Below are 45,171 nucleotides of genomic sequence, written 5' to 3'. Positions count from 1 at the left end.
AACGGCTACAACGTCGTCAACATCGGCATCAAGCAGCCGGTCTCGGCGATCCTGGAGGCCGCGCAGGAGCACAAGGCCGACGTCATCGGCATGTCCGGCCTGCTGGTGAAGTCCACGGTGATCATGAAGGAGAACCTGGAGGAGCTCAACCAGCGCAAGCTGGCGGCCGACTACCCGGTCATCCTCGGCGGCGCCGCCCTGACCCGCGCCTACGTCGAACAGGACCTCCACGAGATCTACGAAGGCGAAGTCCGCTACGCCCGCGACGCCTTCGAAGGCCTGCGCCTCATGGACGCCCTGATCGCCGTCAAGCGCGGCGTGCCGGGCGCCACCCTGCCCGAGCTCAAGCAGCGCCGCGTCGCCAGGAAGGACACGCCGCTGCTCCAGGCGGAGGAGCCCGAGGAGCCGGGCGGCCGCTCCGACGTGGCCGTCGACAACCCGGTCCCCACCCCGCCCTTCTGGGGCACCCGCGTGGTCAAGGGCATCCCGCTCAAGGACTACGCCTCCTGGCTCGACGAAGGCGCCCTCTTCAAGGGCCAGTGGGGCCTCAAGCAGGCCCGCGCCGGCGGAGCCACGTACGAGGAGCTCGTCGAGAGCGAGGGCCGTCCGCGCCTGCGCGGCCTCCTGGAGAAGCTGCACACGGAGAACCTGCTGGAGGCGGCCGTGGTCTACGGCTACTTCCCCTGCGTCTCCAAGGGCGACGACCTGATCATCCTCGACGACCAGGGCAACGAGCGGACCCGCTTCACCTTCCCCCGCCAGCGCCGCGGCCGCCGCCTGTGCCTCGCCGACTTCTTCCGCCCGGAGGAGTCCGGCGAGACCGACGTGGTCGGCCTCCAGGTCGTCACCGTCGGGTCGAAGATCGGCGAGGCCACGGCCAAGCTGTTCGAGTCCGACTCCTACCGCGAGTACCTGGAGCTGCACGGCCTGTCCGTCCAGCTCGCCGAGGCCCTCGCCGAGTACTGGCACGCCCGCGTCCGCGCCGAGCTGGGATTCGGCGGCGAGGACCCGGCCGCCGTCGAGGACATGTTCGACCTCAAGTACCGCGGCGCCCGCTTCTCCCTCGGCTACGGTGCCTGCCCCGATCTGGAGGACCGCGCCAAGATCGCCGACCTCCTCCAGCCGGAGCGCATCGGCGTCCACCTCTCGGAGGAGTTCCAGCTCCACCCCGAGCAGTCCACCGACGCCATCGTGATTCACCACCCCGAAGCGAAGTATTTCAACGCACGCTGACGCAGACCGACGTACACTTGTCGGTCCCATACAGGCCGGTCGCCTGTTCCCCGGGGGATGCCCCATGGGGAAGAGGTGACCGGCCTTCTCGTCCCTACAGCGAGGTGTGCACCATGACGAGTACCGTCCCCGTCCCCGTCACCCGTACGGCAGACGGGCACGCCCTGCAGGCGGTACTGCTCGACATGGACGGCACCCTGGTCGACACCGAGGGCTTCTGGTGGGAGATCGAATCCGAGATCTTCCAGGAGCTCGGCCACCGGCTCGAGGACGCCTGGCGCGACATCGTCGTCGGCGGCCCCATGAGCCGCAGCGCGGCCTTCCTGATCGAGTCCACCGGCGCCGCGATCACCCTCGCCGAGCTCAGCGTCCTGCTGAACGAGCGCTTCGAGGCACGCATCGCCGACCGGGTGCCGCTCATGCCCGGCGCCGAGCGGCTGCTGAGCGAGCTGGCCCGGCACAACGTGCCCACCGCCCTCGTCTCCGCCTCGCACCGCCGGGTCATCGACCGGATCCTGATCACCCTCGGTCGCGACCGCTTCACCATGACCGTCGCAGGCGACGAGGTCGCGCGCACCAAGCCGCACCCCGACCCCTACCTGCTCGCCGCCCAGGCCCTCGGCGCACACCCCTCGCGCTGCGCCGTCATCGAGGACACCGCCACCGGCGTCGCCGCCGCCGAGGCCGCCGGCTGCCGGGTCGTGGCCATCCCCTCGGTCGGCGTGATCCCGGCCGCGCCCGGCCGTACGGTCGTCCGCTCGCTGGAGGACGTGGACCTGGCGTTTCTGCGCTCCCTCATCACTCCGATGAACTGAACGCACACGCTCCGTACCGAACAGAATCCCGGCCCGAGCGGTCTGCCACGAAGGATCTTCCGCTGCTTGCCCCGGAGGCTGAAATTCCATCCTCCTCGGGGCAGTTGTCCCAGGTGACGTTTGTCACGTGCAACACCCCCGACGGACCTGTCCCGGCGCTCCGCCGGCTTCCCTTGTGTCCGGATTGATCAGCTCCTGACCGAATCTGTGGCCGGCCCCACATGGACAGCCAGTCCGCTCCCATCACCGTGCGAATACGCCCCAAGTCCGGCCAGTTCCAGCCATCCCGTCCCGGGCCACTAGTGTCGACGCGGGCACATCGCCGCACCTCTGCCGTCCCGGACGCACACCCCTGCGCCGGGACCGCGTGGACCGATCGTCACACCACCGGCCCGATCGTTCCGCCCTGAACGGGCGACCGTCGCGAAGTGCCCTCCACACCGCTTTGAACAAGTGCCGGTTACAGGGAGTACTTCCAGCATGAACCGCAAGACCATGGTGCTGACGGCCGCGGCCGGACTGCTCACCCCCGCACTGGCCGCATGCGGCAGCGCGAGCGGAGGCGGAGCAGGCTCCGGAGCGATCGTCGTCGGCACCACCGACCGGTTCGAGGCCGCCGATGTCGCCCCCGCCCCGTTCGACCCGGCCCACGCCTACGACGCCGGAGCCTGGAACGTCCTGCGCCAGACCGTCCAGACGCTGATGCACACCCCGCGCGGCGGCGGCCAGCCCGTCCCCGAAGCCGCCTCCGACTGCCGCTTCACCGACACCGGCAACGAAAGCTACCGCTGCACGCTGCGCCCCGGTCTCACGTTCGCCAGCGGTGACCCGCTCACCGCCAAGGACGTCAAGTTCTCCATCGACCGCGTCCTCGCCATCAAGGACGAGAACGGCCCGTCCTCGCTGCTCTCCACCGTCGACAACGTCGAGGTCAAGGCCGCCGACACCGTCGTCTTCCACCTGAAGGCCCCCGACGCGACCTTCCCGCTCAAGCTCTCCACCCCCGCCGCCGGCATCGTCAGCGAAAAGAACTACGACGCCGGCAAGCTCCGCGAGGGATTCGCCGTGGACGGCTCCGGCCCGTACACGATGAAGGCCGAGGTCAAGGACAACCAGCTCGTTCGCGCCGTCTTCAGCAAGAACCCGCACTACAAGGGCGACCTCAAGCTCCACAACGAGAAGGTCGAACTGCGCACCTTCGCCGACTCCGCGGCCATGGGCAAGGCACTGACCGACGGGTCCATCCACATGGTCTCCCGCACCCTCTCGCCCGCCCAGATCACCGAGCTCTCCGCCCGGCCCCCCAAGGGCGTCAAGCTCGTCCCCATGCCCGGCCTGGAAATCCGCTACCTCGGCTTCAACACCGAAGCGCCCGTCGTCAAGGACAAGGCCGTACGCCAGGCCCTCGCCGCCGCCGTCGACCGGGAGGCGCTCATCTCCAAGGTCTACGGCAAGTCCGCGCAGCCGCTCTACTCGCTGGTCCCCACCACCATGACCGGCCACGTCAACTCCTTCTTCACCAAGTACGGCGAGGCCAACACCGCCAAGGCCGCCACCCTGCTGAAGGACGCCGGCATCAAGACCCCGGTCAAGCTCACCCTGAACTACACGAGCGACCACTACGGCGACGGCACGGCCGCCGAGTTCGAAGCCCTCAAGAGCCAGCTGAACTCCACCCAGCTGTTCGACATCACCGTCCAGGGCAGCGAATGGGCCGACTTCCGTCCCGCACAGAAGAAGGGCGACCACGCCGCCTACGGGCTCGGCTGGTTCCCCGACTTCCCGGACGCCGACAACTTCCTCGCCCCGTTCCTGGAGCAGGACAACTTCCTGGGCACGCCCTACGCCAACAGCACGGTGCGCACCCGGCTCATCCCCGAATCCCGGCGCGCCGCCGACCGCAGCGTCGCCGTCCCCGCGATCACGGAGATGCAGGACATCGTCGCCGAGGACGTGCCCGTCCTGCCCCTGTGGCAGGGCAAGCAGTACGTCGCCGCACGCGACGGGATCACCGGAGTGGAGTGGTCGGTCAACGCCATCTCCGACCTCCAGCTGTGGGAGCTCGGCCGGGGTGTCAGCGGCTGAGACCGGCAACAACCGGCAGCGGATGTCGCAGGCCGGAGCAACGAAACAGTTCGACTGTGAAGGACGTTCGCGTGATACGACGTAACCAGTGGCTGGCGGCCCCGCTCGGCGCAGCCACCGCCGCCGCGCTGCTCAGCGGTTGCGGCTCGACCGATGGCTCCAACGCCGGCAACGGCAAGGGCGTGGTCATGGGGATCTCCGACAAGGTGAAGTCCACCGACCCCGCCTCCGGCTACGACCCCGGCTCCTGGCTGCTCTTCAACAACGTCTTCCAGTCGCTGCTGAGCTTCCCCAAGGGCGGCACCACGCCCGAACCCGACGCCGCGCAGTCCTGCGGCTTCGAGGGCAGCGACAGCAAGGTCTTCAAGTGCGTCCTGCGCACCGGCCTGAAGTTCAGCAACGGCCACGCCCTCACCGCGCAGGACGTCAAGTACTCCTTCGACCGCACCCTGAAGATCAACGACGACAACGGCCCCGCCGTCATGCTCTCGTCGATCGCCGGCATCGACGCCCCCGACGACAGGACCGTCGTCTTCCGCCTCAAGACGCCCGACGCGACCTTCCCCAGCAAGATCGCATCCGGCGCCGGCGCCATCGTCGACCACAGCGAGTACCCGGCGGACAAGCTCCGTACGGACAACAAGGCGGTCGGCTCCGGCGTCTACAAGCTCGACTCCTTCAGCGAGAAGAGCGCGAGCTTCTCCGTCAACGACTCCTACAGCGGCAAGGCCAAGGCCAAGAACAACGGCGTCACGCTGAAGTTCTTCAACGGTGACCAGGCCGCCCTCAAGACGGTCCTGGAGAACGGCGACGTCGACTTCGCCTTCCGCGGCCTGGCCGCCAAGGACATCGCCGGCCTCGCCGCCGCCAAGACCGGCGACAACAAGGTCGACGTCGTCCAGGGCACCGGCGCCGAGGTCGAACACCTCGTCTTCAACGTCAACGACCCCGTCGTCGGCAAGCTCCCCGTCCGCAAGGCCATCGCCTACCTCGTCGACCGCGAAGCGCTCGTCAAGGACGTGTACGCCGGCACCGCGTCCCCGCTCTACTCGATCGTCCCCGCCGGCATCGCCGGACACACCACCCCGTTCTTCGACCGCTACGGCGGCAGCCCGCAGCCCGAGAAGGCCAAGGCCGTCCTCAAGGCCGCCGGCATCAACGGCAAGATCAAGCTGACCCTGTACTCCACCCCGTCCCGCTACGGCCCCTCCACCGACCAGCAGTTCCAGGTCATCGCCAAGCAGCTCAACGACAGCGGCCTCTTCGAGGCCGACATGAAGTCCGTCGAGTTCGAGCAGTACGAGAAGGACATCCAGGAAGGCAAGTACGGCGTCTACGTGAAGGGCTGGGTGCCCGACTACCCGGACGCCGACAACTTCACCCAGCCGTTCTTCGGCCCGGACAACGTGCTCCACAACAACTACGACAACAAGGAGATCAGCGGGAGCATCATCCCGTCGACCTCCACGAAGTCGGACCGCACCGCGACCAACACCGACTACAGCCGGCTCCAGGAAATCGTCGCCGACGAGGTGCCGATCCTCCCGCTCTGGCAGGGCAAGCAGTACGCCGTCACCCGCCAGAACGTGACCGGCCTCCAGTGGTCCCTGGACGCCTCCACCGTCTTCCGCTTCTGGGAGATCAGCAAGGGCTGAACCCCTCCCGGCATCGCGAAGGGGCCGGGCAGCCGCATCACGCGGCCGCCCGGCCCCTTTCCGTTTTCCTCCGGTGAACCGCTACTGGGCACCCGGGCGGACCAGGCCGCTCTCGTACGCGTACACCGCCGCCTGCACGCGGTCGCGCAGACCCAGCTTCGTCAGCACGTGCCCCACATGCGTCTTCACCGTCGTCTCGCTCACGAACAGGTCCGCCGCGATCTCCGCGTTCGACAGGCCCCGCGCCACCAGCTTCAGCACCTCGACCTCCCGCTCCGTCAACGTCCCCAGCGCATCCGGAACCGTGTCCTCACCCGACGGCAGGTGCCCCGCGTACTTGTCCAGCAGCCGCCGCGTGATGCTCGGCGCGAGCATCGCCTCACCCGCCGCCACCACCCGGATCGCCTGCACCAGCTCATGGGCGGGCGCATCCTTCAGCAGGAACCCGCTCGCCCCCGCCCGCAACGCCTCCACCACGTACTCGTCCAGATCGAACGTCGTCAGCACGAGCACCTTCGCCGGCCCGTCCCGCCCCGGACCCGTGATCTGCCGAGTGGCCTCCACCCCGTCCATCCGCGGCATCCGGATGTCCATCAGCACCACGTCCGGCTGCAGCGCCCGCACCTGATCCAGCGCCTGAAGGCCGTCCCCGGCCTCACCGACCACCGCCAGGTCCTGTTCGGCCTCCAGGATCATCCGGAAACCCGTGCGCAGCAGGGGCTGGTCGTCGACCAGCAGGACGCGGATCGCCACGGGGTCTCCCTCGATTCGTCGGACGGCTTCGGCGGACCGGGCCCATTCTGCCCTGGCCGGCCGATCAGGAATCCGCCGGGCCCACCGCCTCCGACCGCGGCACGATCACCAGCGGATACGGCGGCGGAGTCCCCCCGAACTCCGGACACACCGCCTGATGATCACACCAGCCGCACAGCTTCGTCGGCCTCGGCCGCCACTCACCCGTCTCCGTCGCCTCCCGGATCGCCTCCCACAGCGCCAGCAGCTTGCGCTCCACCCGCTCCAGATCCGCCACCACCGGGTCGTACGTCAACACGTCCCCGCTGCCCAGATACACCAGCTGCAGCCGCCGCGGCACCACCTGCTTCAGCCGCCACACCACCAGCGCGTAGAACTTCATCTGGAACAGGGCACCCTCCGCATACTCCGGCCGCGGCGCCTTGCCCGTCTTGTAGTCGACGATCCGCACCTCGCCCGACGGCGCCACATCCACCCGGTCGATGATCCCGCGCAGCCGCAGCCCCGACTCCAGCTCCGTCTCCACGTAGAACTCCCGCTCCACCGGCTCCAGCCGCGTCGGGTCCTCCAGCGTGAACCACCGCTCCACCAGCGCCTCGGCCTCGGTCAGCCAGCGCCCGAGCTCCGCCCCCTCGTCCCCCGCCGGGAACAACTCCGTCAGCTCCGGCCTCGCCTCCAGCAGCCGGTCCCACTGCCCCGGGATCAACGCCTTCGCCCGCGGCGCCGTCCGCTCCTGCGCCGGATGGTCGAAGAGCCGCTCCAGCACCGCATGCACCAGCGTCCCGCGGGTAGCCGCCGCACTGGGCTTCTCCGGCAGCCTGTCGATCACCCGGAACCGGTACAGCAGCGGGCAGCGCATGAAATCGCTCGCCCGCGAAGGGGAGAGCGAAGAAGGCCCCGCAGCACTGGGCACTGCATCGGCCGGACCGTCACCGGAGCTCGTCGTCATGCACAAAACCCTACGACCCGCCACCGACAGCACGCGCATACCATCGACGACGAGCCCCCTCGCACTGCATGATCGAAGCATCACGACCCGCAACAGCACACCGCACGCACAACCACACGAACCACACGAACCACACCGGAACCCTCAGCACCGAACGAAGGACAGCCGTGGCAGACACCGACGAAACCGGCGAGCGCCCGGGCCGGCGCTCCGGACCGGGCGGCGGACTCCTCATGGGCCGCCCCTTCGGCGTACCCGTCTACGTCTCGCCCAGCTGGTTCCTCGTCGCCGCCCTCATCACCTGGGTCTTCGGCGACCAGCTCGACCGGATCCTGCCCGACCTCGGCCCCACCCGCTACCTCGTCTCCCTCTTCTTCGCCGTCGCCTTCTACGCCTCCGTCCTCGTCCACGAACTCGCCCACACCCTCGCCGCCCTCCGCTTCAAACTCCCCGTACGCCGCATCCAGCTCCAGTTCTTCGGCGGAGTCTCCGAGATCGAGAAGGAATCCGAGACCCCCGGCCGCGAATTCGTCCTCGCCTTCGTCGGCCCCCTCCTCTCCCTCCTCCTCGCCGCCGCCTTCTACCTCGGCATGAAGGCCGTCGACCCCGCCACCGTCCCCGGCGTCCTCCTCGCCGGCCTGATGATCTCCAACCTCCTCGTCGCCGCCTTCAACCTGCTCCCCGGCCTCCCCCTCGACGGCGGCCGCATGCTCCGCGCCGTCATCTGGGGCATCACCGGCAAACCCATGACCGGCACCGTCGCCGCCGCCTGGATCGGCCGCGCCCTCGCCATCGCCGTCCTCCTCGGCCTGCCCCTCCTCACCCACACCGGCGTCCTCGGCAACCGCACCGGCGACATCGGCGGCATGGACACCGTCATGGACGCCCTCCTCGCCGCCATCCTCGCCGCGATCATCTGGACCGGCGCCGGCAACAGCCTGCGCATGGCCCGCCTGCGCGAACACCTCCCCGAACTCCGCGCCCGCACCCTCACCCGGCGCGCCATCCCCGTCGAGAACGCCACCCCCCTCTCCGAAGCCCTCCGCCGCGCCAACGAAGCCGGCGCCCGCGCCCTCGTCATCGTCGACGGCCACGCCAACCCCACCGCCATCGTCCGCGAGAGCGCCATCGCCTCCGTCCCCGAACACCGCCGCCCCTGGATCGCCGTCAGCACCCTCGCCCAGGACCTCACCGACGGCATGAAGGTTTCAGCCGACCTCACCGGCGAAGCACTCCTCGACCACCTGCGCACCACCCCCGCCACCGAATACCTCGTCCTCGAACCCACCGGCGAGATCTACGGCGTCCTGTCCACCCTCGACGTCGAAAAGGCCTTCGTGAAGGCCATGGCACGGCCCCAGTCCTGAAGCCAATACACTGGTCACATGTCCGAACCGACCGGTGCCGCCCGCCGACGCGGGCCCTTCGAGGTCGGGGACCAGGTTCAGCTCACCGACCCCAAGGGCCGCCACTACACGTTCACGCTCGAAGCCGGGAAGAATTTCCACACCCACAAGGGTTCCTTCCCCCACGACGAGCTGATCGGTGCTCCCGAAGGCAGTGTTGTCCGCACCACGGGCAACGTCGCGTACCTCGCGCTGCGCCCCCTGCTCCCCGACTATGTCCTGTCCATGCCCCGCGGTGCCGCCGTGGTCTACCCCAAGGACGCGGGCCAGATCCTGGCCTTCGCCGACATCTTCCCCGGCGCCCGCGTCGTGGAAGCAGGAGTGGGCTCCGGCTCCCTGAGCAGCTTCCTGCTGCGCGCCATCGGCGACCAGGGCATGCTCCACAGCTACGAGCGCCGCGCGGACTTCGCCGAGATCGCCACCGCCAACGTCGAGCGCTACTTCGGCGGCCCCCACCCCGCGTGGAAGCTGACCGTGGGCGACCTGCAGGACAACCTGGACGAGACCGACGTCGACCGCGTCATCCTCGACATGCTCGCCCCCTGGGAGTGCCTCGAGGCGGTCAAGAAGGCCCTCGTCCCCGGCGGCATCCTCTGCTGCTACGTGGCCACCACCACCCAGCTGTCCAAGACCGTCGAGTCCATCCGCGAGATCGGCTGCTTCGCCGAACCGCAGCCCTGGGAATCGATGATCCGCAACTGGCACGTCGAAGGCCTCGCCGTCCGTCCCGACCACCGGATGATCGGACACACCGGCTTCCTCGTCACCGCCCGCCGCCTCGCCGACGGCGTCGAACCCCCCATGCGCCGCCGCCGCCCCGCCAAGGGCGCCTACGGCGAGGACTACGAAGGCCCCGGCAGCGACCGCTCCGCCTGAGCCCCCGGCACGCCAACACAAAGGCGCTGTGGCGCAGTTCCCCCCGCACGACGGGAACTGCGCCACAGCGCCTTTTCGTTGTCACCCCACACCGGACCACCGGCTCCGGACCCGGCCGTTCCACCTCCGTGTGAGGTGTGGCACGATGCTGGCTCCCCGTCACCCTTCGCACAGGAGACACCCCGCGTGCTGCACAGCCCCGCCGAGCTGACGCCGACACTGGAAACCCTGGCGCACAACCGCACCAGGACCGTGCACTGGCTCGCCACGGCCACCGCCATGGCCGCCGTCATCGCCGCCGCGGGACTCGTCCAGCCCGCCTCCGGCAGCCCCGCGGCCCCGGCGGACACCCCCGGCACCAACGGCCCCCGAGCCACCGCTCCCGACGCGGCCGCGGTCACCTACCCCCTCGACTGCAAGGGCGCCCCCCAGGCCGTCACCACCACCGCCCAGGGCGACCTCGACGGCGACGGCCGCCCCGAGACCGTCGCCGCCGTCCGCTGCGCGGCCGGCTCCGGCACCCCGCCCCACGCCCTCTACGTACTCGCCCAGGACCGGACCGAAGGCTCCCGCCCCCGCGTCGTCGCCACCCTGCTCGACGCCGCCCGGCGGCAGACCGCCACCGACCTCACCGTGCGCGACGGCATCGTCACCGCGCGCCTCCTCGGCTACTCCTCACCGGAAGTGCCCCGCTACGACCCCGACGTGAAACAGCTCGCCAAGTGGCGCTGGAGCGGCGGAAAATTCCGCCAGGAGCTGACGGACTCGACCGCCGCACGTGTTTGAACCGTCACTCGGCGTCCGGGCCGTACACCTCGACCCCGTCCGCAACGCGCCTCACGTGGATGCAGTCACCCGGACATTCCTTCGCCGAGTCGACCACGTCCTGCAGCAGCGGCAGCGGAACCGGAGTGGTCGCCCCCGCCGCCTGCAGCAGCTCGTCATCGGCACCCTTCACGTACGCCAGACCGTCGATGTCCAGCTCGAACACCTCCGGCGCGTACTGCGCGCAGATCCCGTCCCCGGTGCACAGGTCCTGGTCGATCCAGACCTCGAGCGACTCGCCGGACCCACCGGCACCCGCCGTCGGAGCCTCCTGCTGCACGGTCATATCTCCTGCCGTTCCCTGCTCTGAGTGATCCAACCCGGGCACCACTCGAAGCAAACTCGAAGCAAGTCGCGCGAGCCCTGGCGGGTGTTGAACACTTCGACCTTACAACCGGCCGCTTTCCGATGTTGATGGGTGGGTATTTCCTTGGCGTGAGGGAGTACGCAAGGGTGAAGATCGGACACACCTCTACCGTCTTTGTGATCTAGGGGTTTCAATCACCACCAGCCCAGGTAGGGTCAGGAAGCGTCCAGCTCCCCTTGGAGGAGGTGAGGACCGTGGCAGCCCACGACGACGACATCAACCGCGGCATCCGGCCCGGGCGAGGGTCCGAGGACCCCGCCGGCCAGGTTGCCTATCTCGAGCAGGAAATCGCCGTCCTGCGACGTAAGCTCGCCGACTCTCCGCGACACACGAGGATTCTCGAAGAGCGGATCGTCGAGCTCCAGACCAATCTGGCAGGCGTCTCCGCGCAGAACGAACGACTCGCGAATACCCTCCGTGAGGCCCGCGACCAGATCGTGGCCCTCAAGGAGGAAGTCGACCGGCTCGCACAGCCGCCGGCCGGCTTCGGTGTCTTCCTGCAGGCGAACGAGGACGGCACCGTCGACATCTTCACCGGAGGCCGAAAGCTCCGCGTGAACGTCAGCCCCAGCGTCGAACCGGAAGACCTCCGGCGCGGCCAGGAAGTCATGCTCAACGAGGCCCTCAACGTGGTCGAGGCCATGGAATTCGAGCGGGCCGGGGACATCGTCACCCTCAAGGAGATCCTCGAGGACGGCGAGCGCGCCCTGGTCGTCGGGCACACCGACGAGGAAAGGGTGGTGAGGCTCGCCGAGCCGCTCCTGGACATCACCATCCGCCCCGGCGACGCCCTCCTGCTCGAACCCCGCTCCGGCTACGTCTACGAGGTCGTCCCCAAGAGCGAGGTCGAAGACCTCGTCCTCGAAGAAGTCCCCGACATCGACTACGACAAGATCGGCGGCCTGGGCGACCAGATCGAGCTGATCCGCGACGCCGTCGAACTCCCGTACCTCTACCCCGACCTCTTCAAGGAACACGAACTGCGGCCCCCCAAGGGCATCCTGCTCTACGGCCCCCCCGGCTGCGGCAAGACGCTCATCGCCAAGGCCGTCGCCAACTCCCTTGCCAAGAAGGTCGCCGAAGTCACCGGACAGGCAGCAGGAAAGTCCTACTTCCTGAACATCAAGGGCCCCGAACTCCTCAACAAGTACGTCGGCGAGACCGAGCGGCACATCCGCCTCGTCTTCCAGCGTGCCCGCGAGAAGGCGAGCGAGGGCACCCCCGTCATCGTCTTCTTCGACGAGATGGAATCCCTCTTCCGCACCCGCGGATCCGGCGTCAGCTCGGACGTGGAGAACACCATCGTCCCCCAGCTGCTCGCCGAGATCGACGGCGTGGAAGGCCTGGAGAACGTCATCGTCATCGGCGCCTCCAACCGCGAGGACATGATCGACCCGGCCATCCTGCGCCCCGGCCGCCTCGACGTGAAGATCAAGATCGAGCGACCGGACGCCGAGGCGGCGAAGGACATCTTCGCCAAGTACCTCAAGGCCTCCCTGCCCCTCCACGCGGACGACCTGTCCGAACACCAGGGCTCCACGGCCGGCACCGTCCACAGCATGATCCAGACCGTCGTCGAGCAGATGTACGCCGAAACCGAGGAGAACCGCTTCCTCGAGGTCACGTACGCCAACGGCGACAAGGAAGTCCTCTACTTCAAGGACTTCAACTCGGGCGCGATGATCCAAAACATCGTCGACCGTGCGAAGAAGATGGCCATCAAGGCCTTCCTCGAGCACAACCAGAAGGGCCTGCGCGTCTCCCACCTCCTCCAGGCATGCGTGGACGAGTTCAAGGAGAACGAGGACCTGCCCAACACCACCAACCCCGACGACTGGGCCCGAATCTCCGGAAAGAAGGGCGAGCGGATCGTCTTCATCCGCACCCTCGTCACCGGAAAGCAAGGCGCGGACACCGGACGCTCCATCGACACGGTGGCAAACACCGGTCAGTACCTCTGACAAAGCGGAGCGGCTGCGGATGCCCTCCCCGGGCATCCGCAGCCGACTGCTTTACCCGCTGCTTTTACCCACCGCTTTTCAGCCGGGGACGAGGCAGATTCAATGACGGAAATGATCTCCCCACGAGCGCGGAGTGGTTCTAGGCTCTTCCGTACCGCCGGATGCGCAGTGCGGGGACGGGCACCGCACAGGCACAGGCACACGCACCGGAGCACCAGCGGTACTTGAGCGCCGCTCCCGAACAGGAGCGCCGCCGGGCAAGGAGGGCCGCATGACCGTACGGCGAGTAATGGGGATCGAAACGGAGTACGGGATCTCCGTTCCGGGGCACCCGAACGCCAATGCCATGCTCACCTCGTCCCAGATCGTCAACGCCTACGCGGCGGCGATGCACCGGGCGCGACGCGCCCGCTGGGACTTCGAGGAGGAGAACCCGCTGCGGGACGCCCGCGGCTTCGACCTCGCCCGCGAGGCCGCCGACAACAGCCAGCTCACCGACGAGGACATCGGCCTCGCCAACGTCATCCTCACCAACGGCGCACGCCTCTACGTCGACCACGCACACCCCGAATACAGCTCGCCGGAGATCACCAATCCCCTCGACGCCGTGCTCTGGGACAAGGCCGGCGAACGGATCATGGCCGAAGCCGCCGTCAGGGCCGCCCAGCTCCCCGGCGCCCAGCCCATCCACCTCTACAAGAACAACACCGACAACAAGGGCGCCTCCTACGGCACGCACGAGAACTACCTGATGAAGCGGGAAACCCCCTTCTCGGAGATCGTGCGCCACCTGACCCCCTTCTTCGTCTCCCGCCAGGTCGTCACCGGCGCCGGACGCGTCGGCATCGGCCAGGACGGCCGCGAGCACGGCTTCCAGATCAGCCAGCGCGCGGACTACTTCGAGGTCGAGGTCGGCCTGGAGACCACCCTGAAGCGGCCCATCATCAACACCCGCGACGAGCCGCACTCGGACGCCGAGAAGTACCGCCGCCTCCACGTGATCATCGGCGACGCCAACCTCTCCGAGATCTCCACCTACCTCAAGCTCGGCACGACCTCGCTGGTCCTCGGCATGATCGAAGACGGCTTCATCACCGTCGACCTCGCCATCGACCAGCCCGTACGCACCCTGCACCAGGTCTCCCACGACCCCGATCTGCACCACCTGATCACGCTGCGCAGCGGACGGACACTGACCGCAGTGCAGCTGCAGGTGGAGTACTTCGAGCTGGCCAGGAAGTACGTGGAGGAGCGTTTCGGAGCCGACGCGGACGAGCAGACCAAGGACGTGCTGGCCCGCTGGGAGGACGTGCTGGGCCGGCTCGAGAGCGACCCCATGAGCCTGTCGGGGGAGCTGGACTGGATCGCGAAGCGGGAGATCCTGGAGGGCTACCGGCGCCGGGACGGCCTGGGCTGGGACGCGGCGCGGCTGCACCTCGTGGACCTCCAGTACGCGGACGTACGGCCCGAGAAGGGCCTGTACAACCGCCTGGTGGCCCGCGGCAAGATGAAGCGGCTGGTGGAGGAGTCGGCCGTGGAGCGAGCCGCGGGCAAGCCGCCGGAGGACACCCGGGCGTACTTCCGGGGCCGCTGCCTCGAGCAGTACGCGGACGACGTCGCCGCGGCCTCCTGGGACTCGGTGATCTTCGACCTCCCGGGCCGGGACTCCCTCCAGCGGGTCCCGACCCTGGAACCCCTCCGGGGGACCCGGAACCACGTCAAGGAGCTCCTGGACCGGTGCCGCACGGCGGAAGACCTGGTGCGGGTGCTTTCGGGGCAGTGAGTGGGCCTGGAGGGGCCTGAAAGGCCTCCGGTCTGGGAATCATGAAATCAGCCGGACGTTGTGCCGGATCTTTTGAACGAGTGCGGGGACGAATGTCGGACCCTCCTTGTAGGGTCCGACGTAGGGTCTGATCTTGAGAGATCCCGAATCCCGGGGTCTCTCGACGTGAGCGTGCGAACCGAGCGGGGTGAGGTAGACATGGCGACCAAGGACACCGGCGGCGGACAGCAGAAGGCGCAGCGCTCGACCGAGGAGGTCGAGGAGGCGGCGGTCGAGGAATCGACCGACCTCAAGGAGCGCCAGGAAAAGCTCTCCGACGACGTCGACTCCGTACTTGACGAAATCGATGATGTGCTCGAGGAGAACGCCGAGGACTTCGTTCGAAGCTTCGTTCAAAAAGGCGGCCAGTAGCCTTTGAATCAAAGGTGAAAGGTGGGGTGGATGCCCGAAAGGGCAGGGCTGAAGCGCTGCGTGCGGTGCGGTGAAGAGCGGCCGCGCGCAGCCTTCGGCATCAAGCGGTCGAACCTGGATGGCTTGCAGAGGCACTGTCGGGACTGCGCTACGAGGTACCACCTCAAAGCGCCGACCGGGGAGGACAGGACGGTCCGTCCGCGTGTGGAAGTGCCGGAGGGACACAAGCTCTGCACCCGCTGCCGAGAGGTCAAGCCGTACTCCGAGTATCACCGCAAGGCAGCCGCCTCGGATGGTCTCCATGCGCGCTGCAAGGCGTGCCGAGCTGTCGAGGGCCAGGCAGGCCACCTCAAGCGCAAGTACGGAATCACCCCGGCCGAGCGTGACCAGATGATCGCAGACCAGGGTGGGCTCTGTTGCCTCTGCCTCCGGGCCCCGGCCGTGCATGTGGATCACTGCCACAAGACGGGTAAGGTCCGTGGCGTACTTTGCTTCAACTGCAACACGGGCCTTGGCCTATTGAAGGAAAAGCCCGACCGTATTCTTCGGGCGGCCGAATACCTGGAGGGACACGCGTGGAAGCCAACAATCGTGGCACAGGGCGTCTACCGGCAGCCTTCCTGACGCCGGGGTCGTCGTCCTTCATGGACTTCCTGGGTGCGCACTCGCCCGAGATGCTGCCCGGCAACCGCAAGCTGCCGGAGGGGGTCGTCGAGGCGCCGCACGGGACGACCATCGTCGCGGCCACCTTCCCCGGTGGGGTCGTGCTGGCCGGTGACCGGCGGGCGACCATGGGGAACATGATCGCGCAGCGGGACATCGAGAAGGTGTTCCCGGCCGACGAGTACTCCGCGGTGGGCATCGCCGGTACGGCCGGCCTGGCCGTGGAGATGGTGAAGCTGTTCCAGCTGGAGCTGGAGCACTTCGAGAAGGTGGAGGGGACGACTCTCTCCCTGGAGGGCAAGGCGAACCGGCTCTCGACCATGATCCGGAGCAATCTGGGGATGGCGATGCAGGGGCTGGCCGTCGTGCCGCTCTTCGCGGGGTACGACGAGGCCAAGGAGAAGGGCCGGATCTTCTCCTACGACGTGACGGGCGGCCGCTCCGAGGAGCACGGCTACGCCGCCACCGGTTCCGGTTCGATCTTCGCCCGGGGGTCGATGAAGAAGCTTTACCGTCCCGATCTGACGGAGGAGCAGGCCACCACGCTGGTCGTGCAGGCGCTGTACGACGCCGCCGACGACGACTCGGCGACCGGTGGGCCGGACCTGTACCGCCACATCTATCCGATCGTCACCGTCATCACCGACGAGGGCTTCCGGAGGCTGACGGACGAGGAGTCGCAGGAACTCGCCCGCACCGTCACCAACCGCCGGCTCGAGCAGCCCGACGGGCCGCGCGCGGCCCTGCTCTGACCAGTCCTCCTCGTCGCCCAGAAGAAAGGGACGGATAACCGGTGTCGACTCCGTTCTATGTGTCACCCCAGCAGGCCATGGCCGACCGGGCGGAATACGCCCGGAAGGGCATCGCCCGTGGTCGCAGCCTGGTCGTGCTGCAGTATGCCGACGGCATCGTGTTCGTCGGTGAGAACCCGTCTCGTGCGCTGCACAAGTTCAGTGAGATCTATGACCGGATCGGTTTCGCGGCCGCCGGCAAGTACAACGAGTACGAGAACCTGCGGATCGGTGGGGTGCGTTATGCCGATCTGCGGGGTTACACCTATGACCGTGACGATGTGACGGCTCGTGGGCTGGCGAATGTGTACGCGCAGACGCTGGGCACGATCTTTTCGAGTGCGGGTGAGAAGCCGTACGAGGTGGAGCTGGTCGTCGCGGAGGTCGGTGCGACGGCGGCCGGGGATCAGATCTACCGGCTTCCGCATGACGGTTCGATCGTGGATGAGCACGGTTCGGTCGCGGTCGGTGGCAATGCCGAGCAGATCAGTACGTATCTCGATCAGCGGCACCAGGACGGCATGAGTCTGCCGGACGCGTTGAAGCTGGCGGTGCAGGCGCTGTCGAGTCAGGCGAACGGTTCGGACAAGGCGATTCCGGCCGAGCGGCTGGAGGTGGCGGTGCTGGACCGGACGCGGGCGCAGCAGCGGAAGTTCAAGCGGATCCGTGGCCGGCAGTTGGCGCGGTTGCTGGAGGCGGAGGTTCCGGCGGCTGTGCAGGCGGATGCGGTGTCGAATGACGAGGCGCCGGAGGACGACGCCGAGTAGGACGTGTTGTGGGGGTGGCCCCGGTTCGGCCCTTCGGGGTCGGGCCGGGGTTCTTCGCGTTTCAGGGGGTGGGGGCGGGGCCGGAGGAGTCGCGGACGACGAGTTCGACGGGGATGTCGGGGGCGGTCCAGGGGGTGCCGTCGAGGACGGCGAGGAGGGCGGTCATGCCCTGTTCGCCGATGCGTTCGGCGGGGAGCCGGACGGTGGTGAGTTCGGGTTCGACGGCGGTGGCGAGGGCGAGGTCGTCGAAGCCGGTGACGGAGAGGTCGTCGGGGACGCGCAGGCCGAGGCGGCGGGCGGCTTTGCAGGCGCCGGCGGCGAGGATGTCGTCGTCGCAGATGACGGCGGTGGGGCGGTCGTCCGGGGTGGCGAGGGCGGTTTGCATGGCGGTTCGGGCGCCGTCGACGCTGAGGGGGGCTCGTACGGTGCGCAGCTCGGTGTCGGGGCCGAGGAGGGTGGCCAGGGCTTCGGCGCGTACGCGGAAGGTCCAGGTGTCGACGGCGGAGGCGAGGTGGAGGAAGCGTCGGTGGCCGTGGGTGAGGAGGTGTTCGGTGATGTGGCGCATGCCGTCGGCGATGGCGAGGTTGACGTGGGCGGCGGCGGTGTCGGCGGTGGGGTCGCTGTCGAGCATGACGAGGGGGAGGTCGTCGCCGCCGATGGCGTCGAGGGCTCCGGCGGCCATGGAGGAGGCGATGACTCCGTCGAGGGCGGCGCGGGCGGAGGCGAAGGGGTCGCGGGCGGGTCCGGTGCCGTCGGGGGAGGGGTAGAGGACGACGCCGAAGCCGTGTTCGGCGGCGATGCGGGCGGCGCCGGTGTAGACGCGGGCGAAGAATTCGTTGGTGAGGGCGGGGACGACGAGGAGGGCGGTGCGGGTGGAGCCGAGGCGGAGGTTGCGGGCGGCGAGGTTGGGGCGGTAGCCGAGGTGGGTGGCGGCTTCGCGGACGAGGTCGGCGGTGCGTTCGGAGACGCGGCCGCGCCATTTGTCGCCGAGGACGAGGGAGACGGTGGCCTGGGAGACCCCGGCGGCGGTGGCCACGTCCCGGCTGGTGGGTCTCGTCACAGGGGGCTCCTGGAGTGCGTGGTCGGCGGGGTGGGGCCGGTCGGTGGGGTGGACCGGTGAGCTGGGGCCATGGTACGTATGACCCGTCACGTTATACGTATGACCCCGGTGGGATCCGGGCGGAGAGGGGCGGACATGGCCGCGGGGTACGCGGAGCTGCTCAGGACCCGGCACGCCGCGAGGCTGCTGGTGGGCACGCTCATAGGCCGGCTGCCCAATGGGACGGCGGCGATCGCGATCGTGCTGTTCACGCGGGCGGAGGGCGGCAGCTACAGCCTCGCGGGGGCGCTGGCCGCCGCGTACGGGGTGGCCAACGCGGTGGGGCAGCCGCTGCTCGGCCGTGCGGTGGACCTGTACGGGCAGCCGCGGGTGCAGTTGCCGGCGGCGCTGGTCTCGGCGCTGGGGATGGTGTGGCTGGCCGTGGCGGGTACCGGGTCGGCGGTGGCCGCCTATGCCGCGGTGGTCGTGGCGGGGCTGTTCACGCCGCCGCTGGAGGGCGGGCTGCGGGCGCTGTGGCCGAGCGTGCTGGGCGGCAAGGAGGAGCGGGTGCATGCCGCGTACGCGATGGACGCGGTGGCCCAGGAGGTCATGTTCACGGTCGGCCCGCTGCTGGTGACGTTGTTCGTGGCGCTGTGGTCTCCGGCCGGCGCGCTGGTGGCGCTCAATGCCGTCGGGGTGCTGGGTGCGCTGTCGGTGGTGGTGTCGGAGCCGTCGCGCCGGTGGCGTTCGGAGCCGCGGGAGGCGCACTGGCTGGGCGCGTTGCGTTCGCGGGGTCTGCTGGCGCTGCTGGGGGCCTTCTTCTTCGTGGGGACGGCGCTGGGGTCGATCACGGTGGCGGGTGTGGCGTACGCGGACGATCACGGGGGTCAGGCGGTGTACGGCTGGCTGATGGCGGCGCTCGGCCTGGGTGCGCTGGTCGGCGGTGTGGCGTACGGGGCGCGGCAGTGGACGGGTGCGCCGGAGCGGCGGCTGCGGGTGCTGGTCGTGTTGCTGGCGGTGTGCTATCTGCCGTTGATGCTGGTGCCGGGGCCGGTGGCGATGACGGCGCTGTCGGCGCTGGCGGGTGTGTTCCTGGCGCCGGCGATCGCGTGTGCGTTCATCGTGGTGGACCGGCACGCTCCGGTGGGGACGGTGACGGAGGCGTTCTCGTGGCTGGTGACGTTCTTCGGGGTGGGGGCGGCGATGGGGACGGCGTTCGCGGGTCCGGCGGTGGAGCTGGGTGGTACGGCGGCGGGTTTCGGGGTTGCGAGTGCGGCGGGGGCGGCGGCGCTGCTGGTACTGACGGTGACTCAGCGGGTGCTGGCAACTCCGGGCCGGAGCCGGGCGGTGGCGGGCTCGGCGGACGGGGTGTCAGGTGGGGCGGCCGAGGGGTCGTCCGGGGTGGGGTCGGGGGTGTCCTCGGCGGGCTGAACGGGGGGCGGCCGGCCGGTGCTGTGGGGGGTTTCGCGGGTGCGGTTCGCCAAACTGATCGAAACGGCGTCTCGAACCCGGTTTCAGAAGAGGGCAGAAGGCGTAATGTTCAGTCATGGACCGCCGCATTTTCGGGCTGGAGAACGAGTACGGCGTCACGTGCACGTTCAGGGGACAGCGCCGACTGTCTCCTGACGAAGTGGCGCGCTACCTCTTCCGCCGTGTTGTGTCATGGGGCCGCAGCAGCAATGTCTTCCTGCGGAACGGCGCCCGTCTGTACCTGGACGTGGGTTCGCATCCGGAATATGCAACTCCCGAATGCGACAACGTGACCGAGTTGGTCACGCACGACAAAGCAGGCGAGCGCATTCTCGAAGGACTGCTCGTCGATGCCGAACGCCGCCTGCACGAGGAGGGAATCGCGGGCGACGTCTACCTCTTCAAGAACAACACCGACTCGGCGGGCAACTCGTACGGCTGCCACGAGAACTACCTGGTGGCCCGGCACGGGGAATTCTCCCGCCTGGCGGACATTCTCATTCCGTTCCTCGTCACGCGGCAGTTGATCTGCGGCGCGGGCAAGGTGCTGCAGACGCCCCGGGGTGCGGTCTACTGCGTGAGCCAGCGGGCCGAGCACATCTGGGAGGGTGTCAGCTCCGCCACGACCCGTTCGCGGCCGATCATCAACACGCGGGACGAGCCGCACGCGGATGCGGAGCGTTACCGCCGTCTGCACGTGATCGTCGGGGACTCGAACATGTCCGAGACGACCATGCTGCTCAAGGTCGGGGCCACCGATCTGGTGCTGCGCATGATCGAGGCGGGCACGGTGATGCGGGACCTGACCCTGGAGAACCCGATCCGGGCGATCCGCGAGGTCAGCCACGACATCACGGGTCAGCGCAAGGTGCGCCTGGCGAGCGGCCGGGAGGCTTCGGCGCTGGAGATCCAGCGGGAGTACTACGACAAGGCCGTGGACTTCGCGGAGCGCCGGGGGATCCGTACAGGTGTGGTGGACCAGGTGCTGGAGCTGTGGGGCCGGACGCTGGACGCGATCGAGGAGGAGGACCTGGACCGGATCGCGACGGAGATCGACTGGGTCATGAAGTACCAGCTGATCGAGCGGTACCGGGGCAAGCACAACATGACGATGTCGAATCCGCGGGTGGCTCAGATAGACCTCGCCTATCACGACATCCACCGCCGGCGTGGGCTGTACTACCTGCTGGAGCGCAAGGGGCAGGCGGCGCGGATCTGCAATGACCTCAAGATCTTCGAGGGCAAGTCGGTGCCGCCGCAGACGACGCGGGCGCGGCTGCGCGGCGACTTCATCCGGCGGGCGCAGGAGCAGCGGCGGGACTTCACGGTCGACTGGGTGCACCTGAAGCTCAATGACCAGGCGCAGCGGACGGTGCTGTGCAAGGACCCGTTCCGGTCGGTGGACGACCGGGTGGAGAAGCTCATCGCGGGCATGTAGCCCGCGCGGATGTGCACGGTGTGACATCGCACCGATCTTGGCCGGGGCCCCGTACGCATCTCGTACGGGGCCCCGCGCACGCCTTAGAGTGGCGACGACCGCCTTGTCGTCTGAGATCTGAGGAACACGTGCGCCGACTTGCCGGCCTGCTGGTCGTACCCCTTCTGCTGCTGACGACAGCAGCGTGTGGCGACGACAGCGGCTCCGACTCCGCCCAGATGAAGAACGGGGTGCCCGCCATCACCAAGGGCGCCAAGTTCGGGGAGACGCCCACCCTGTCGAAGGGGAAGGGCGAGCCGCCGAAGGAACTGAAGGTGGAGACCGTCAGTGAGGGCAAGGGCCCGGCGCTGAAGAAGGGCGACATCGCCCAGGTCAACTACCTCGGCCAGGTGTGGGACGGCAAGGAGCCGTTCGACCAGAGCTTCGGCAAGGGCAAGCCGTTCGACGTCACCATTGGTGCGGGTGCGGTCATCAAGGGCTGGGACCAGGGCCTGGAGGGCCAGAAGGTCGGCAGCCGTGTCGAGCTCGTGATCCCGCCGGCCCTCGGCTACGGGGAGCAGGGCTCGGGCGACAAGATCAAGCCCAACGCCACGCTGGTCTTCGTCGTGGACATCGTCAAGGGCACCTCCGTCCCGGCCTCGGCCACGGGCAAGGAGGTCGCGCAGGACAACAAGGACCTGCCCAAGGTCGGTACGAACACGGACGGCAAGGAAGTCTCCGTGACCGTCCCGAAGGACACCGCGGAGCCGGGCAAGCTGGTCTCGAACTACGTCCTGGAGGGCGACGGCGCGGCGGTGAAGGACACCGACAGCGTCGTGGTCAAGTTCAACGGCAAGACCTGGAAGGACGACAAGACCTTCGAGAGCACCTACACCACGGACACCACGGTGACGTGGCCGATGGAGCAGCTCTCGGTCAAGGGTCTGAAGGAGGGCCTGATCGGCAAGAAGGTCGGCAGCCGCATCCTGCTGGTCATCCCGCCGGACCAGGGCTTCGGGGACAAGGAGCAGGGGACGATCCCGGCCAAGTCGACGCTGGTCTTCAGCCTCGACATCCTCGCGGTGATGTAAGACTGTCCCGGTTGTCCCCCAGTTCGTACGTATGAGGAGCAGTTCCGTGAGCAACGAGCTCAGCAAGCCCGAGATCGACTTCCCCGAGGGCGAGGCCCCCAAGGACCTCGTGATCGAGGACATCTGGGTCGGCGACGGCGCCGAGGCCAAGAAGGGCGACCGGGTCTCCGTCCACTACGTGGGCGTGGCCTTCTCCACGGGTGAGGAGTTCGACGCCTCCTGGAACCGTGGCTCCGCGCTCCAGTTCCAGCTGGGTGTCGGCCAGGTCATCTCCGGCTGGGACCAGGGTGTCCAGGGCATGAAGGTCGGCGGCCGCCGCAAGCTCGTCATCCCCGCCCACCTCGCCTACGGCGAGCGTGGCGCGGGCGGTGCGATCGCCCCGGGCGAGACGCTGATCTTCGTCTGCGACCTGATGAAGGTCGGCTGATCGGGTCGTCCCCGATCGTCGAGGGGCCCCCGCCGTCCGGCGGGGGCCCCTCGTGCATGGGGTCGCGCAGGCCCTCGCTTTTGTCCGGGCGCGCCGGGGCGGTACGGTCAACGGTCACGAGGTGTGTGTCGAGAGCGGGGGAACGGCGTCGATGGCGATTGCCAAGGCCGAGCGGCTGATGAATCTGGCGCTGTGTCTGCTGGGGACCCGTCGGCCGCTCAGCAAGCGCGAGTTGCGCGGTTCCATCGAGGCCTACCTGGAAGCCGGCAACGACGAGTCCTTCAACCGCATGTTCGAGCGGGACAAGGACGATCTGCGTGAACTCGGTCTGGTGATCGAGACGGTGGAGAACCTGGAGGGTGAAACCGGCTACCTGGCCCGCCGGGACAGCAACCGGCTGCCGCCCGTCTCCCTGGACGCCGAGGAGGCCGCCGCCCTGGGCCTGGCGGCCAAGGTCTGGCAGCAGGCGCGCCTCGCGGGCGCGGCCAGCGGCGCCCTGCAGAAGCTGCGCGCCGGCGGGATGCCGGAGGCGGGGAACCCGTACGAGGGCCAGCACAGTGCCATCGAGCCGCGCATCCCGGTCCACGAGGCGGCCTTCGAGCCGCTGATGCTGGCGTGCCGGGACCGGCGGCCGGTGGTGTTCGACTACCGCAAGTCCACGGCCGCCCGGCCCGAGACCCGGCAGGTGGAGCCGTGGGCGCTGGAGTGCTGGCGCGGCCACTGGTACCTGGCCGGCTTCGACCGCGACCGGGGGGCGGAGCGGGTGTTCCGGCTCTCCCGGATCACCGGCAAGGTCCGCTCCCGCGCCGCGAAGTACACCGCCGAGGTGCCGGACGTGGTGACCGTGCGGGAGACCGTGGCGAGCTGGGCCGGGGAGAGCGCGGAGCGGTCCGCGCGGATCCGGCTGCGGGCCGGGGCGGGCTACCCGCTGCGGGCCAAGGCCACGGCCGTGCGGGAGGGCGGTGACGGCTGGGACGAGCTGGAGATCCCGTACGGGCACGGGCTGGACGCCTGGCTGGTGGAGTTCGGCCCGGACGTGGTGGTGCTGGAGCCCGCCGATCTGCGGGCCGACGTCGTGGACCGGCTGCGGGCCGTCGCCGCGGGCTGACAGGGCCGCACCGGGGCCCGTGAGGGCCTCCTGTCACCGCGGGCGAGATCCGCGACCGCACCAACCGAGAAGCACGCCCTGAGGGGGAGACGTACGAGCATGGCCGCCAACGCCATCGACCAGACGCGCCGGATGCTGTCCCTGGTGACGTACCTGCGCGAGCGCCCGGGCGCGCACGTCGCCGACGTCGCGCGGGCCTTCGGGATCACCGAGGACGAGCTGATCTCGGACCTCGACGTGCTCCCCATGTGCGGGACCAGCTTCCGGGGCGGGGACCTCCTCGACATCGACACCGACGGGGAGCGCATCTGGTGGCGCAATCCCGACGCCTCGGGGGAGTCCACCGCCGAGCCGCTGCGGCTGGCCGCCGACGAGGCGACCGCGCTGCTGGTCGCCGCCCGCGCGGTGGCCACCCTGCCGGGGCTGCGGGAGGGCGACCGGGACGCGCTGCTTCGGGCCACCGCCAAGCTGGAGGCCGCGGCCGGCGAGGCCGCCGGGGCCAGCGCCCGGCTGTCGGTGACCTTCGAGTCCGAGGGCGGGGTCTTCGCCGACGTCGACCGGGCCATCGCCGAGCGCCGTCGGCTGTGGCTGCGCTACTACTCGCCGGCGCGGGACGAGCTCACCGAGCGCAAGGTCGATCCGATCCGGCTCTTCGCGGTGGGGCACACCTACATGGAGGGGTGGTGCCACCTCTCCGAGGCGCGCCGTACCTTCCGTCTGGACCGGGTGGCCGAGATCCGGCTGCTCGACGAGCGGGCCGAGCCGCCCGCCATCGAGCCGCGCGACCTGTCCGAGGGCCTGGTCCAGCCGGCCGCCGAGGACCCGGAGGTCGTGGTCGAGGTGGGACCGGGCGGGCGCTGGGTCGCCGAGTACTACCCGCACGACAGCGCGGACGAGCTGGAGGACGGCGGGCTGCGGATCACCCTGCGCAGCCCGGACCCGGGCTCGCTGCGCCGGCTCGCGCTGCGGCTGGGCCGCGAGGGGCGGATCGTGGCCCCCGCAGAATTGGCGGAAAGTGCGCGGAGCGCCGCTCGAGAAGCACTCGCGGGGTATGGGGAAACGGTCTAGAGAGAGCGGGGAGCGATGTCTCGACCCTCTGGGGCAGGGGCGGGCGGGCAGGTCAGCTTCAAGGCCTCCTGTCCCGACTGCCGCGCCGGCTTCGAACTGGACGCGGGCGCTCTGAGACTGGTCATCGGCGGCAGCCGCAGGACCACCTTCTACTCCTTCACCTGCCCCGGATGCGGCGCGGCCGTCCGCAAACCCGCCGGTGAGCGGATCGTGGAACTGCTGACGGGCGGGGGCGTGAGCACCCTGCGCAGCGTGTGAGGGGCCCGGTGGCCTAGGCTCCTCCCATGCTGTGGCCGATGCTCGCAATTGCCCTGGGCTTCCTCGGGGTCGCCGTCCTCGCCGTGCTGGCCGTACGGGTCTACGTGGAGGTCCGCCGGCTTTCCGGCCAGGTCGCGCAGGCCGGCCGCCGGATCTCGGACGCCTCCGTGGACCTGGAGCGGGCGGCCGCCGACCTGGCCCGCGCGGGCCGGGGCCTGCGGCCGTAGCCGGGTTGCGCGCAAGGTGAGGTACCCCGGGGGATTGCCGGGCGTTTACCCCAGGGGGTTACGATCCTTGCCTGAGCGGTTACCGGATCTCCGTCCGAAGCCGTGCAGAGCCACCACAACCAGCCGCTTCGGTCAGAAGGAAGACACACATGATCGGCAATCTGAAGCCCCTTGAGATCGTTCTGATCATCGCTGTCATCGTGCTGCTCTTCGGTGCCAAGAAGCTTCCGGAGATGGCCCGTTCGCTCGGCAAGTCGGCCCGCATCCTCAAGAGCGAGGCCAAGGCCATGAAGAAGGACGGCGAGAGCGAGGACGCGGCCACCGCGAACACGGTCGCCGACCAGGCCCCGCAGCAGTCCGCCGCCCCGCGCACCATCCAGGCCGCGCCCGGTGACGTCACCAGCTCCCGGCCCGTCAGCGAGCCGAACCGCACCACCCAGGGCTGACACAAGCCGGACGCGCCAGTCATCTGCAACGAGACAAGGGACGTGGGTTGCTCAAGTCTGCCCGCAAGCAGGGGAAGCAAGGACGACAGGCCAAAGACGCCGAAGGGCGGATGCCTCTCGTCGAGCACCTGCGTGAGCTGAGAAACCGTCTGCTGAAGTCGGTCCTGGCGATCCTCGTGATCACCGTCGTGGCGGCCTTCTTCTACAAGGACCTCATCGACTTCATGCTGAAGCCGATGCTGGACTCCGTGGGCTGCACCGACGGAGTGGTCACGCAGCGCAACGGCAAGCCCTGTGCCGACATGACCGTCAACGGCCTCATCGCGCCTTTCTCGATCGCCCTGAAGGTCTCGCTCAGCGCGGGCGTGGTGCTCTCCGCCCCGGTGTGGCTCTACCAGCTGTGGGCCTTCACGGCCCCCGGCCTGCACAGCCACGAGAAGAAGTACGCGACGAGCTTCGTCGCGGTCGGTGCGCCGCTGTTCGCCGCAGGCGCGGTGCTCGCGTACAAGATCCTCCCGCAGACCGCGACGATCCTGCTCGAGTTCACGCCCGAAGACACCCGCAACCTGCTCCCCGTCGACGACTACCTCGACCTGGTGACGCGCATGGTCGTGGTCTTCGGCCTGGCCTTCGAGCTGCCGCTGCTGCTGATCCTGCTGAACTTCACCGGGGTGCTCACCGCGAAGCGGCTGGCGAGCTGGTGGCGCGCCATGGTCCTCGGCATCACGGTCTTCTCCGCGTTCGCCACGCCCACCGGTGACCCGCTGACCATGCTGTCGCTGGCCGCCCCGATCGTGGCCCTGTACTTCGTCGCGCTCGGCATCTGCCTGCTCAACGACCGCCGGCGCAGGCGCAACGACCCCGACGCGGGTCTGGACGACGACGAGGCCTCCGAGCTCGACCTCACCCCGGCGCCGATCGGCGAGATGGAGGCGGTCGCCGCTCCCGCCGCGCTGCCCGGGCAGGCCGACGGCGGGCGTGATCGGATCAACGGTTACGACGACGCGACCTGACAGGTACATTCCGGTGCGTGAGCTCTGAGATCACGCTGTTCGTCAATCCCACCGCGGGACGCGGCCGGGGCGCGCACGCCGCGCAGCCGGCCGCTTCCGCGTTCCGGGCCGCGGGCTTCTCGGTGCGGACCGTCGTCGGCACCGACGCACCCGACGCCCTGGCCCGGCTGCGCGCCGCCGTCCGCGAGGGCACCGGCGCCGTGATCGCGGTGGGCGGCGACGGCATGGTCTCGCTGGCCCTCCAGGCCGTGGCCGGGACGCTGGTGCCGCTCGGGGTGGTGGCCGTGGGCACCGGCAACGACTTCGCGCGGTCCCTGGATCTGCCCGTACGGGATCCCGAGCGGGCGGGGCGGCTGGCCGCCGGGGCCCTGAAGGAGGGGCGGATCCGGGAGATCGACCTGGGGCGTGCGGGCGCCACCTGGTACGGGACCGTGCTGTGCTCCGGCTTCGACTCGCGGGTCAACGACCGGGGCAACCGGATGCGGATCCCGGCTGGCCGCTTCAAGTACGACCTGGCCATGGTGGCGGAGCTGGCCGCCTTCCGGCCCTTCCCGTACCGGATCACCCTCGACGACGGCCCGGTGATCGAGACCGAGGCCACGCTGGTGGCGGTGGGCAACGGGTCCTCGTACGGCGGCGGCATGCGCATCTGCGCGGACGCCGTCCCGGACGACGGACTGTTCGACGTGGTGGTGGTCGGCGACTGCAGCCGGGCCACCCTGCTCAAGGTGTTCCCCCGGGTCTACAAGGGCACCCACCTCGGTCATCCGAAGGTCACCGTCCACCGGGCCGCGAAGGTCACGCTGGAGGCGGCCGGGATCACCGCCTACGCGGACGGCGAGCCGCTCGGACCGCTGCCGGTGACCGCCGAGTGCGTGCCCGGGGCGGTCCGGTTGCTCACTTAAATGATCGCGACTGTTGTCAGAGGCGACGGGTAGGCTCGACACCAAGATGACCGAAGAACTCTCACCCGCCGAGCGGTACGCCGCTGCCCGGATCCGCGCCGCCGAAGAGGCCTCTGCCCTGGCCCCCTTCCGTGAGCTGTACGAATTCGAACTGGACCCGTACCAGATCGAGGCCTGCAAGGCACTGGAGGCCGGCAAGGGCGCGCTGGTCGCCGCCCCGACCGGCTCGGGCAAGACCATCGTCGGCGAGTTCGCCGTGCACCTGGCGCTGCGCCAGGGCCGCAAGTGCTTCTACACGACGCCGATCAAGGCCCTGTCGAACCAGAAGTACGCCGACCTCGTCAAGCGCTACGGCGCCGACAAGGTGGGTCTGCTGACCGGCGACAACAGCGTCAACGGCGAGGCGCCGGTGGTCGTGATGACCACCGAGGTCCTGCGCAACATGCTGTATGCGGGCTCGCAGTCGCTGCGCGGCCTCGGCTACGTCGTGATGGACGAGGTGCACTACCTCTCCGACCGGTTCCGCGGAGCCGTCTGGGAGGAAGTGATCATCCACCTCCCCGAGTCGGTGACCCTGGTGTCGCTGTCGGCGACCGTGTCCAACGCCGAGGAGTTCGGTGACTGGCTGGACACCGTGCGCGGCGACACCGAGGTGATCGTCTCCGAGGAGCGGCCCGTCCCGCTGTGGCAGCACGTCATGGCCGGGCGCCGGATCTTCGACCTCTTCGAGGAGGAGTCCGACCACGGCGGCCGCGGTTCCGCGCGCCGCGAGGTCAATCCCGACCTGCTGCGCATGGCCCGCGAGGAGAACAGCCGCACCTACGTTCCCAAGGACCGCCGGCGCGGCAAGATGGTCCGCGAGGCCGACCGCGAGCGCGAGCGCAGATCCCGCGGCCGGATCTGGACCCCCTCGCGGCCCGAGGTCATCGCCCGCCTCGACAGCGACGGGCTGCTGCCCGCGATCAACTTCATCTTCAGCCGGGCCGGCTGCGAGGCCGCCGTTCAGCAGTGCCTCTATGCGGGCCTGCGGCTCAACGACGACTCCGCGCGGCTGCAGGTCCGCGAGATCGTCGAGGCGCGGACCGCCTCCATCCCCACCGAGGACCTCCACGTCCTGGGCTACTACGAGTGGCTCGAAGGCCTGGAGCGGGGCATCGCCGCGCACCACGCGGGCATGCTGCCCACCTTCAAGGAGGTCGTCGAGGAGCTGTTCGTACGCGGCCTGGTCAAGGCCGTCTTCGCCACCGAGACCCTCGCGCTGGGCATCAACATGCCCGCGCGCACGGTGATCCTGGAGAAGCTGGTCAAGTGGAACGGCGAGCAGCACGCCGACATCACCCCCGGCGAGTACACGCAGCTCACCGGCCGCGCCGGGCGGCGCGGCATCGACGTCGAGGGCCACGCGGTGGTGCTCTGGCAGCGGGGCATGGACCCGGTGGGCCTGGCCGGGCTCGCGGGCACCCGCACCTATCCGCTGCGCTCCAGCTTCAAGCCCTCGTACAACATGGCGGTCAACCTGGTCAGCCAGTTCGGGCGGCACCGCTCGCGCGAGCTGCTGGAGACCTCCTTCGCGCAGTTTCAGGCCGACCGCTCGGTCGTCGGGATCTCCCGGCAGGTGCAGCGCAACGAGGAGGGCCTGCAGGGCTACCGGGAGGGCATGACCTGCCACTTGGGGGACTTCGAGGAGTACGCGCAGCTGCGCCGCTCCCTCAAGGACCGCGAGACGGATCTGGCCAAGCAGGGCGCGGCCCAGCGGCGGGTGCAGGCGGCCAGTTCGCTGGAGAAGCTCAAGCCGGGCGACATCATCCACGTGCCGACGGGCAAGTTCGCCGGGCTCGCGCTGGTCCTGGACCCGGGCGTGCCGCCGGGGCGGGTGCACGGGCACCGCGGGCAGGAGTACGCGGAGGGCCCGCGTCCGCTGGTGCTCACCGCCGAGCGGCAGGTCAAGCGGCTCGCCTCGATCGATTTCCCGGTCCCGGTGGAGGCGCTCGACCGGATGCGGATTCCCAAGACCTTCAACGCCCGTTCTCCGCAGTCCCGTCGGGACCTGGCGTCCCAGCTGCGGTCCAAGGCCGGGCACATCACGCCGGAGCGGCGCTCCCGCGGCCGGGCCGCGGCGGCCGACGACCGTGAGATCGCCCGCCTGCGGGCGGCGCTGCGCGCGCACCCGTGCCACGGCTGCGACGAGCGCGAGGACCACGCCCGCTGGGCGGAGCGCTACCACCGACTCAAGCGGGACACGCAGCAGCTGGAGCGGCGGATCGAGGGCCGGACGAACACCATCGCCCGCACCTTCGACCGGATCCACGCGCTGCTGACCGAGCTGGACTACCTGCGCGAGGACGAGGTCACCGTGCACGGCAAGCGGCTCGCCCGGCTGTACGGGGAGCTGGACCTGCTGGCCTCGGAGTGCCTGCGCGCCCGGATCTGGGAGGGCCTGAGCCCGGCCGAACTGGCCGCCTGCGTCTCGGCGCTGGTCTTCGAGGCCCGGCAGTCCGACGACGCGGTCGCGCCGAAGGTGCCGGGCGGCGCGGCGAAGGCGGCGCTGGGCGAGATGGTGCACATCTGGGGCCGGCTCGACGCGCTGGAGGAGGAGCACGGCATCAACCAGGCGGAGGGTGTCGGCCAGCGCGAGCCGGACCTCGGTTTCGCGTGGGCGGCGTACCAGTGGGCCTCGGAGAAGAGCCTCGACGAGGTGCTGCGCGAGGCGGAGATGCCGGCCGGTGACTTCGTGCGCTGGTGCAAGCAGGTCATCGACGTGCTGGGGCAGATCGCGGCGGCGGCTCCCTCGGCCACCGGTGACAGCGGGAGCACGGTGGCCCGCAACGCCCGCAAGGCCGTTGACGCGCTGTTGCGGGGTGTAGTGGCCTACAGCTCGGTCGGCTAGGCGCTTTTGGGGCTTCCTCCAAAGGGGGTACTGGCCTGATCTCATCTCTTGCCATGATCGAATCGGCGTGCTGTGTGCGACGATTCGGGCCATGAGCGGTGGATCAGACGAAGGGCCGAGACGCGTCGGTCGGCCGCGCGCCGACCGACTGAGACCGGAGAGCGGCCGGCCGCCGCGGGAGGAACTCCTCTACGCGGCGGCCGAGTTGTTCACGGTGAAGGGATATGCGGCGACGACGACGCGCGCGGTCGCCGAACGGGCCGGGATGCGCCAGGCCACGATGTACCACTACTTCGCCGGCAAGGAGGAACTCCTCGCCGAACTGCTGGAGTCCACGGTCGCACCCTCGCTGGTGCTGGCCCGGCAGCTGCTGGCCGACACCGGACGACCCGCCGCGCGGCGGCTGTGGGAACTGTGCCGCTCCGACGTACTGCTGCTGTGCGGGGGCCCGTTCAACCTGGGGGCGCTCTACCTCCTGCCCGAGGTGGCCGGCTCGCGGTTCGCGCAGTTCCGCCGGATGCGCGGGGAACTCAAGAACGCCTACCGGTCCTTGCTCGGCGGGACGGCCGTGGGCGCCGAACTGTCCGGCGACAAGAGCGGGCTGGAGCTGCGCAACGACCTGGTCTTCGGGCTGATCGAGGGCGTCATGCTCATCCACCGCGCCGATCCCGGCCGTCCGGTGGCCGCCTTCGCGGAGGCGACCGCCGACGCGGCGCTGCGGGTGGCGGGCGTCGGCGCCTGCTGAGCTCCGGCGCCTGCTGAGCTCCGGTGCCTACTCGGCTCGGGTGCCGGCCTGCCATCCGGCGGGGTCGTCCCACGCCTGGAGGGTGCGCCCGCTCTCGAAGCGGTGCGCGGCCCCGGTGACCGGGTCGGTGAATTCCAGCACTCTGGCCAGGAGTTGCAGGGGCCGCCGGTAGTCGTCCGGTGCGGGGTCGGTGACCTGCGGGTACACCGGGTCGCCGAGGATGGGCAGGCCCAGGCCGTTCATGTGCACCCGCAGCTGGTGGGTGCGGCCGGTGTGCGGGGTCAGCCGGTAGCGGCCGAGCCCGCCCCGGGTGTCGATGAGTTCCACGAGGGTCTCGGCATTGGGCTCGCCGCCCGGGACCTCGGCTGCCGCGATGACCCCGCGGGTCTTCTCGATCCGGCTGCGGACCGTCCGCGGAAAGGTCCGCCGCGGATCGTGGGGCGCGAGCGCCTCGTACTCCTTGTGGACCCGGCGGCCCTGGAAGAGGAGCTGGTAGGCGCCGCGGTCCTCGGGCCGGATGCTGAACATCACCAGTCCGGCAGTCAGCCGGTCCAGGCGGTGCGCCGGGCTGAGTTCGGGCAGGTCCAGCTCCGCGCGGAGCCGGGCGAGCGCCGTCTGGGTGACGTGGCTGCCGCGCGGGGTGGTCGCCAGGAAATGCGGCTTGTCCACGACCAGCAGGTGCGGGTCGCGGTACACGACGCGCGGTGCGAAGGGCACCGGCGGCTCGTCGGGGAGATCGCGGTGGAACCACACGTAGCCGCCCGGCTCGTACGGGTCGTGCGCGCTCAGCACCCGCCCGCCCGGGCCGAGCACCCGGCCGGCGTGCAACAGCCGGTCGATGGCCTCGGCGCCGGCTCCGCCCGCGTAGTGCGCGGCCAGGTAGTCGCCGAGATCCGGCCAGGCCCCCTCCGGGTCGGGCGGCAGGCGCAGCCGGACCGGGTCGATACCGGCGCGCTGGGGGAGGGGCGAGGGGGGTGGCTGGGCTCTGCGTCTCATCGGGGACAGGCTATGCGGCGGGGGGTGCCTTGCGCCTCAAACGCCGGCGAGGCTGGATTTTGGCCCGGCTGAGTGGGTGTGTGCGGCTTGAGGATCGGGGCTCTGCCCCGTACCCCGCGCCTCAAGCGCCGGCGGGGCTGGATATGCCTGGGTGGGTGAGTGCCGGTCAGGGATGGGGGCTCTGCCCCGTACCCCGCGCCTCAAGCGCCGGCGGGGCGGCTTGGGGGGGCGGGGCTCTGCCCCGGACCTCGCGCCTCGAGCGGTGGGTGGAGGGAGTGGGGGCCGGGGCGGAGCTCCGGGGGTCAGGCGGCTGTGGCGCGGTCCTGTTCGGCTTCGACCTCGGCGTTCCAGTCGCGCTTGATCGCGCGCCAGCCCTCATCCGTCTCGCCCAGCCGCCAGTACCCCGAGATCGACAGCCGCTCGCGCGCGACGCCCCGCTCCAGGCGCAGGTGGCGGCGGAGGTCGCGGACGAAGCCCGCCTCGCCGTGGACGAAGGCGTGGACGTTCCTGGACGGGAACTCCAGGGCGGCGACCGCCTCGACCAGGGCCTCGCCGACCGGGCGGTCGCCGCGGTGCAGCCAGATGGGGGCGACTCCGTCCGGGGTGGCGACCTTCTGCTCGTCGCGCGGGCCCTCGACCTCCACGAAGGCGTGCACCCGGGCCCCCGCCGGCATCCGCTCCATCGCCGCCGCGATGGCCGGCAGCGCGCTCTCGTCGCCCACCAGCAGGTGCCAGTCGGCCGCCGGGTCGGGGGCGTAGGCGCCGCCCGGGCCGAGGAACCGTACGAGCTCGCCCGGCTGGACCCGCGCGGCCCAGGGGCCGGCCAGGCCCTCGTCGCCGTGGACGACGAAGTCGACGGTCAGCTCCAGGTGCGCCGGGTCCCAGCTCCGTACGGTGTACGCGCGCTGGCGCGGCCACTGGGCCCGGGGGTAGTCGGCGCGGATCCGCTCCAGGTCCCACGGCGAGGGGTAGGTGATGCCCTGCGGCGCAAAGAGGATCTTGATGTAGTGGTCGGTGAACTCGCCCGCGCCGAAGCCGGCCAGCCCGTCACCGCCCAGCACGATGCGCACCATGTGCGGCGTGAGCCGCTCGGTGCGGACCACGACGGCTGTGCCGACGGTGCGGGCGCGTCCATCTGTCACGGTGTCTCCCCTGACTCCCCTGAAACTTAGCCTTACCTAAGTTAGCACTTCAGGGGCGCAGCGCACTGCTCAGGCGGGAGACTGCTCCACCCAGACCCCACCGATGGGCTAGAGCGTCGACCAGTTCCGGCTGCGCCGGGGCCTTCGGAAGGGCCGGATCGAAGGCCGGAAGCGGGACGTCCGAAGCCACCTGGACGACCTTCGGGGCCACGGCCAGATACGGCCGGGACTCGTCCAGGCGCTTGCGCTGGGCCGGGGTCAGCTTCGACTTCGGGTCGTCGATCGCCGCGATGATCCCGGCCAGGCTGCCGTAGGCGTCGAGGAGCTTCGCCGCCGTCTTCTCGCCGATGCCGGGGACGCCCGGCAGGCCGTCGCTCGGGTCCCCGCGCAGCAGCGCCAGGTCCGCGTAACCGGGGCCGTCCACCCCGTACTTCTCGCGCAGCCAGGCCTCGTCCGTCACCTGGAGGGTGCCGACGCCCTTGAGCGGGTACAGGACCCGGCGCTGCCGGGCGTCGTCCACCAGCTGGTAGAGGTCGCGGTCGCCGGTGACGATGTCCACCGGGCCCGTCGCACGGGCGGTGAGCGTGCCGATCACGTCGTCCGCCTCGTATCCGGCGACGCCCACGCGGGCGATGCCGAAGGCGTCCAGCGCCGTCTCGATGATCGGCACCTGCGGGGCGAGGGTGTCGGGGATCTCCTCCTCGTCCGGGCCGGTCTCGGTCTCCACGGCGACCCGGTGGGCCTTGTAGGAGGGGATCAGCTCCACCCGCCAGTGCGGCCGCCAGTCGGCGTCCATGCAGGCCACCAGATCGTCCGGGCGGTGGTCCTGGACCAGCCGGCCGATGAAGTCGAGCAGCCCGCGCACGGCGTTGACGGGGGTGCCGTCGGGGGCCTTCACGGAGTCCGGCACACCGAAGTAGGCGCGGAAGTACAGGGATGCGGTGTCCAGGAGCATCAGGCGTCGTGTCGTCACGAGGACGATGATGCCGCAACGCACCCGGGTGCCCGGCGGCCGGAAGGCCTGGGAAGGCCTTCGCCGGGGACCACGCACAGTGAGCGGTTCGGTACGGGAACAGCCGTGCACGCGAAACCTGGGGCCGTTGCTGCGTAAGGTGCTTACAGCACACCGATGTGCGCCGGACAAGGGGAGGGCAGCCCCGAGATGAACGACAGGGACAAGGACACGGACAGGGACAAGGACAAGGACAAGGACAGCAAGGAACCGCTTCGCGTGGGCGTGGCCGTGCGCAAGCGGCGCCGCGCGCTCCACCTGACCCTCGCCGCCGTCTCGGCGCGCAGCGGCCTGTCGGTCCCCTTCCTCAGCCAGATAGAGAACGAGCGGGCCCGGCCCAGCATGCGGTCCCTCGAGCGGGTCGCGGACGCGCTGGAGACCACGGCCGTCGAACTGCTGGCCGCGTCCGACACCGCGCGCACGGTGGACCTCGTACGGGCCGGCGACGAATCCGGGCTCACCCCGGTCGCGGGCGTACGGCCCCTGGTCCGGGGGCACCACCAGCTGCACGCGCTGGAGTTCACCGGGGACCAGGACGCCGGGCGCGAGTACCAGCACCGCAACGACGAGCTGATGTACGTGGTCGCGGGCGCCTGCCAGGTGGAGGCGGAGGGGCGGGCGTACCGGCTGGAGAGCGGGGACGCGCTGTTCCTGTCGGGCGGCGTACGCCACCGCTGGCGGGCCGTCACCGAGGACACCCGGATCCTGGTCGTCGCGGTGGGCGAGCACATCCACGCCACGTCCGAGCCGCCGTCGCCCGGGCACTGAGCGGTATGCGGCGGATCGTCTCGCTGGTGCCGTCGCTGACCGAGGCGGTCGCCGTGAGCGCGCCCGGCCTGCTGGCCGGGGTCACCGACTGGTGCTCGCACCCGGCGGACCTCGGGGGCGCGGTGCGGATCGGAGGGACGAAGAACCCCGATGTGGAGCGGATCGTACGGCTGCGGCCCGACCTGGTGATCGCCAACGAGGAGGAGAACCGGGCCCCGGACCTCGCGGCGCTGCGGGCGGCCGGGATCGAGGTGCTGCTCACCGAGGTCCGCGACCTGCCGCAGGCGCTGCGCGAGCTGGACCGGGTGCTGGTGGGGGCGCTGGGGCTGAAGCGGCCGGGGTGGCTGGCGGACGCGGAGGCCGCGTGGGCCCGGCTGGAGCCGGCCGGTGGGCTGCGGGCGTTCGTGCCGGTGTGGCGGCGACCGTGGATGGTCCTGGGCCGGGACACGTTCGCCGGGGACCTGCTGGCGCGGCTGGGGGTGCGCAACGTGTACGCGGGTCACGCCGAGCGCTATCCGAGGATCCCGGTGGAGGAGCTGGCCGCCGCCGGCTGTGATCTGGTGGTGCTGCCGGACGAGCCGTACCGCTTCACGGCCGGGGACGGCCCGGAGGCCTTCCCCGGCCTGCCCGCCGCACTGGTCAGCGGACGGCACCTGACCTGGTACGGGCCCTCGCTCGCGGAGGCGCCGGAGGTGCTGGCGCGGGCGCTGCGCGAGGCGCGTGCGTTCTGAGGCTCAGCGGGGGAGCAGCCCGCCGGTGAACAGGCCGCGCAGGGTGTGGGCGGCGGCGAGCAGCCAGGCGGTCACCAGGGCGAGGAAGAGAACGGTGGCGAGCCAGGCGAAGGCGGTCAGGCCGGTGTGGCGGGCCAGGCCGGCGGCGCCGGTGACGCAGGTGCCGACGGGGAACGTCAGCGCCCACCAGGTCATCGCGAAGCCCATGCCGTTACGGGCGGCCCGGACCAGCATCGCCACGGCGAGGGCCAGCCACAGCAGGGCGAAGCCCATCACGGGGACCCCGTAGACGACGGCGAAGGCGCCGAGCGCTCCGGCGTAGGGGGCGCCGATCGACTGGGGGGCCATGTCGGCGAGCTGGTTCACGGCGGTGGTGGACTGCCCGAGGGGACCGAGGACGAGGAAGAGGGTGGGGGTGAGGGCCAGGGGAAGCGGGCCTCCGACGACGAGCCGGCCGAAGACCAGGGGGAGCATCAGCAGGGTGGCGAGCAGGCTGATGCCGAACATGGCGTAGCAGGCGAGCAGCAGGGTCTCGCGGGGCTGGCCGGCGGGCAGGTGGGGGATCAGCAGGGGGCCGAGGGCGGCGGAGACCATGGGCGCGACGAGGGGGAGCAGCCAGACGGGGGTCGCCTGGCGGGGTTCGACCGTGTGCCGGACCACCATCAGGTAGGGCACGGCGACTGCCAGGACCAGGCCGATCACGGTGCCGGCGGTGAAGAGCACGGTGTCGGCGGCGACGGCCGCGGTGGTCCCGATGAGGTCCTTGCCCACGAGGAGGGTGCCGCCGCCGACGGCCAGCAGGGCCATCGACAGGCAGCCGTAGAAGGGGGCGACGGAGGGGTCGAGGAGGTGGGCGCGGGCCTGGTCGCGGTGGTGGAGCCAGTGGCCGGCGCGGGCGGTGAGGAGGATCGCGAGGACGATCGCGGACAGCGCCCAGACGATCTGGCAGGCCACGCGCTGGCCGGGGAGCTGGTGGGGCAGGGCGGCGCCGGCGGTGGCGACGATCGCGGTGCCCATGACGGAGGCGTACCAGTTGGGGCCGAGGTGGCGCAGGGCCGGGAAGGCCTTGTGGGCCTGGGGGGTCCGTCGGCTGGTGGGACGGGGTCGTACGAGGGTGGTGGCCATGGGGCCAGCGTCCCGTGGCGGCGGGACGGACGGCAGAGGGCACTCGGCTATAAGGTCATAAACTGATGTTATGGGTAATGAGGAGTGGGTTCCGCTGGCACACCGGGTGCCCGACCTGGGCGCGCTGGAACTGCTGCTCGCGGTCGCGCGCGTGGGCAGCCTGAGCGGAGCGGCCAGGCGGCTGGGGATCACCCAGCCCGCGGCGAGCAGCCGGATCCGGGCGATGGAGACGCGGCTGGGGGTGGCCCTGGTGGACCGCTCACCGCGGGGCTCGACGCTGACGGCGGAAGGAGCGCTGGTCACGGACTGGGCGCGACGGGTGGTGGAGGCGGCCGAGGCCTTCGACGCGGGTGCACAGGCGCTGCGCGGCCGGCGGGACTCGAGGCTGCGGGTGGCCGCCAGCATGACCATCGCGGAGTACCTGCTGCCGGGGTGGCTGATCGCCCTGCGGGGCCAGCGGCCGGACACGGCGGTGTCCCTGCACGCCGGGAACTCGTCGGCGGTCGCGGAACGGGTCCTCGCGCACGAGGCGGACCTGGGCTTCGTGGAGGGGCTGACCGTGCCGGACGGGCTGGACTCGGCGGTCATCGCCCAGGACCGCCTCGTGGTGGCGGTGGCGCCGGGCCACCCGTGGGCGCGGCGCTCGCGGGGGGTACGGGCGGAGGAGCTGGCGTCGGCGCCGCTGACCCTGCGGGAGCGGGGGTCCGGGACGCGGCAGGTGCTGGACGCCGCGCTGGCCGGGTGCGGGGGGCTGGCGGCGCCGCTGCTGGAGCTGGCGTCGACCACCGCGGTGAAGGCGGCGGCGCTGGGCGGGGCGGGACCGTGCGTCCTGTCGGAGCTGGCGGTGGGGGACGAGCTGGCGGGGCGGCGGCTGGTGGAGGTGCCGGTGGCCGGCGCGGCGCTGGGGCGGGCCCTTCGGGCCGTCTGGCCCACGGGCTCCCGGCCGGCGGGACCGGCGCGCGACCTGCTGTCCCTGACGCGCGGCCAGGCCTGACCCGTTCCCCGGGAGTTGGGGCAGCGCCCGGCGGCCGCCCCGGCGCTCAGCGCCTCCCTCGCGCCGGCGGGGCCGGTGGTGGCCCGGCCAAGTGGGCCGGGCGGCTCGGAGCATGGCCCGGCGGGGCCGGGTTGCGGCCCGGCTGGGCCGTTCGGGCGATGCGGGATCGATTCGGCACACGTCGGCCGGTGACCTGGTTCCGGGCCGCCGGAAAGGTGGCTCCCGCACGTTGTCGCTCGTCGTGAAGGGAACCACCGCCATGCATCTTCGCCGCGCCGCCGCCGTCTTCGGTGCGCTGACGCTCGTCCTGACCGTCCCGACGTCCGCCTCGGCCGCGACGGGCGAGTTCCGCTACACCTACAGCGGCCTGGACGGAAGGCCGCAGGTCGCGGTGTTGGCGGACCCGCCCAGCGAGGAGTGCATCACGCTCCCCGAGGTGGCCGACCCGGGCGCGAGCTCCCCGGCGCACTCGCCGCGCAACCGGACCGACGAGACGGCCACGGTGTTCACCGAGCCGGGCTGCGAGGGCGACTACTTCACGCTCAGGCCGCGTACGGGCTACGGCTCGGCGCGGCTGGCGCTGCGGTCGGTCGTCTTCAGCCGCTGACGGACCCTCGGGACCCCGGCGGGGACGGTGGACGCCGCACCGTCCTCGCCGGGCGCCGGCCCCGGGCTCAGGACACCGGGACCATCGCGTGGACGGCGGCCGCCTCGACCAGGGAGGCCATGACGCGGGTGTCCTTGTCGCGTTCCGGGTGCCACTGGACGCCCATGACCCAGCCGGCGGCCGGGTCGGGGAGTTCGATGGCCTCCACCGTGCCGTCGAGGGCGTGGGCCGAGGCGATCAGGCCGCGTCCCAGGCGGTCGACGGCCTGGTGGTGGTAGGTCGGGACGTCCGCCTCCTCCGGGACCAGGGCCGCGTACCGGGTGCCCGGCACCGGGCGGACCGGGTGCCAGGAGGTGGCGCCCGGGGTGTCGAAGTGGCCGTCGATGTGCTGGATCAGCGTGCCGCCCAGGGCCACGTTCAGTGCCTGCATGCCGCGGCAGATGCCGAGGACCGGCATGGAGGAGTCCAGGGCCGCCGCGATCAGGGCCAGCTCCCACTCGTCGCGGACCGTCGCCGGGGCGCCCGTACGGGAGTCGCGCGCGGCGCCGTAGCGGACCGGGTCCACGTCCGGGCCGCCCGCGACGACCAGGCCGTCCACCCGGCTCAGCACCTCCGCCGCCGCCCCGGGTTCGTCCGGGGGCAGCAGGACGGCCGCGCCGCCCGCCGCCTGGACGAGTTCGTAGTACCCGGTGGGCACGAGGGACGTGGGCAGGTCCCATACCCCGTAGCGGGTGGATTCCTCCACGTAGGTGCTGATGCCGATGAGCGGCCTGGGCACGTTCTTACCTCCGATGGACGGTCAGGAGCGGTCAGGGAGACGGGTCCAGCGTTTCAGTCCCGGGTCAGTTCCGCCTCGGCTTCCGCCAGAGCCGCGAACTCCTCCTCGGGGGCCGAGGCCACGAGGTGGTGCCGACTGTAGAACGCGAAGTAGGCGAGGGCGACGGCGTACACGGCCAGTGCGATGAATGCCGCGTCCTTGTCCACCAGGAAGGTGGCGACCAGGGCCGACAGGGCGAGGACGAAGGCCACCGCGGAGGTCACGATCCCGCCGGGCGTGCGGTACGGGCGCTCCAGGTTCGGCTCGCGGCGGCGCAGCACGATGTGGGAGAGGGCCATCAGGGCGTACGAGATGGTCGCGCCGAAGACCGCGATGTTGAGCATCCGCGCGCCGTTGCCGGTGGCCGCGGCCAGCGCGAAGCCGATCGCGCCGGGGATGACCAGGCCCAGGTAGGGGGCCTTGCGCTTCGAGGTGAGCGAGAGGAAGCGCGGCAGGTACCCGGCCCGGGAGAGGGCGAAGAGCTGGCGCGAGCCCGCGTAGATGAGGGAGAAGAAGGAGGCCACCAGGCCGGCGAGGCCCGCGTAGTTCACGAAGCGGCTCATCGCGGTCGGACCCCCCTCCCCCTCCAGGGCCACGACCAGCGGGTTGCCGGCCGTCTTGATCGCGTCGGCGCCCTGCGCGCCCGTCGCCGCGAAGAAGGTGACCAGCGCCAGCAGGGCCAGGACGCCCATGGAGATGGCGAGCGCCTTCGGCATGGAGCGGACCGGGTCCTTCGCCTCCTCCGCGGCCAGCGGTACGCCTTCCACGCCGAGGAAGAACCACATGCCGAAGGGGAAGGCGGCCCAGATGCCCAGAACGCCCAGCGGCAGCCAGGAGTTCGAGCCGAAGGCGGTCGTGTCGACCGGGATGTCGTCGAGGCTGCCCGCGTCGAAGCCGGTCAGGGCGCCCACCGCGAAGACGAGCAGCGCGGCCACGGCGATGGCGGTCACGACGAGGCTGAAGCGCAGCGCCTCGCCGACGCCCCAGAGGTGGACGGCGATGAAGACGACGAAGCAGCCGAGGTAGACGGGCCAGCCGGAGGTGAGGCCGAAGAGGCCGAGGGATTCGACGTAGTCGCCGATGAAGATGACGATCGCCGCCGGGGCGAGGATGTACTCGATCAGGATGGCGGTGCCGGTGAGGAAGCCGCCCCAGGGGCCGAGCGCGCGGCGGGCGAAGCCGTAGCCGCCGCCCGCCGTGGGCAGGATCGTGGACAGCTCCGCCAGCGAGAAGACCAGGCAGGCGTACATGGCGCCCATCAGGACGGTGGCGATGGCGAGGCCGCCGAAGCCGCCCTTGTCGAGGCCGACGTTCCAGCCCGAGAAGTCGCCGGAGACGACGTAGGCGACGCCGAGTCCGGTGAGCAGCAGCCAGCCGGCGCTGCCGCGGCGCAGGGTACGGCGGTTCAGGTAGTCGTCCGCGTGGTCGCCGCCGCCCCCGGGGGACTTGGCGGCTGCGGGCACGGCTGTCAGCCGTGCCTCGATGTCGTCGGCCATCGTGCGCTCCTGCCTCAGGGCAATGGTTGTGGGGCGTACCTTTGCCGGAGTGGAGTGGAGTGCGCAAGACCCCCGCGTGAAACCGACGTTACGAAAACCTCCCCGGGCCTGCCCGCGGCGCTCAGGCCAGAAACCCCCGCAGCAGCGCCGCCGTGCCGCAGCAGTGTTCGCGCATGGTCTCGCGCGCCCCGGCCGCGTCCCCCTCCAGGACGGACTCCACCAGGGCGGTGTGCTGCTGCTGGGAGTGCTCCAGGTTGCGCACCAGCAGCGGGATGCAGTCGAGCAGGTCGTTGACGGTGGCCCGGACGGCCGCGTACTGGGCCGTGAGGGTGGCGGAACCGGCCAGTTCGGACAGGGTCAGGTGGAAGAGGGTGTCCTGGCGGCGGTAGTCGGCGAGCGGCGCGTCATGGGTGGCGGCCAGCGCCCCGAGCAGCCGCTCGGTGTCCTCCTCGGCCAGCCCCTGGGAGGCGCACAGCCCGGCCGCCCCCACCTCCAGGACCTCGCGGAACCGCAGGACGTCCTCGATGTCCACCCCGGCGACCCGCCGGCGCAGCTCCTGCTCGGCGCCGTCCGGCGGGGTGTCCGGCCGGGGCAGCACAAACGTTCCGCCGTACCGGCCGCGCCGGGCCTCCACCAGCCCCTGGTCCTGGAGCACCTTCAGCACTTCGCGCAGCGTGACCCGGCTGATGCCCATCCGCTCGGCCAACTCGCGCTCGGGCGGCAGTCGTTCGCCGCCCGGTACCAGACCCAGCCGGACGACCTGGAGGATCTGTTCGAGGGCCTCCTCGAAACCGTTGCCCGCCCGCACCTGCCGCAGCACGGGATTCAGCCGCGCCATCGCGTCGCCCTCGCTCGCCGTGTCGGTCATCTCGGCCCCTCCCCTTCCCAAGCAATGGTTCTGTTCAATACCTTAGGCCTTCTCGGCTCACCGAAGGAGAGATTCCCGTGGTAGACCGCAAGCCGCCGCTCGCGCCCGAGGAGCTCCGCTCCCTCGTCGCCAGCGGTGAGATCGACACAGTCGTCCTGGCCTTCCCCGACATGCAGGGACGCCTCCAGGGCAAGCGGTTCGCCGCACAGTTCTTCCTCGACGAGGTCCTCGCACACGGCACCGAGGGCTGCAACTACCTCCTTGCCGTCGACACCGACATGAACACCGTCGACGGGTACGAGATGTCCTCCTGGGACCGGGGCTACGGCGACTTCGCCATGCACCCCGACCCCGCCACCCTGCGCCGCATCCCCTGGAACCCGGGCAGCGCCTTCCTCCTCGCCGACCTCGCCTGGAACGACGGCTCGCCCGTCGTCGCCGCGCCCCGCCAGATCCTGCGCCGCCAGCTGGAGCGCCTCGGCGAGCACGGGTACACCGCGATGGTCGGCACCGAGCTGGAGTTCATGGTCTTCAAGGACACCTACGAGCAGGCCTGGAACGCGGGCTACCGCGGGCTGACCCCCGCCAACCAGTACAACATCGACTACTCCGTCCTCGGGACCGGCCGCATCGAGCCCCTGCTGCGCCGCATCCGCAACGAGATGCAGGCCGCCGGCCTGATCGTCGAGTCGGCGAAGGGCGAGTGCAACCTCGGCCAGCACGAGATCGCCTTCCGCTACGACGAGGCGCTGACCACCTGCGACCAGCACGCGGTCTACAAGACCGGCGCTAAGGAGATCGCCGCCCAGGAGGGTGTCTCGCTCACCTTCATGGCCAAGTACGACGAGCGCGAGGGTAACTCCTGCCACATCCACCTCTCGCTCAACGATGCCGACGGACGCAACGCGATGGCCGGGGACGGGCCAGGCGGAATGTCACCGGTGATGCGGCACTTCCTGGCCGGCCAGCTGGCCGCGCTGCGCGACTTCTCCCTTCTCTACGCCCCCAACATCAACTCGTACAAGCGTTTCCGTCCCGGATCCTTCGCGCCGACCGCCGTCGCCTGGGGCCTGGACAACCGCACCTGCGCGCTGCGCGTGGTCGGCCACGGCCGCTCCATGCGCTTCGAGAACCGCCTTCCCGGCGGCGACGTCAACCCCTACCTCGCCGTCGCCGGCCTGGTCGCGGCCGGGCTCTACGGCATCGAGAACCGCCTGGAACTGCCCGAGGCCTGCACCGGCAACGCCTACACCGGCGACTACGCCCACGTTCCCGCCACCCTGCGCGAGGCCGCCGAGCTCTGGGAGAACAGCGAGATCGCCAAGGCGGCCTTCGGTCCCGAGGTGGTCGCGCACTACCGCAACATGGCCCGCGTCGAGCTGGACGCGTACGACTCCGCGGTGACGGACTGGGAGCTGCGCCGCTCCTTCGAACGCCTGTAACCCGACCGAGCCGACCCGGCAGACCGAGCCGACCCGGCAGACCGAGCCGACCCGGCCCATCCGGCCGCCCGTACCTCCCGAACCTGCCGTACCTCCCGAACCGACCGAAAGTCTGTGAGGCACCACGTGTCCGATGTGCTGGCCCCGCCCCCTCATCTAGAGGTGCTGAATCCGGCCACCGAGGAAACCGTCGCCATCGTCCCGGCCGCCACACGGGACGATGTCGACGCCGCCGTCGCCCGGGCCGCCGCCGCCCAGCGCGGCTGGGCCGCCGCCGCACCCGCCGACCGGGCCCGGCTGCTGCGCCGCTTCGCCGCGGTCGTCGACGGCCACATCGAGGAACTCGCCCGGCTGGAGGTCAGCGAGGCGGGCCACACCATCGGCAACGCCCGCTGGGAAGCCGGCAACGTACGCGACCTGCTCGAATTCGCCGCCGGGGGAGTGGAACGGCTCTCCGGCCGCCAGATCCCCGTCGCCGGCGGCATCGACGTCACCTTCCTCGAACCCCTCGGCGTCATCGGCGTGATCGCGCCCTGGAACTTCCCCATGCCGATCGCCGCCTGGGGCCTGGCCCCCGCCCTCGCGGCCGGCAACGCCGTGATCCTCAAGCCCGCCGAGACCACCCCCCTCACGGCACTGCGCCTCGCCGCACTCGCCCTCGAGGCCGGGATCCCCGAGCACCTCTTCCAGGTGCTCCCCGGCCACGGCGCGGTCGCGGGCGACGCACTCGTCGAACACCCCGGCGTGGCCAAGATCGTCTTCACCGGCTCCACCCGCGTCGGCAAGCAGATCATGGCCAAGTGCGCCGACCGGGTGAAGCGCGTCACCCTCGAACTCGGCGGCAAGAGCCCCAACATCGTCTTCGCCGACGCCGACCTCGAAGCCGCGGCGGCCGCCGCGCCCATGTCCTTCCTCGACAACACCGGCCAGGACTGCTGCGCCCGCACCCGGATCCTCGTACAGCGCTCCGCCTACGACCGGTTCCTGGAGCTCATCGCCCCCGCCGTCGAATCCGTGGCCGTGGGCGACCCGCTCGACGAGAACACCCAGATGGGCCCGCTTATCTCCCGGGCACAACTCGACCGCGTACGGTCCTACGTCACCGCCGACCTCACCGCCATCCGCGGCAAGGCCCCCGAAGGCCCCGGCTTCTGGTACCCGCCGACCCTCGTCACCGACGTCGCCCCCACCGCGCCCGTCGCGGCCGAGGAGGTCTTCGGTCCCGTCGCCGTCGTCCTGCCCTTCGAGGACGAGGAGGACGCCGTACGCCTGGCCAACGCCACCGCATACGGACTCTCCGGCTCCCTCTGGACCCGCGACATCGGCCGCGCCCTGCGCGTCTCGCGCGCCGTCGCCGCCGGCAACCTCTCCGTCAACTCGCACAGCAGCGTCCGCTACTGGACCCCCTTCGGCGGCTACAAGCAGTCCGGACTCGGCCGCGAGCTCGGACCCGACGCCCTCACCGCTTTCACCGAGACCAAGAACGTCTTCATCAGCACGGAGGCCTGAACCGCATGTCGAACGAGAAGCACGCAGAGCACGCAGAGAGCACGGAGATCGTCTGCCGCCGCCTGGTCGGCCGTACCGCCGTCATCACCGGAGCCGGCAGCGGCATCGGCCTCGCCACCGCCCGCCGGCTCGCCTCCGAAGGCGCCAACGTCGTCTGCGGCGACATCGACGAGACGGCCGGCAAAGCCGCCGCGGAGGAGGTCGGCGGCACGTTCGTGAAGGT

The 45,171-nt window shown here is 70.6% G+C and carries 44 protein-coding genes (1 of these 44 only partly in view); 33 read left to right on the top strand and 11 right to left on the bottom strand.

Annotation, left to right across the window (positions count from 1 at the left end):
* The 4 genes from ACIP5M_RS34510 to ACIP5M_RS34495 form a co-directional block, all read left to right on the top strand.
* On the top strand, nt 1-1,233 hold a 1,233-nt coding region (locus ACIP5M_RS34510), incomplete at its 5' end, for a vitamin B12 dependent-methionine synthase activation domain-containing protein (protein WP_401204612.1).
* A gap of 113 nt (nt 1,234-1,346) precedes the next feature.
* On the top strand, nt 1,347-2,048 hold the full coding sequence (locus tag ACIP5M_RS34505) for an HAD family hydrolase (protein WP_401204609.1): 702 nt from the start codon (nt 1,347-1,349) through the stop codon (nt 2,046-2,048).
* Between the two features lie 480 nt (nt 2,049-2,528).
* Complete coding sequence (locus tag ACIP5M_RS34500; RefSeq protein WP_401204607.1) at nt 2,529-4,133, top strand: ABC transporter substrate-binding protein; 1,605 nt, start codon at nt 2,529-2,531, stop codon at nt 4,131-4,133.
* A 71-nt stretch (nt 4,134-4,204) separates the two neighbouring features.
* The gene (locus tag ACIP5M_RS34495) at nt 4,205-5,788 is read left to right on the top strand and encodes an ABC transporter substrate-binding protein (RefSeq protein ID WP_401204605.1); all 1,584 of its coding nucleotides are present in this window, start codon (nt 4,205-4,207) and stop codon (nt 5,786-5,788) included.
* A gap of 81 nt (nt 5,789-5,869) precedes the next feature.
* Here ACIP5M_RS34495 and ACIP5M_RS34490 read toward each other — a convergent pair whose 3' ends face one another.
* Both ACIP5M_RS34490 and ACIP5M_RS34485 read right to left on the bottom strand, forming a co-directional pair.
* The gene (locus ACIP5M_RS34490) at nt 5,870-6,541 is read right to left on the bottom strand and encodes a response regulator (protein WP_401204603.1); all 672 of its coding nucleotides are present in this window, start codon (nt 6,539-6,541) and stop codon (nt 5,870-5,872) included.
* Between the two features lie 64 nt (nt 6,542-6,605).
* Nucleotides 6,606-7,490 (bottom strand): RecB family exonuclease, encoded by an 885-nt coding sequence (locus ACIP5M_RS34485; protein ID WP_401204600.1) that lies wholly within the window; start codon nt 7,488-7,490, stop codon nt 6,606-6,608.
* A 233-nt stretch (nt 7,491-7,723) separates the two neighbouring features.
* Between ACIP5M_RS34485 and ACIP5M_RS34480 the strand changes: the two genes are divergently transcribed.
* The 3 genes from ACIP5M_RS34480 (at nt 7,724) to ACIP5M_RS34470 (ending at nt 10,558) form a co-directional block, all read left to right on the top strand.
* A complete protein-coding gene (locus ACIP5M_RS34480; protein WP_401204629.1) occupies nt 7,724-8,857 on the top strand; it encodes a site-2 protease family protein in 1,134 nt (377 codons plus the stop codon).
* Nucleotides 8,858-8,875: 18 nt separating this feature from the next.
* On the top strand, nt 8,876-9,772 hold the full coding sequence (locus ACIP5M_RS34475; RefSeq protein WP_042814566.1) for a tRNA (adenine-N1)-methyltransferase: 897 nt from the start codon (nt 8,876-8,878) through the stop codon (nt 9,770-9,772).
* 186 nt (nt 9,773-9,958) lie between these two features.
* Complete coding sequence (locus ACIP5M_RS34470) at nt 9,959-10,558, top strand: hypothetical protein (protein ID WP_401204597.1); 600 nt, start codon at nt 9,959-9,961, stop codon at nt 10,556-10,558.
* A gap of 4 nt (nt 10,559-10,562) precedes the next feature.
* On the opposite strand, the gene ACIP5M_RS34465 is transcribed toward ACIP5M_RS34470, so the two are convergent.
* Nucleotides 10,563-10,883 (bottom strand): ferredoxin, encoded by a 321-nt coding sequence (locus tag ACIP5M_RS34465; RefSeq protein WP_401204594.1) that lies wholly within the window; start codon nt 10,881-10,883, stop codon nt 10,563-10,565.
* Nucleotides 10,884-11,158: 275 nt separating this feature from the next.
* On the opposite strand from ACIP5M_RS34465, the gene arc reads away from it, so the two are divergent.
* From arc to prcA, 6 genes are all read left to right on the top strand, one after another.
* On the top strand, nt 11,159-12,925 hold the full coding sequence (gene arc / locus ACIP5M_RS34460) for a proteasome ATPase (RefSeq protein ID WP_401204592.1): 1,767 nt from the start codon (nt 11,159-11,161) through the stop codon (nt 12,923-12,925).
* 271 nt (nt 12,926-13,196) lie between these two features.
* A complete protein-coding gene (gene dop, locus ACIP5M_RS34455; RefSeq protein WP_401204589.1) occupies nt 13,197-14,708 on the top strand; it encodes a depupylase/deamidase Dop in 1,512 nt (503 codons plus the stop codon).
* Nucleotides 14,709-14,906: 198 nt separating this feature from the next.
* The gene (locus ACIP5M_RS34450) at nt 14,907-15,119 is read left to right on the top strand and encodes a ubiquitin-like protein Pup (protein ID WP_133898495.1); all 213 of its coding nucleotides are present in this window, start codon (nt 14,907-14,909) and stop codon (nt 15,117-15,119) included.
* Between the two features lie 30 nt (nt 15,120-15,149).
* Nucleotides 15,150-15,743: an endonuclease VII domain-containing protein gene (locus ACIP5M_RS34445; protein WP_401204585.1), complete on the top strand. Its 594-nt coding sequence runs from the start codon at nt 15,150-15,152 to the stop codon at nt 15,741-15,743.
* Complete coding sequence (prcB, locus tag ACIP5M_RS34440) at nt 15,695-16,534, top strand: proteasome subunit beta (protein WP_401204582.1); 840 nt, start codon at nt 15,695-15,697, stop codon at nt 16,532-16,534. Before ACIP5M_RS34445 ends, prcB begins: the two co-directional genes overlap by 49 nt.
* A 41-nt stretch (nt 16,535-16,575) precedes the next feature.
* Nucleotides 16,576-17,340: a proteasome subunit alpha gene (gene prcA, locus ACIP5M_RS34435; protein ID WP_401204579.1), complete on the top strand. Its 765-nt coding sequence runs from the start codon at nt 16,576-16,578 to the stop codon at nt 17,338-17,340.
* Between the two features lie 61 nt (nt 17,341-17,401).
* Here prcA and ACIP5M_RS34430 read toward each other — a convergent pair whose 3' ends face one another.
* The gene (locus tag ACIP5M_RS34430; protein WP_401204576.1) at nt 17,402-18,400 is read right to left on the bottom strand and encodes a LacI family DNA-binding transcriptional regulator; all 999 of its coding nucleotides are present in this window, start codon (nt 18,398-18,400) and stop codon (nt 17,402-17,404) included.
* Nucleotides 18,401-18,535: 135 nt separating this feature from the next.
* Here ACIP5M_RS34430 and ACIP5M_RS34425 point away from each other — a divergent pair, with 135 nt between their 5' ends.
* From ACIP5M_RS34425 to ACIP5M_RS34365, 13 genes are all read left to right on the top strand, one after another.
* A complete protein-coding gene (locus ACIP5M_RS34425; RefSeq protein ID WP_401204573.1) occupies nt 18,536-19,810 on the top strand; it encodes an MFS transporter in 1,275 nt (424 codons plus the stop codon).
* 115 nt (nt 19,811-19,925) lie between these two features.
* Nucleotides 19,926-21,287: a Pup--protein ligase gene (gene pafA / locus ACIP5M_RS34420; RefSeq protein ID WP_401204571.1), complete on the top strand. Its 1,362-nt coding sequence runs from the start codon at nt 19,926-19,928 to the stop codon at nt 21,285-21,287.
* Between the two features lie 128 nt (nt 21,288-21,415).
* Nucleotides 21,416-22,357, top strand: a complete 942-nt coding sequence (locus ACIP5M_RS34415) for an FKBP-type peptidyl-prolyl cis-trans isomerase (protein WP_401204568.1) — start codon at nt 21,416-21,418, stop codon at nt 22,355-22,357.
* Between the two features lie 31 nt (nt 22,358-22,388).
* Complete coding sequence (locus ACIP5M_RS34410; protein ID WP_401204565.1) at nt 22,389-22,784, top strand: FKBP-type peptidyl-prolyl cis-trans isomerase; 396 nt, start codon at nt 22,389-22,391, stop codon at nt 22,782-22,784.
* 151 nt (nt 22,785-22,935) lie between these two features.
* The gene (locus tag ACIP5M_RS34405) at nt 22,936-23,892 is read left to right on the top strand and encodes a helix-turn-helix transcriptional regulator (RefSeq protein ID WP_401204563.1); all 957 of its coding nucleotides are present in this window, start codon (nt 22,936-22,938) and stop codon (nt 23,890-23,892) included.
* A 99-nt stretch (nt 23,893-23,991) separates the two neighbouring features.
* Nucleotides 23,992-24,960, top strand: coding sequence for a helix-turn-helix transcriptional regulator (locus ACIP5M_RS34400; RefSeq protein WP_401204560.1), 969 nt, complete (start codon nt 23,992-23,994; stop codon nt 24,958-24,960).
* 15 nt (nt 24,961-24,975) lie between these two features.
* Nucleotides 24,976-25,218 carry a hypothetical protein gene (locus ACIP5M_RS34395; RefSeq protein ID WP_401204558.1) on the top strand — a complete coding sequence of 81 codons (243 nt, stop codon included), beginning with the start codon at nt 24,976-24,978 and terminating at the stop codon, nt 25,216-25,218.
* Between the two features lie 26 nt (nt 25,219-25,244).
* A complete protein-coding gene (locus ACIP5M_RS34390) occupies nt 25,245-25,445 on the top strand; it encodes a hypothetical protein (protein WP_215016383.1) in 201 nt (66 codons plus the stop codon).
* Nucleotides 25,446-25,594: 149 nt separating this feature from the next.
* Nucleotides 25,595-25,891, top strand: coding sequence for a Sec-independent protein translocase subunit TatA (tatA, locus tag ACIP5M_RS34385; protein ID WP_401204555.1), 297 nt, complete (start codon nt 25,595-25,597; stop codon nt 25,889-25,891).
* 47 nt (nt 25,892-25,938) lie between these two features.
* The gene (gene tatC / locus ACIP5M_RS34380; protein WP_401204552.1) at nt 25,939-26,904 is read left to right on the top strand and encodes a twin-arginine translocase subunit TatC; all 966 of its coding nucleotides are present in this window, start codon (nt 25,939-25,941) and stop codon (nt 26,902-26,904) included.
* A 17-nt stretch (nt 26,905-26,921) separates the two neighbouring features.
* Nucleotides 26,922-27,809: a diacylglycerol kinase gene (locus ACIP5M_RS34375; RefSeq protein WP_401204549.1), complete on the top strand. Its 888-nt coding sequence runs from the start codon at nt 26,922-26,924 to the stop codon at nt 27,807-27,809.
* 46 nt (nt 27,810-27,855) lie between these two features.
* A complete protein-coding gene (locus ACIP5M_RS34370) occupies nt 27,856-30,696 on the top strand; it encodes a DEAD/DEAH box helicase (protein WP_401204547.1) in 2,841 nt (946 codons plus the stop codon).
* Between the two features lie 91 nt (nt 30,697-30,787).
* Nucleotides 30,788-31,441, top strand: coding sequence for a helix-turn-helix domain-containing protein (locus ACIP5M_RS34365; RefSeq protein WP_401204544.1), 654 nt, complete (start codon nt 30,788-30,790; stop codon nt 31,439-31,441).
* A gap of 27 nt (nt 31,442-31,468) precedes the next feature.
* Here the strand turns inward: ACIP5M_RS34365 and ACIP5M_RS34360 are convergent, their stop codons facing one another.
* The 3 genes from ACIP5M_RS34360 to ACIP5M_RS34350 all read right to left on the bottom strand — a co-directional run bounded on the left by ACIP5M_RS34360 (nt 31,469) and on the right by ACIP5M_RS34350 (nt 34,534).
* Nucleotides 31,469-32,437: an RluA family pseudouridine synthase gene (locus tag ACIP5M_RS34360; protein ID WP_401204542.1), complete on the bottom strand. Its 969-nt coding sequence runs from the start codon at nt 32,435-32,437 to the stop codon at nt 31,469-31,471.
* 302 nt (nt 32,438-32,739) lie between these two features.
* Entirely contained in the window at nt 32,740-33,579 is an 840-nt protein-coding gene (locus ACIP5M_RS34355; protein ID WP_401204539.1) for a siderophore-interacting protein, read from the bottom strand.
* Nucleotides 33,580-33,628: 49 nt separating this feature from the next.
* The gene (locus ACIP5M_RS34350; protein WP_401204626.1) at nt 33,629-34,534 is read right to left on the bottom strand and encodes a 5'-3' exonuclease H3TH domain-containing protein; all 906 of its coding nucleotides are present in this window, start codon (nt 34,532-34,534) and stop codon (nt 33,629-33,631) included.
* Between the two features lie 207 nt (nt 34,535-34,741).
* Between ACIP5M_RS34350 and ACIP5M_RS34345 the strand changes: the two genes are divergently transcribed.
* Both ACIP5M_RS34345 and ACIP5M_RS34340 read left to right on the top strand, forming a co-directional pair.
* Entirely contained in the window at nt 34,742-35,359 is a 618-nt protein-coding gene (locus tag ACIP5M_RS34345; RefSeq protein WP_401204536.1) for a helix-turn-helix domain-containing protein, read from the top strand.
* 5 nt (nt 35,360-35,364) lie between these two features.
* Nucleotides 35,365-36,090 (top strand): helical backbone metal receptor, encoded by a 726-nt coding sequence (locus tag ACIP5M_RS34340; RefSeq protein WP_401204533.1) that lies wholly within the window; start codon nt 35,365-35,367, stop codon nt 36,088-36,090.
* Nucleotides 36,091-36,093: 3 nt separating this feature from the next.
* Here the strand turns inward: ACIP5M_RS34340 and ACIP5M_RS34335 are convergent, their stop codons facing one another.
* On the bottom strand, nt 36,094-37,215 hold the full coding sequence (locus ACIP5M_RS34335) for a TDT family transporter (RefSeq protein ID WP_401204530.1): 1,122 nt from the start codon (nt 37,213-37,215) through the stop codon (nt 36,094-36,096).
* A gap of 70 nt (nt 37,216-37,285) precedes the next feature.
* On the opposite strand from ACIP5M_RS34335, the gene ACIP5M_RS34330 reads away from it, so the two are divergent.
* Together ACIP5M_RS34330 and ACIP5M_RS34325 are read left to right on the top strand one after the other, a co-directional pair.
* On the top strand, nt 37,286-38,209 hold the full coding sequence (locus ACIP5M_RS34330; RefSeq protein ID WP_401204527.1) for a LysR family transcriptional regulator: 924 nt from the start codon (nt 37,286-37,288) through the stop codon (nt 38,207-38,209).
* A gap of 259 nt (nt 38,210-38,468) precedes the next feature.
* On the top strand, nt 38,469-38,816 hold the full coding sequence (locus ACIP5M_RS34325; RefSeq protein WP_401204524.1) for a hypothetical protein: 348 nt from the start codon (nt 38,469-38,471) through the stop codon (nt 38,814-38,816).
* Nucleotides 38,817-38,883: 67 nt separating this feature from the next.
* On the opposite strand, the gene ACIP5M_RS34320 is transcribed toward ACIP5M_RS34325, so the two are convergent.
* The 3 genes from ACIP5M_RS34320 to ACIP5M_RS34310 all read right to left on the bottom strand — a co-directional run bounded on the left by ACIP5M_RS34320 (nt 38,884) and on the right by ACIP5M_RS34310 (nt 41,997).
* Nucleotides 38,884-39,594 (bottom strand): gamma-glutamyl-gamma-aminobutyrate hydrolase family protein, encoded by a 711-nt coding sequence (locus ACIP5M_RS34320; protein WP_401204522.1) that lies wholly within the window; start codon nt 39,592-39,594, stop codon nt 38,884-38,886.
* A gap of 53 nt (nt 39,595-39,647) precedes the next feature.
* Nucleotides 39,648-41,129 carry an ethanolamine permease gene (eat, locus tag ACIP5M_RS34315; RefSeq protein WP_401204519.1) on the bottom strand — a complete coding sequence of 494 codons (1,482 nt, stop codon included), beginning with the start codon at nt 41,127-41,129 and terminating at the stop codon, nt 39,648-39,650.
* 121 nt (nt 41,130-41,250) lie between these two features.
* Nucleotides 41,251-41,997, bottom strand: a complete 747-nt coding sequence (locus ACIP5M_RS34310) for a FadR/GntR family transcriptional regulator (RefSeq protein ID WP_401204516.1) — start codon at nt 41,995-41,997, stop codon at nt 41,251-41,253.
* Nucleotides 41,998-42,074: 77 nt separating this feature from the next.
* Between ACIP5M_RS34310 and ACIP5M_RS34305 the strand changes: the two genes are divergently transcribed.
* From ACIP5M_RS34305 to ACIP5M_RS34295, 3 genes are all read left to right on the top strand, one after another.
* Complete coding sequence (locus ACIP5M_RS34305; protein ID WP_401204513.1) at nt 42,075-43,439, top strand: glutamine synthetase family protein; 1,365 nt, start codon at nt 42,075-42,077, stop codon at nt 43,437-43,439.
* Between the two features lie 126 nt (nt 43,440-43,565).
* Nucleotides 43,566-44,948: an aldehyde dehydrogenase family protein gene (locus ACIP5M_RS34300; protein ID WP_401204510.1), complete on the top strand. Its 1,383-nt coding sequence runs from the start codon at nt 43,566-43,568 to the stop codon at nt 44,946-44,948.
* Nucleotides 44,949-44,953: 5 nt separating this feature from the next.
* A protein-coding gene (locus tag ACIP5M_RS34295; RefSeq protein ID WP_401204507.1) for a 3-oxoacyl-ACP reductase crosses the window boundary here: on the top strand, nt 44,954-45,171 show its beginning. 595 nt of this gene lie beyond the right edge of the window; only the first 218 of its 813 coding nucleotides appear in the window; the start codon lies at nt 44,954-44,956; the stop codon falls past the right edge of the window.

This window comes from Streptomyces sp. NPDC088762, assembly GCF_044750905.1.
Taxonomy (GTDB): Bacteria; Actinomycetota; Actinomycetes; order Streptomycetales; family Streptomycetaceae; genus Streptomyces.
This window is presented reverse-complemented; position numbering and strand designations above follow the sequence as displayed.

Excerpts from the sequence above, each read along its gene's own strand:
- ACIP5M_RS34340 (WP_401204533.1), top strand. The coding sequence starts at position 35,365 with ATGCGGCGGATCGTCTCGCTGGTGCCGTCGCTGACCGAGGCGGTCGCC.
- ACIP5M_RS34465 (WP_401204594.1), bottom strand. The coding sequence starts at position 10,883 with ATGACCGTGCAGCAGGAGGCTCCGACGGCGGGTGCCGGTGGGTCCGGC.
- ACIP5M_RS34390 (WP_215016383.1), top strand. The coding sequence starts at position 25,245 with ATGCTGTGGCCGATGCTCGCAATTGCCCTGGGCTTCCTCGGGGTCGCC.
- eat (WP_401204519.1), bottom strand. The coding sequence starts at position 41,129 with ATGGCCGACGACATCGAGGCACGGCTGACAGCCGTGCCCGCAGCCGCC.
- ACIP5M_RS34335 (WP_401204530.1), bottom strand. The coding sequence starts at position 37,215 with ATGGCCACCACCCTCGTACGACCCCGTCCCACCAGCCGACGGACCCCC.
- ACIP5M_RS34370 (WP_401204547.1), top strand. The coding sequence starts at position 27,856 with ATGACCGAAGAACTCTCACCCGCCGAGCGGTACGCCGCTGCCCGGATC.
- ACIP5M_RS34480 (WP_401204629.1), top strand. The coding sequence starts at position 7,724 with ATGGGCCGCCCCTTCGGCGTACCCGTCTACGTCTCGCCCAGCTGGTTC.
- tatA (WP_401204555.1), top strand. The coding sequence starts at position 25,595 with ATGATCGGCAATCTGAAGCCCCTTGAGATCGTTCTGATCATCGCTGTC.
- ACIP5M_RS34475 (WP_042814566.1), top strand. The coding sequence starts at position 8,876 with ATGTCCGAACCGACCGGTGCCGCCCGCCGACGCGGGCCCTTCGAGGTC.
- ACIP5M_RS34365 (WP_401204544.1), top strand. The coding sequence starts at position 30,788 with ATGAGCGGTGGATCAGACGAAGGGCCGAGACGCGTCGGTCGGCCGCGC.
- ACIP5M_RS34410 (WP_401204565.1), top strand. The coding sequence starts at position 22,389 with ATGAGGAGCAGTTCCGTGAGCAACGAGCTCAGCAAGCCCGAGATCGAC.
- ACIP5M_RS34505 (WP_401204609.1), top strand. The coding sequence starts at position 1,347 with ATGACGAGTACCGTCCCCGTCCCCGTCACCCGTACGGCAGACGGGCAC.
- ACIP5M_RS34330 (WP_401204527.1), top strand. The coding sequence starts at position 37,286 with ATGGGTAATGAGGAGTGGGTTCCGCTGGCACACCGGGTGCCCGACCTG.
- ACIP5M_RS34405 (WP_401204563.1), top strand. The coding sequence starts at position 22,936 with ATGGCGATTGCCAAGGCCGAGCGGCTGATGAATCTGGCGCTGTGTCTG.
- ACIP5M_RS34500 (WP_401204607.1), top strand. The coding sequence starts at position 2,529 with ATGAACCGCAAGACCATGGTGCTGACGGCCGCGGCCGGACTGCTCACC.
- ACIP5M_RS34350 (WP_401204626.1), bottom strand. The coding sequence starts at position 34,534 with ATGCTCCTGGACACCGCATCCCTGTACTTCCGCGCCTACTTCGGTGTG.
- ACIP5M_RS34450 (WP_133898495.1), top strand. The coding sequence starts at position 14,907 with ATGGCGACCAAGGACACCGGCGGCGGACAGCAGAAGGCGCAGCGCTCG.
- ACIP5M_RS34345 (WP_401204536.1), top strand. The coding sequence starts at position 34,742 with ATGAACGACAGGGACAAGGACACGGACAGGGACAAGGACAAGGACAAG.
- ACIP5M_RS34310 (WP_401204516.1), bottom strand. The coding sequence starts at position 41,997 with ATGACCGACACGGCGAGCGAGGGCGACGCGATGGCGCGGCTGAATCCC.
- ACIP5M_RS34395 (WP_401204558.1), top strand. The coding sequence starts at position 24,976 with ATGTCTCGACCCTCTGGGGCAGGGGCGGGCGGGCAGGTCAGCTTCAAG.
- ACIP5M_RS34425 (WP_401204573.1), top strand. The coding sequence starts at position 18,536 with ATGGCCGCGGGGTACGCGGAGCTGCTCAGGACCCGGCACGCCGCGAGG.
- ACIP5M_RS34360 (WP_401204542.1), bottom strand. The coding sequence starts at position 32,437 with ATGAGACGCAGAGCCCAGCCACCCCCCTCGCCCCTCCCCCAGCGCGCC.
- ACIP5M_RS34325 (WP_401204524.1), top strand. The coding sequence starts at position 38,469 with ATGCATCTTCGCCGCGCCGCCGCCGTCTTCGGTGCGCTGACGCTCGTC.
- ACIP5M_RS34485 (WP_401204600.1), bottom strand. The coding sequence starts at position 7,490 with ATGACGACGAGCTCCGGTGACGGTCCGGCCGATGCAGTGCCCAGTGCT.
- ACIP5M_RS34445 (WP_401204585.1), top strand. The coding sequence starts at position 15,150 with ATGCCCGAAAGGGCAGGGCTGAAGCGCTGCGTGCGGTGCGGTGAAGAG.
- pafA (WP_401204571.1), top strand. The coding sequence starts at position 19,926 with ATGGACCGCCGCATTTTCGGGCTGGAGAACGAGTACGGCGTCACGTGC.
- ACIP5M_RS34400 (WP_401204560.1), top strand. The coding sequence starts at position 23,992 with ATGGCCGCCAACGCCATCGACCAGACGCGCCGGATGCTGTCCCTGGTG.
- dop (WP_401204589.1), top strand. The coding sequence starts at position 13,197 with ATGACCGTACGGCGAGTAATGGGGATCGAAACGGAGTACGGGATCTCC.